Below are 50,831 nucleotides of genomic sequence, written 5' to 3' on the forward strand. Positions count from 1 at the left end.
CGGCGATCCACGAGCAAACCCTCCGGGAGCACGAGCAGATCTTCGACGCCATCGCGGCGGGTTCCGGCGACGAGGCCGCGTCGAGCATGCTCTCGCACATCGTGGACGCCTGGACCCGCCGCCGGCCGGCCGACCACCGCGGGACGAAGTCCGCCAGATAGGAACATCGCACGATCCGACGGCTCCGACGTCCGATCCGAACAAAGAACATACATCATACGACCTATTGAGTTCGGGCCGAAGATGAGATGTACTACCTTTGCCGGCTCGGAGCGAGTGAGCCGTGCGAGCACCCTCAGACAACGATGTTCGGAGGAACTCAGATGAATCGCGCGCCTCGGCGCCTCGCGACCGTCCTCGCGGTCACGGCGCTGGTATGGGGATCGACGCTCGCGAGCCCAGCTCTCGCCGCCGTCGCCGCAACCACCACCTACTACGCCTCGCCCGGCGGCAGCGGAACCAGCTGCACCGCGAGCGCACCGTGCTCGATCTCGCAGGTCAAGACCACGGTCAGGCAGAACCAGAGCTCCGCGTCACCCACCGATGTGGTGGTCGTGCTCGCCGGGGGCCGCTACCAGCTCTCCGCACCACTGAGCTTCACCGCCGCCGACGGCGGGCGCGCCGGCACGACCGTGCGCTGGACGGCCGCCCCGGGCGAGACCCCCGTCCTGACCGGCTCGACGCCGGTCACGGGATGGAGCTCGTACGACTCGGCGAAGAACATCTGGGTCGCCCCGACGCCCGCCGGCGTCGACACCCGGGACCTCTTCGTCGACGGCGTCGCCTCACCGCGCGCCGCGGTGAACATCGCGCGCAGCGACATCCAGATGACCGCCACCGGCTTCACCATCAGGAACTCGGCGCTCAACTACCTCGCGGGCCTGCCGCAGAAGAACCGGATCGAGCTGCGCTCCATCGGGCACTTCACCGACCGGTACTCGCCGGTCTCGAGCATCAACGGCACCACGGCGACGATGACGCAGCCCGCGTGGAACAACAACCTCTGGGGGTACGACACCATGCAGGCCCCGATCTTCGGCGGCCACGGGCTGAGCCTCGAGAACTCCCTCGCGTTCGTCTCCCAGGCGGGTCACTGGTACATCGATCCCTCGGCCGGGCGCCTGTACCTCAAGCCCGCGAACGGCGTGCACCCGTCGTCGCTGGACGTGCAGCTCCCGCGGCTCGAGAGGCTCGTCGACATCAGCGGCAGCTACTCGGACCCGGTCCGCAACCTCACCTTCGAGGGCCTCCGGTTCTCGGGAACGAGCTGGCTCGCGCCGTCGGGCCCCGACGGCTACGCCGTGCAGCAGACCGGTGCCTACCTCGCCGGCTCCTACTCGTACTACCCCTCCGACGCCCTCACGAGCTGCTCCCAGGGCTGCAGGGCCTTCGAGCGGGCCCGCGCGACGTGGCGGCAGTCGCCGGCGGCCGTCCAGGTCTCCGCGGCGACGGGGGTCGCGTTCCTGCGCAACACGTTCGTGAACCTCGGCCAGACCGCGCTCGGGATCGGCAACGACGCCAGCGCGCACGCGAGCGGCGTAGGTCTGGGTGCGTCGGACATCGACGTCGTCGGGAACGTGTTCACCCAGCTCGGCGGAGGAGCCGTCGTCGCGGGCGGGGTCCGGGCCGACGCCCACCACCCGAGCAACCCGGCCATGACCAACTCGGACATCCTCCTCCAGGGCAACACCGTCACGAAGACCTCCTTCACCTACCGGGAGAACTCCGGTCTCCTGTCGACCTACGTCGACAACGCGCGCATCCTGCAGAACGAGGTCTTCGACCTCCCCTACGACGCGATCGACATCGGCTTCGGCTGGGGCATGAACGACGCCGGCGGGTCCCAGGACTACGTCGACCGCGGGTACTACGAGTACAACCCGAAGTACTCGACCCCCACGACGTTCAAGAACAACCTCGTGGCGAACAACAAGGTGCACGACACGAAGAAGGTCTTCAGCGACGGCGGCGGCATCTACTCGCTCTCCGCCTCGCCGGGCACCGTGATCCGCGAGAACTACCTGTACAACCTGCGGAACACGGTCGGGCTGTACCTGGACGAGGGATCGCGGTACATCACCGCGACGAACAACGTGCTCCGCGACACGAACCCCTGGGTCTTCGCGAACACGGGCGCGACCCGCACCACGAGGGACAACACCGTCGACAGCACGTGGCACATGGGCGGGGTGACGCAGGGCGACTTCACGAGTGCGACGAACAACCGCATCACGAACGACCACACCGTGTCCGGTTCGACCTGGCCGGCCCAGGCGCAGGCGATCATCTGCGCCGCCGGCGTGCCCGACGCGTACCGCACGCCGCTCAACACCCCCGGGTGCGGGACGCAGGGCGGCGGCACGGAACTCGTCGGAGCGGCGTCCGGGCGCTGCCTGGACGTGCCGAGCGCGAGCACCGAGAACGGCACCCAGGTCACCCTGTGGGACTGCAACGGCCAGAGCAACCAGAGCTGGACCTACACCTCGGACAAGCGGCTGGTGGTGTACGGGAACAAGTGCCTCGACGCCGACGACCAGGGCACCACCAACGGCACCGCCGCGATCATCTGGGACTGCAACGGTCAGCCCAACCAGCAGTGGAACCTCAACTCCAACGGCACGATCACCGGCGTCCAGTCCGGGCTGTGCCTCGACGCCAGCGAGTACGGCACCGCCAACGGCACCAGGATCCACCTGTGGGCCTGCCACGGCGGGACCAACCAGCAGTGGACCCGCAGGTGAGCCGGCCCTGAGCTGATGTGCCACCGGGCACGTCTCGCGAAGCCGTGCCCGGCCCTGTCAGGGCCGGGCACGGTGGACGCTAGGTCAGCACGGGTCGACCGCGCTCGCTCGGTCCGTCTTGGTGGCCCCGACATAGCTCGACGACGACGGCGCGAAGCTCGTCCAGAGCCCCGGCCCCTCGTCGTAGTCCCAGACCCGGGTCGCCGCGTTACCCGACTGGTTGTTGTGGTACGAGGTGGTGATGTTGTCGAACCCGTAGTCCCCCAGGTCCTCGATGTACTCGCACGAGTACAACGCGAGTCGCGGGTAGCCCCAGTCGATGTCGTCGTAGAGGCACGTGTGCAGGTACGGGCAGTCCCGAGTGCCTGCGGCCGCGAGGGCCGACGCCGTCCTCTGTCCAGGGAGCGGGAGAGTGAGGACCACGTCGCCGTCCTCCCACGCGACCTCGTTGACGCTGATCTGCTGTCCGCCGGGGTGCTTGCGGAGGATCGAGTCGATGTCGCTCTGGAGCTCGGCGCGCGCGGCGTCCGACAGCTCGACGCCGGCCGAGTACTCCCGGTCGTCACGCGGCTCCACGGCGTCCGCGGCGGCGATGTTCCCGAACAGCGCGGCCACGAGCGTCAGCACCGCGAGTACCGCACCGACTGCGGTCGCCCGAGGCCGGGAGATCGTTGAAGAGTGCATGTCATGCCTCCTTCAGGGCACGTCCGGACGGATTCTCACCCGCCCGGGTGACCCGATCAGGTCACCGCTGACGACCGTAGGAAGTGGCGGATCCGTGAGACATGCGGTTCGGCGAACACCTGAGGGTTCGACTTCCCGCGAATGTCCTTGCGCCTGACAGGCCCCGGTGTCATCGCTGCTCAGCGGTTGGCTCCGGATCGATGACACATGTCATGGCAGCCGGTGACACACCCCCGCGACGCGTGGAGATCTGGCACTACGACGACGCCGTCGGCGACCCCACAGTGAGACGTGGAACTGCACCGCACCCCATGACGGAGGCAGGCAATGCTGCGAATCCATCTCTCGCCCGAGGATCTCGGCCGGGTACGACTGGCCGCCGCACCCGACCCGCTGGTCGAGATGCGGCTGAGCGCCCAGATCATCAACGGCGCCGACGTTCCCCGGCACCTGCGGAGGTGGCGGGCCGAAACCCTTCGCACCATGCCGCGCGAGGCGCTGCCGTACCTCCACCTCGTACCGCCCGAGGGCTACTGCCCGGAATTCCTGACGCCGGCGAACGGCTCCGTCGGGCTCGAGACGGGCCTCAAGACCGTGGTGCTGACGCCACCCCGCCGGATCGGCGCCGAACTGGCACGCCTCGACGTACGGAAGCACGCCTCGGGATGGACCCGCGATCTCGGCGAGGGTTCGAACCAGGCGCTCGCCGTTCTCCGGGCAAGCATGTCGGCGTACTTCGCCCACGCCGTCGCGCCGGAATGGGACCTTGTCCGGCGCACCGTCACGGGCGATCTCGCGAGACGAAACCGCGCCTTGTCCGACCAGGGCGCCGCCCATCTCCTGACGACGCTGCACCCGGGCTCCGGCTGGGTGGCACCGACCCTCGCCATCCCGCAGGGCGATGACGCCGACATGCACCTGACAGGTGCCGGCCTGCGCATCGCCCCGTCGTACTTCGGCACACCGGCGCCCGTCGTCACCGGCAACTCCTCCGGGCCGCTGACCGTCGTCGTGCCCGCCGCGCCGGATCGGGCGCCCACCGGCACCGGGACATGCGGCGACGCCCTCTCCACGCTCGTCGGGCGCACCCGCGCGACGGTGCTGCGGGAACTCGCCACGGCAGCACTGACCACGACGGCGCTCGCGAAACGGCTGTCGATCGCCACAGCCTCGGTGTCGGAACACGTGTCGGCCCTGCGCGGAGCGGGCCTGGTCGATTCCCGGCGCGACGGCCGGCAGGTGATCCACGAGATCACAGCTCTCGGCTACGAGATGCTCTCGACCGCAGGCCCGCGATGAACATGACGCCACCGCGCGTCGGTCGCCGCCGCGCGGGACGCCGGGCGGCGTCGGTCCCGTCCAGGGGCCGGCGCCGTCCGGCGTCCCCGGGTCAGCGGAACGTCCAGCGCTGGTTGCTGCCGCCGTTGCAGGCCCAGAGGATGATCTGGGTGCCGTTGACGGTGGCGGCGCCGTTGGCGTCGAGGCAGCGAGAGTTGTGGGCGTTCGTGATGGTGCCGTTCGTGTTCACGTTCCAGCGCTGGTTCGCGCCGCCCGTGCAGTCCCAGATCGCCGCCTTGGTGCCGTCGGCCGTGCCCCAGCCCGCGGCCTCGAGGCACTTGCCGTTGACCTTCAGCTCACCCGCGGAGGTGCGGGTGAACGACTGGTTCGACGCGCGGTTGCAGTCCCAGAGCTGCGCCTGCGTCCCGTTCGTCGTCGAGGAGCTCGGGATGTCCAGGCAGCGGTTCGACGCCGCACCGACGATCGCCGTCGAGCCGGACGGGCTCGTGCCGCCGAGGCCGGCCATGATGGCGTCGATGATGCCCTGCTGGGTCACGGTGCCGGCGGATCGGTCGAACAGCCCGAACCCGTACTGCCCGTTGTAGCCGTTGTCCCAGTAGATGGTGCTGGCCCCGTACTTCTTCGCCGTGGCGACCAGCGTGCGCGCGAAGTCCTGCCGGTACCGGTTGTTCGCCGAGTCGTACGAGGACTTGTCGATCGCGCCGTACTCGCCGACGACGACCGGGTATCCGCGCGTGACGAACTTGTCATAGGTCTTCTTCAGCTGCGATTCCAGGTAGTCCTCCTGCCCCCAGGTGGACTTCTTCGACGCATTGGTCGCGCCCGCCCCCCACTGGGTGATGTTGCCGTTCTCCTCTCCGGCGAAGTCCCACGGGGAGTAGTAGTGAACGGAGATCATCAGCCGCTGCTCGTCGCCCGGAACGGACGAGGACCGGTGGTTGTCCGTCGGGATCACGAAGCCGTGGTCCCCGGCGGTGTAGTCGATGTTCGTGTTCCACCCCGGGACGAGCAGCCACCTCGAGCCGTTGTTGCCCCCGGCCTGCCGCACGGTGTCCACGAAGATCTGGTTGTAGCTGTTGATGTTCGAGTAGCAGGGCTGAGTGGGGTTGCCGTACTGCCCGTCGAAGTTCTCGTTCATCGACTCGAGGATCAGGCGCTGGTCGTAGGCCTGGAACCGGGTGGCGATCTGCTGCCACACCTTCTGGTACTTGGCCCTGATCGCCGCCTGATCGGCCGCGTCGCAGATGAGCCAGGCACCGTTGACGCTCTTGTAGCCGTCGCCGTGCATGTTGATCACCACGTACATGCCCCGGTTGTAGGCGTAGTCGACGACCTGCTGGATCCTGTTCAGCCATGCGGCGTCGATCGTGTGGTTCGGGCCGGAACCTATCGCGTTCAGGTAGGAGACGGGGATCCGGATCGTCTTGAACCCCGCCGCGCGCACCTTGTCGATCTGAGCCTGGGTCACGGTCGGGTTGTTCCACGCGGTCTCGCTCGGGTAGCCGTTGGAGTTGGCCTCCAGGCTGTTCCCGAGGTTCCAGCCCGCGCCCATGTCGGCGACGATCTGAGAGGCGTCCAGCTGACTCACGGTGTCGGCCGAGGCCCGGGTCGTCCAGCCGGTGGCGGACAGGCCGACCGCCACCATCGCGGCGACAAGGCACGTGGTCAGCGTTCTGAGAGGTGCTCGTCTCGCAAGGGGCATCGTTGCTCCTTTCGTCGAGTGCGCTCCGTCGCGCACGAGTGCATCGGCTTCGACGGACCTTTCCCTCGAAGCGCTTCAATACGGTATTGCTCCCGCCCGGACGCGCGCAAGCCCTGAAGTTCGCGGACTGAGGCCAGATGGAGACTTCCGACACGCCATCGAGCGTCGAATCCTCATCGAAGCGCTTCGGTAGTCGAACCGGCCAACCTCGACGACGGCTCAGCTCAGCCGGTAGCGCCTCTCGGGCCGCCCCGCGGTGCCGTACCTGAGGCGCACCGCGGCGCGGCCCGACGTCGCGAAGTGCTCCAGGTAGCGGCGCGCGCTCACCCGGCTGACACCGACGGCGTCCGCGCACTCGGTGGCGCTGAGCTCGGCACCGCCCGCGAGCGCGGCCAGCACGGCGTCGGCCGTCTCCGGACTGAGTCCCTTGGGCAGGGGGGCGCGCGGTCCGGTGCCCTGCGGCGGCCGTGCGAAGACGGCGTCGATGTCGGCCTGGAGCTCGGTCTGGTCGACGTCGTCGTCCAGACCGTCCAGGGCCTGCCGGGTGCGGAGGAACGCCTCCAGCCGGACGGCCAGGTCCTCCGGCGCGAACGGCTTGACGAGGTAGTGCGCCGCCCCGCCGGCGACGGCGGCGCGGACGGTGTCCGCCTCCCGGGCCGCGGTGACGACGAGGACCCCGACGTCGTGCCCCGCTGCCCGCAGCCTGCGCAGCACCTCGATACCGCTCACGTCGGGCAGGTGCACGTCCAGCAGGACGAGGTCGGGTCGCAGGCGGTCGACGGAGGCGAGCGCGTCGGCGCCGGTGTGCGCCTCGCCCACCACGCGGAACCCCGGCACCCGCTCCACGAAGCGCCGGTGGATGGAGGCGACCATGAAGTCGTCGTCCACGACGAGCACGTCCAGGCTCATGGCGGTCCAACCCCCTCGTCGGTCACGATGCCGTGTGGCAGCCGCGCGGTGAATTCCGCGCCACCCAGCGAGTCATCATCTCGCACCGTGACGCCGCCCCCGCGGCGCCGGGCCAGGACGTGCACGATCGCGAGCCCGACGCCGTGACCGGCGGTTCCGGCGGGTTTGGTGCTCCAGCCCCGCCGGAAGATGGCGTCCACCTGCTCGGGCGCCACACCGGGGCCGCTGTCCGCGACCTCGACGACGACGTCCTCCCCGGGGCCCGGGACCGCGAGCCGGACGCGCACCCGCGCCGGGCGGTCACCGCCGCCGCGGGCGGAACCCGCCGACGACCCTGCCGCCGCCGCGTCGACGGCATTGTCCACGAGGTTGCCGAGCACGGTGCCGACGTCGGCGGACAGGTCCGGGTCGAGGCGCGGCAGCGCGCTGCCCGGGTCGACGACGAGCTCCACGTGACGCTCGTCCGCGAGGGTCGCCTTGGCGATGAGCAGCGCCGCCACCGCCGGGTCGGCGACATGCGCGGTGACGACGTCGCTGAGGTCCGCCCGCCGCCGCGTGAGCCGGTCGACGAAGCGGCCCACCTCGTCGTACTCCCCGAGGTGGATGAGCCCGCGGACGGTGTGCAGGTGGTTGCCGAACTCGTGCGTCTGCGCGCGCAAGGTCTCGGTGACGCTCTCGCGCGCGTGCAGCTCGCTCTGCAGCGCCAGCAGCTCGGTGCGGTCGCGCAGCGTGGTCACCGTGCCCGCCGGGCGCCCGTCGTGCAGCACCCGGCGGCGGTTGAGCACCAGCACCGTGTCGCCCGCGACGAGCACGGCGTCGTGCACCTCGTCCGTGCCGCGCAGCAACTCGAGGACGGCGGGGTCGAGCCCCAGCTCCTCCAGCCGGCGGCCGGTGGGGTCGGGGGTATCGGCGGGCAGGCCCAGCAGCTCGCGGGCGCTGTCGCTCACCAGGCTCACGCGGCCGTCGTCGCCCACGACGACGACTCCCTCGCGGATCGACCGCAGCACCCCCTCCCGGTGGTCCGCGAGCGCCGCGATCTGCGCCGGCTCCAGGCCGCGTGTGCGCCGCTTGACCAGGCGGGCGAGCAGCCACGACCCGGCGGCCGCGAGGGCGGTGCCGATGCCGAGCACCACGAGCACCTCGCCGCCGGCGCTCGAGAGCCGCTCGGTCAGCGGCGGGTACGGGTCGGCCAGCACGACGACGGCCACGGGCCGCGGGGCGCTCCGCTCGGGTGCGGGTTCGCCCGCGCCGTAGACGGGTACCCATGCCGCGATCGAACGGCCCGCGACGTCCGCCACGTCGCCGCTGCCGGCGCGCGTGGCGGCGTCGTCGGGCAGGTCGAGCCGCTCTCCCGTCCGCGTCGGGTCGGTGGCCACCAGGATGTACCCGTCGAGGTCGGTGAGGTAGGCGTTGCGGGCGTCGACGTACGCCGCACGGGTCTGCAGGTAGAAGGTGAGCGCCCGGGTGTCGGGCGCCTCGGAGGAGAGGGTCTCCGGCACCGCCGGGATGCCGGCGAGCCCTTCGGCCGCCACCTCGAGCCGGTCCGCGCGGTCGTCGCGGAACGCGGCGTCCGCCTGCCCCAGGAAGACGACGGCGGCCGCCCCGACGACCACGAGCAGCACGGCGAGCTGCAGCGCCAGCACCTGCCCGCCGAGGGTGAGGGGGCGGGGGCGGACGGGACGCCCGGTGGGCCGACCGTGTGACCGCAAGTTCCACAACCTCCTTTGGTTACCCAATGATGACGCGCCCGGCGGGCGTCTGTGACGATGACGCGGGGGCACAGCCGCCCCGCAGCACCAACCAGTCTGGAGGAACCCGATGTCGCCGACGACATCCGTCCCCCCGAGCCGCGCGCCCGAGCCCCCGCGATCCGGCCGCGCCGGCAGCACCCGCCGCCGTGGCGCCCGCGTGGCCCTTGCCGCCGCGTTCGCCGCCGCCCTGGTCGCCGTCGCCGCCGGATGCGGCGTCACGCGCGGCGACGATTCCGCGGACCTCGACATGTGGATCCCGAACAGCCCGGGTGGCGGGTACGACCAGACCGGGCGCGCGGCCGTCGGCGTCCTCGACCGCGACGGGATCACCGGCGGCGACATCCAGGTGACGAACATCCTGGGCGCGGGCGGCTCGGTCGCGATGTCGCGGCTCATGGGCGAGGCGGGGAACGAGCGGCTCATGATGACGCTGGGCCTCGGCGTGGTCGGGTCCACGTACTCGTTCGGTGTGGACGCCCGTCCGCACGACGCGACGCCGCTGGCCCAGCTCATCGAGGAGCAGGAGGGCGTGCTCGTGCCGGCCGGCTCCCCGTTCCGCACGATCGACGACCTCGTGGCGGCGTGGCGGGAGGACCCGGGAACGGTGGTGGTGGGTGGCGGCTCGTCCCCGGGCGGCCCCGACCACCTGTTCCCGATGCAGCTCGCCAAGGCGGTCGACGTCGACCCGAAGGACGTGCGGTACGTGTCCTACGACGGCGGCGGCCCCCTGACCAGTGCCCTGCTGGGGAACAAGATCCAGGTGGGCTTCTCCGGCCTCGCCGAGTTCGAGGGACAGATCGCCGCGGGCGAGCTGCGGGTGCTGGCCGTCTCCGGCGAGGAGCGCCTGACCGGCGACCCCCTTGCCGGCATCCCGACGCTCACCGAGTCCGGCATCGACCTCGTGTTCACCAACTGGCGCGGCGTCGTCGCCCCGCCCGGTATCAGCGAGGAACGCCGCGACGAGCTCGTCGACCACCTCACCCGCATGCACGACTCGCCCGAGTGGGAGCAGGCCCTGGCCGACAACGGCTGGACGGACGCCTTCGTCACCGGCGACGACTTCGAGCAGTTCCTGCGCGAGCAGGACGAGCGGGTGTCGACCACCCTGAAGGAGCTGAATCTGCTGTGAGCACCGAGGTGGAGATCCCCGGGGCAGGGGCCGTGGACCACGGGCCGCGCGTCGACACCGCCCAGTACGGGCTGGCCGCCGTGCTGCTCGTCGTCGGCGCGTACACCGTGTACGACGCCACGACCCTGGAGGTCGGGTTCGCCGACCCCGTGGGTCCGCGCATCTTCCCGTTCGTCATCGGCGCGGGGCTCGTCGTCACGAGCATGCTGCTGGCCGTGGCGACGGCACGCGGCTCGCGCCCCGAGCCGGAGGCCGGCGAGGACGTCGATGTCACCACGCCCGCGGACTGGCCCACGGTGCTGAAGCTGGTCGGCGTCATCCTGCTGACCATCGCGACCGTCACCTGGCTCGGCTGGGCGCTGTCCGGCGCGATCCTCTTCGCGGGCGGGGCCTGGGCGCTCGGCAGCCGCACGCTGATCCGGGACGTCCTGGTGGGTCTTCTGCTCGCGGTGGGTAGCTGGTACGGCTTCGTCGTCGGGCTGGGCATCCCGCTCACCCCCGGCGTCCTCGACGGAATCCTGTGAGGCGGTGACCTGATGGAGAACCTCGGACTGCTGTGGGACGGCCTCGGCGCCGCTCTCACCCCCATGAACCTCCTGTACGCCGCGGTGGGCGTGCTGCTCGGCACGTTCGTCGGCGTGCTGCCCGGCATCGGGCCGGCGATGGCGATCGCCCTGCTGCTGCCGGTGACGTTCGGGCTGGAGCCCACGCAGGCGTTCATCATGTTCGCCGGGCTGTACTACGGCGGCATGTACGGCGGGTCGACGACGTCGATCCTGCTCAACACACCCGGCGAGTCGGCGTCCGTGATGACGGCGCTCGAGGGCAACCTCATGGCCCGGGCCGGGCGGGGCGCGCAGGCGCTGGCGACCGCCGCCGTCGGGTCGTTCGTCGCCGGGACGATCGGCACGCTGCTCGTCGCGATGTTCGCACCCGCGCTGGCCGACGTCGCCGTCGAGATCGGCGCGCCGTCGTACTTCGCGCTCATGGTGCTGGCGCTGGTCATGACCGCGACCGTGCTGGGGGCAAGCCCGCTGCGCGGGCTGCTCGCCCTGTTCGCGGGCCTGACGATCGGCCTCGTGGGGCTGGACCTCAACACCGGCCAGCCGCGCCTGACGTTCGGCGTCACCCAGCTCGTGGACCGCCTCGACATCGTGGTGGTGGCCGTGGGCATCTTCGCCCTCGGCGAGGCCCTGTGGGTCGCGGCGCACCTGCGCCGCAGGCCGGTGCGGGTCGTACCGGTCGGGCAGCCCTGGCTCGGCCGCGAGGACCTGCGCCGCTCGTGGCGGCCGTGGCTGCGCGGCACCGCGTACGGGTTCCCGTTCGGCGCGCTGCCGGCGGGCGGCGCCGAGCTGCCGACGTTCCTGTCGTACCTCACCGAGCGCAGGCTGGCGAAGCGATCGAGCGCGAGGGGCCGCGGCCGGGACGAGTTCGGCCGGGGCGCCATCGAGGGTGTCGCCGGCCCCGAGGCCGCCAACAACGCGTCGGCTGCGGGCATGCTCGTGCCGATGCTCGCGCTCGGCCTGCCCGTGACGGCGACGGCGTCGGTGATGCTGTCCGCGCTGCAGGGCTACGGCATCCAGCCCGGCCCGCAGCTCATGACCGAGCACGCCGACATGGTGTGGACACTGCTGGCGAGCCTGCTGATCGGCAACCTCCTGCTGCTCGTCCTCAACCTGCCGCTCGCGCCGCTGTGGGCCCGGCTGCTGCGCATCCCGCGCCCCCAGCTCTACGCCGGCATCCTCTTCTTCGCCGGTCTCGGCGCCTACGCCACGAACCTCGACCCGTTCGACATCGGCCTGCTGCTGGTCTTCGGCCTGCTCGGCCTCGCGATGCGGCGGTTCGGACTGCCGGTGCTACCGCTCATCCTCGGCGTCATCCTGGGCCCGCTCGTGGAGACGAAGCTGCGCGAGGCGCTCACCATCTCGGGCGGCGACCCCGCGATCCTGTGGAGCGAGCCACTGGCGATCGCCATCTACGCGGTTCTGCTCCTGGTGCTCGTGACCCGCCGCCTCCTGTCGCGGTGGCGGTCGCGGACGGAGTCGCGGATGGCCGCGGAGGCCGCCGCGGACGTGCGGGACGACGACGGCGCCGCCGTCGGGACGGAAGGAGACCAGCGGTGACGAACGACACGCGGCACCAGGGCACGGGGCCTCACGAGCACACGGGGCCGGACCGGGACACCGCCGACGGCTGGGTGGTCGTCGCATGGACCCCCGACGAGTTCGGCGAGGCCGCCCTGGAGCACGGCCTCGCCTGGGCCCGCGAGGGCGGGCGCGGCGTCGCCGTGGTCAACGGCACCCGCGGGGACGCTCTCGTGGACGAACGCTTCGCGCCGCCCGCCGGCCTCGCCGGCCTCGCGGACCGGCTGCGGAGCACCGGTCTGCCGCACGTCGTGCGGCAGGAGGTGGGACCGGACGTCGCGGACCAGGTGCTCGACGTCGCCGACGAGCTGTCCGCGCGGCTCGTCGTCGGGCTACGGCACCGCAGCCCGGTGGGCAAGCTGCTCATGGGCTCCGTGGCGCAGCGGATCCTCCTGACCGCCGAGTGCCCCGTGCTCGCCGTCAAGCCCGGGTCGCGGCCCGCCTGAGCGCGAAGCCCTAGACGTTGAACCCCAGCATCCGGAGCTGTTCCTTGCCGTCGTCCGTGATCTTCTCCGGGCCCCACGGCGGCATCCAGACCCAATTAATCCTGTGACCAGTCACGATGCCCTCCAGGGCCTGCGATGCCTGGTCCTCGATGACGTCCGTCAGCGGGCAGGCCGCCGACGTGAGGGTCATGTCGATCGTCGCGAAGCTGTTCTGGTCGAGCTGCACGCCGTAGACGAGGCCCAGGTCGACGACGTTGATCCCCAGCTCGGGGTCGATCACGTCGCGCAGGGCCTCCTCGACGTCGGCCACGTTCACGGGGGCCGACGACGTCGCCGCCGGCGTCGTCCCCTCGGCCTCCGCGGACGCCGCCGCGCGGGCCGCGACGGCTGCCTCGGCCTGCTCCGCCAGCGTGAGCTGCGGAGCCTCTTGTTCGACTTCGGTAGTGGTTCCCTCGGTCACCGTTCTTCTCCTCAATCCGAAGTGACGGCAGCGCCGCTGCGCGCCAGCGAGTCCTTGAGCGCCGCCCAGCCGAGCAGTGCGCACTTGATGCGGGCGGGGTACTTCGACACGCCGGTGAAGGCGGTCGCATCGCCGAGGTCGTCCTCGGCCGCGTCGTCGTCCAGTCCCTTGCCGCGGGAGTTCATCAGGTCGTGGAAGAGGGCGTCGAGGCGCGCGACCTCGGCCAGCGGCTGGTCGCTGACCAGGTCCGTCAGCACGGAGACGGACGCCTGCGAGATGGAGCAGCCCTGTCCCTCCCAGGACACGCCGCCGATCCGCGCGGGCGCGCCGTCCTTCGCGGGGACGACGTCGACCCGCAGGGTGACCTCGTCGCCGCAGGTGGGGTTCACCTGGTGCGACTCCCCCGACAGGTGCTCGTCGATCACGGCGACGAGCCCCCGGCCCACCGGGCGCTTCGCGTGATCCAGGATCACCTGCTGGTACATCTGCTCGAGCGAGCTCACGCCCTGCTCCCTTCCCAAGTCCTCAGCCCCAGCCTATGCCCGGGCACGGTCGGTCCGATGAGGTTGACGGTCGGTCCGATGTCGAGAAGTCGGCCCCTCGGGGGGCCGACCGCACGGACATCCGGCCGACCGCTCGACCTCGGACCGAATTCACTCCGCTCCGAAGAACGCTCGGACCCCTCCCAGAGCTTCCCGGAAGGCGATGACCTCGTCCAGGGTCGTGTACACACTCGCCGAGGCCCGCGCCGTCGCCGCGATGCCGAACCGGCGGTGCAGCGGCTGCGCGCAGTGGTGACCCACCCGCACCGCGATGCCCTGGTCGTCGAGCACCTGGCCGACGTCGTGCGCGTGCACGTCGTCCACCACGAACGAGACGGCCGCGACCCGGTCCGGCAGCCCGGCGTCCGGGCCCGCCTCGGCCCCGAGCACGCCCACCGTCGTCGGGCCGATCACGCGGATGCCCGGGATCTCCGCGATCCTCAGGAGTTCCGCGGCCAGCTCCGCCTCGTGGGCGGCGACCTTGTCCATGCCGAGCTCGCGCAGGTAGTCCGCGGCCGCGCCCATGCCGACGGCCTGCGCGACCATCTGCGTGCCGGCCTCGAACTTCTGCGGCGGCGGGGCGAACGTCGTCGACTCCATGGTCACCACCTCGACCATCGAACCGCCCGTCGGCACCACCGGCAGCGCCTCCAGCAGCTCACGCCGCCCGTACAGCGCGCCGACGCCGGTGGGCCCGAGCATCTTGTGCCCGGAGAACACCGCGAAGTCGACCTCGAGCGCCGGGAGGTCCACCGGCAGGTGCGGCACGGACTGGCAGGCGTCCAGCACGGTCAGCGCCCCCACGGCCCGGGCGGCGGCGACGATCCGGGCCACCGGGGCCACGGCCCCGGTCACGTTGGACACGTGCGCGAACGCCACGACCTTGGTCCGCTCGTTGATCAGCGGCGCCACCTCGCCGGCGGGAGCCCCGGCGCCCGACGGCGCCGCGGACAGAGCGGACAGGTCCAGCCGTCCGTCCTGTCCCACCGGGATCCACCGCAGGGTCGCCCCGGTCCGCGCCGCCAGCTCCTGCCAGGGCACCAGGTTGGAGTGGTGCTCCGCCTCGGTGATCAGGATCTCGTCGCCCGGGCCCAGCGCGAAGCGCGCGCCCGCCGCTCCCCCGCGGCCCAGGGTCGCGTTCTGCAGCCCGGTCGCCACGAGGTTGATCCCCGCCGTGGCGCCCGGGACCCACACAATCTCCCCGGCCGAGGCCCCCACCAGCGCGGCCACCTGCTCCCGCGCCCGCTCGAACGCCTCGGTCGCCTCCTCCGCGAGCGCGTGCGCGCCGCGGTGCACGGCGGCGTTGCGTTTCTCGTAGAAGTCAACCTCGGTGTCCAGCACCACCTGCGGCTTCTGGGACGTGGCCGCCGAGTCGAGATAGACCAGCGGTTTCCCGTCCCGCACCGTCCGCCCGAGCAGCGGGAAGTCCGCCCGCACGGCGGTCAGCTCAGCGGCCGTGAAGGCCGGGTTACCTGCGTCGATCGTGGTCATGATCTCTCCTCGGCGGCTCGGCGTGGCGGGACGGCGTCAGACCGACGCCGGCGCCGTCTTGCCCACGTACTTGTCGTAGCCCTCTTCCTCCAGGCGCTCGGCGAGCTCGGGCCCGCCCTCCTCGGCGATCTTGCCGTCCACGAACACGTGCACGAAGTCCGGCTTGATGTACCGCAGGATCCGCGTGTAGTGCGTGATCAGCAGCACGCCGACCTCGGTGTTCTCCTTGGCCCGGTTGACGCCCTCGGACACGACGCGCAGCGCGTCGACGTCGAGGCCGGAGTCGGTCTCGTCGAGGATCGCGAAGCGCGGCTTGAAGAGCTCCATCTGCAGGATCTCGTGGCGCTTCTTCTCGCCGCCGGAGAAGCCCTCGTTCACGGAACGCTCGGCGAACGCCGGGTCCATGCGCAGGTTCTCCATCGCGCCCTTGACCTCCTTGCCCCACGTGCGCAGGGCCGGCGCCTCGCCGGAGATGGCGGTCTTGGCGGTGCGCAGGAAGTTCGCCACGGACACGCCGGGCACCTCGACCGGGTACTGCATGGCGAGGAACAGGCCGGCGCGGGCGCGCTCGTCGACGGACATCGCCAGGACGTCCTCGCCGTCGAGCGTGACGCTGCCGGAGGTCACCGTGTACTTGGGGTGGCCCGCGAGCGCCGACGCGAGCGTCGACTTGCCGGAGCCGTTCGGCCCCATGATCGCGTGGGTCTGGCCGGACGCGATGGTCAGGTCGACGCCGCGCAGAATCGGCTTGGGGCCTTCCTTGGTCTCGACACTGACGTGCAGGTCGCGGATCTCGAGGGTGGACATTCGCTTCTCCATGTTGGTGCGGAAGTTCGTGTGGTTCGCCGACGACGGCGGTCGTGGCGGAGCTGTTCTTCTGTGTGCGGCCGGCCGGGTCAGGCGGGTCCGTCGATGTCGACGAGCACCTTGTCGCCGTCGACCTGGACGGGATACACCGGAACGGGCCGGATCGCGGGCAGCTGGACGGGCTGGCCGGTGCGGACGTCGAACTGCGAGCCGTGCAGCCAGCACTCGACGAGGCAGCCCTCGACCTCGCCGTCGGACAGCGACACCTGCCCGTGCGAGCAGATGTCGCTGATCGCGTGGAACGCGCCGTCCGCGTCGCGCACGAGCGCGACGGGGACGGGCGCTCCGTCGGTGCCGTCGAGTTCGACGAGCATGGCCTCCTCGGGCGAGAGGTCGTCGACGAGGCACGCGGTCTGGAAGGTCACGCGGTCATCACTCCGAGTCGGTCGCCGTGTCGTGCGACGACGACTCGCCCGTGATGACGCTCATCGACTTCTCCAGCTCGGCCTCGATGGACGCGATGAGCCGCTCCTCGACCGACGCGACGCCGATCTCCTGGATGAGCTCGGCGAAGAAGCCGCGCACCACGAGGCGACGGGCGTCGGTCTCGGGGATGCCGCGGGCCATGAGGTAGAAGAGCTGCTCGTCGTCGAACCGGCCGGTCGCGGACGCGTGGCCCGCGCCCTCGATCTCGCCGGTCTCGATCTCGAGGTTCGGCACGGAGTCCGCGCGCGCGCCGTCCGTGAGGACCAGGTTGCGGTTGAGCTCGTACGTGTCGGTGCCCTCGGCCTCGGCGCGGATGAGCACGTCGCCCACCCACACCACGTGCGCGCCGGTGCCCTGCAGCGCGCCCTTGTAGGTGACGCGGGACTTGCAGCGCGGCACGGCGTGGTCCACGAAGAGGCGGTGCTCCTGGTGCTGGTCGGCGTCGGCGAAGTACAGGCCGACCATCTCGACCTCGCCGCCCTCGGCGGTGAACTCGGCGTCGGGCGTGATGCGCACGACGTCGCCGCCGAACGTCACGACCACGTGCTTGAGCTTGGCGTCGCGGCCGATGCGGGCGCGGTGGCTCGCGGTGTGCACGGCGCCGTCGGCCCAGTCCTGGACGGTGACGACGGTGAGCTGCGCGCCGTCGCCGACCTCGATCTCGACGGTCTGGTTGAGCGTGGCGACGCCGGCGTGGTCGATGACGACGACGGCCTCGGAGTGGCGCTCGGCCTTGACCAGGACGTGCGCGACCTCGGCCGAGGACGCGGAATCGCCGTCGAACCGCACGGACGTGACGTCCGAGGCGACCGTCTCGGCGGGCACGGTGACGACCGTGGCCTGCGCGAACGCGTTCCACGCCGTGACGGCGGTGCGGTCGCCGGGCGTGCCGGCCTTGCCGAGCCGGGCGTCGTCGCGCGCGACCGTCTCGACCGTGACCTCAGGGGCCGTCGCGACGGTGACCCGGACGCCGGAGCCGTCGGCGCCCGCGGTCACCAGGCCGGTGTCGAACAGCGGCTGGATGCGCGGGACCGGGGAGAAGCGCCACTCCTCCTCGCGGCCGAGCGGCACGGGGATGTCGTCCAGGGAGAACGAGGTGAGGCGCTCGGCGCGGCTGCCCTGGGGCTTGCCTCCGATGCCGTGCGAGTGGGCGCCGTCGGCCACGGCGCGTGAGTGATCTGTCGTCAGATCGGTGGTGGCAGTCATATCAGCCGACGGAACCTTCCATCTGGAGCTCGATGAGGCGGTTGAGCTCGAGGGCGTACTCCATGGGCAGCTCGCGCGCGATGGGCTCCACGAACCCGCGCACGATCATGGCCATCGCCTCGGTCTCCTCCATACCCCGGGACATCAGGTAGAACAGCTGGTCCTCGCTCACGCGGGACACGGTGGCCTCGTGGCCCATGGACACGTCGTCCTCGCGCACGTCCACGTACGGGTACGTGTCCGAGCGGGAGATCTGGTCCACGAGCAGCGCGTCGCACAGCACGGTCGAGGCGGAGTGGCTCGCGCCCTCCAGCACCTGCACGAGACCGCGGTACGACGTGCGGCCGCCGCCACGGGCGACGGACTTGCTCACGATGGACGACGACGTGTGCGGCGCGGCGTGCACCATCTTCGCGCCGGCGTCCTGGTGCTGGCCCTCGCCCGCGAAGGCGATGGACAGCGTCTCGCCCTTGGCGTGCTCGCCGAGGAGGTAGATCGCCGGGTACTTCATGGTGACCTTGGAGCCGATGTTGCCGTCGACCCACTCCATGGTGGCGCCCTCGGCGGCCGTGGCGCGCTTGGTCACCAGGTTGTACACGTTGTTCGACCAGTTCTGGATGGTCGTGTAGCGCACGCGCGCGTTCTTCTTCACGACGATCTCGACGACCGCGCTGTGCAGCGAGTCGGACTGGTAGATCGGGGCGGTGCAGCCCTCGACGTAGTGCACGTACGAGCCCTCGTCCGCGATGATCAGCGTGCGCTCGAACTGGCCCATGTTCTCCGTGTTGATGCGGAAGTAGGCCTGCAGCGGGATCTCGACGTGCACGCCCGGCGGCACGTAGACGAACGAGCCGCCCGACCAGACGGCCGAGTTCAGCGCGGAGAACTTGTTGTCGCCGGCGGGGATGACCGTGCCGAAGTACTCCTGGAAGAGCTCCGGGTAGTCGCGCAGGCCCGTGTCGGTGTCGACGAAGATGACGCCCTGCTGCTCCAGGTCCTCGCGGATCTGGTGGTACACCACCTCGGACTCGTACTGGGCCGCGACGCCCGCCACGAGGCGCTGCTTCTCCGCCTCGGGGATGCCGAGCCTGTCGTACGTCTCCTTGATGTCGTCCGGCAGGTCGTCCCAGGAGGTCGCCTGCTTCTCCGTGGAGCGCACGAAGTACTTGATCGAGTCGAAGTCGATCCCGGACAGGTCGGAGCCCCACGACGGCATCGGCTTCTTGCCGAACAGGCGCAGTGCCTTCAGGCGCTGCTTCGTCATCCACTCCGGCTCGTTCTTGAGCGCGGAGATGTTCCGGACGACGTCCTCGTTCAGGCCGCGCCGGGCCGACTGACCGGCAGCGTCGCTGTCGTGCCAGCCGTATTCGTAGGCACCGATGGAGTCGATGATCTCGTCATCTGTCCGCTTGTCGGTGCGCTCAGTTTCCGTGGGTGCGCTCATCGTGTTCCTTCGGTGGTGGTTGTTCCCTGAGGAAGGTCCGTGCCGCCGGGAATGCCCAGCGGGATGTTGGTGGTGCAGGCGTGCGCGCCGCCCGCGATGGTCGCCAGGCGCTGCACGTGCGTGCCGAGGAGCTCGGTGAACGCGCGTGCCTCCGCCTCGCACAGCTCGGGGTGCTCCTGGGCCAGATGCTGCACGGGGCAGTGTCCCTGGCAGAGCTGCACGGCGGGGACGACGCCGGGCCCCGGCCGCGCGGACGCGGCGTACCCGTCGGCGGTGAGCAGCTCGGCGAGGCGCGCGGTCCGATCGGCCGGGCCGGTCGCGTCGAGCTGCCGGGCGTACCGGCGCACGACGGCGTCGAACCGCTCCCGCGCGAACTCGGCCACGGCCGCGTCGCCGCCGTGCGCGCGCAGATGACGCAGCAGGGAGGCGGCGATCTCCTCGTACCCGCCCGCGAGCTCCGACTGCCCGCCGTGCGTGACGACGTAGTGCCGCGCGGGCCGGCCGCGCCGGGCCGGGGTGGGCTGCCCCTCGTGGACCTCGATGCGCCCCTCGTCCTCCAGCAGCGTGAGGTGCCGGCGCACGGCCGGGGCCGTGAGCCCGAGCGTGGAGGCGAGATGCGCGGCGGTCACGGGGCCGTCGGAGGCGACGAGCTCGAGAACGCGACGCCGGGTGGTGCCGTCGGTCTCGTGCGGGTGCGACGAGAGCACGGGCGTGTGGTGCCCGACGACGTCGGCTGCCTGCGTGCTCATCTCACCTCCTGCGTGGCTCACTACGGGAAACGCTGCGGGCCCCAGCGGGCCCGGGCGGCGAGGACGCCCTGGCAACGCTACGTTCCTGGTCCCTCGAACGCTTTACGGAACATCCTTGTTCCCTAAATCCCGGTTGGCAAGGAAGGCGACCCTCAGAAGCGGACCGATCGAGGCGAACGTCACACCGGGACGGCGGAAAGCCGTGACGGCCACCGCCACCCCGGTTTCGGCGCGACAGGCGAACGATTTGCTTGTACTGTCATCTGGACCTGACGTCGAGTACCCGAAGGGAGTTCGATCGACCATGACGACGATGCTGCCCCGAGTGAGCCGTGATCCTGCGGCCATACCGGAGTATGGTAGCGATATGGCGACGAAGAAGGTGACGATCACGATCCCGGAGGAGCTGCTCGAAGCCGCCCGGGGGCTGACCGACAACATCTCCGGGTTCGCCGCGGAAGCGTTCGCCGAGCAGATCCGGCGCGAACTCCTGGCCGAGGAGATGCGGCGGTACCAGGCGGAGTACGGCGAGTTCACGGAGGCTGAGCTCGCGGAAGCGCGACACCGCCTGTTCGGTACGCCGGACGAGTCGACGGGCCGTGCCGGATGAACAAGGTCTCGACTCTCGTCCTCGATGCGGAGGGGCTTTCTCGCTGGATCAGCCGGGATCGCGCGACGACGTCGCTGATCGAGGAGGCACGGCGAAACGGCGTCCGGCTCGTCGTCGGTGCGAACACGATCCCGGAGGTCACGCACGCCAAGACAGATCGCGCCCGGCTCCGGTGGCTGCTCGCACAGGTCAAGGTCGTTCCCGTGTCGCAGGACGCGGCGAACCACGCTGCCGACCTCCTGGCGCAAGCCGGGATGCACGGGCACCAGCACACGATCGACGCGACCGTCGTCGAGGCGGCCCTCCGGCAGACGCCACCCGTCACGGTGCTCACCTCCGACCCGAAGGACATCGGCAAGCTCGCCGACGGGCAGGTGCGGGTCATCCCCGTCTGATCCGGGGCGGAGCCAGGGCTGTCCCCGATGCCGGGAGCGACGCCGGTCCGTACGTTGAACGGCGTGAACCCACACCAGTTCCAGCAGCGGGAGTTCCAGCAGCGGCCCACCGCGGCCCCACGGACCGCGTCACGGTTCTTCGGGCTCTACGTCCTGATCGTCATGGCCGCGGTCGTGGCCGCCACGGCGCCCGTGCTGTTCGGGGCGGACGCCACGTATCTCGGCGTCGTCACGCCGTTGTTCATGTGGGTGCCGGCTGCGACGGTCCTGCTCCTGCATCTCGTGTTGCGACCGCGCGGGCCTGATGGCGAACGACTCCCGTTGTTCCGGACGGCGGCGCTGCCGCTGCGTCCGGTCCGGCCCGTGGTATTCGGAGCCCTGGTGATCACAGCCGGGCTGTGCTTGCTGCCGGTGGTGACGATCCTGGCCGGAGGTGCGATCGGCGTGATCGACGTCGGCGCGACGCCGGAGGCGACGGCTCTGATCCCGTTGATCGTTCCCACGGTGATCGTCCTGATGGTCTCCACCCTCGGCGAGGAGTCCGCGTGGCGCGGCTATCTGACGACGTTGCTCGGCCCCCGGGGTTTCTGGGGCACGACCCTGCTGATCGGCGGGCTGTGGGCGCTGTGGCACCTGCCCCTGACGGGCGCGTACTGGATCGCCGGGGACATGGCGGGCCGGGAGGTGCTCACCACGACGGTGAACCTGTTGCTGGCCGCGGTCGCCCTGAGCGCGTTGCGCTTCATGACCGGCAGCGTCTGGCCCGCCGTCCTGGGCCATGCCCTGCACAACGCCCTGCTGCAGTTCGCCTACTCGAACTTCATGACCCCGACCCGCGAACTGTCCGACGCCGCCTACTGGACCTTCACGGCGGTGGCCTGGACCATGTGGATCGTGCTCGACGCCGTCCTGGTCCTCCTGGCACACCGCCGCCCGAACTCCCGGGTGTGACGAGGGTTCGCCCCGGTGCGCGCGTCACCGGACGCGCGTCGTCAGCACCACCCGGGTCGATCCCGCGATCAGCAGCGCCGCGCCGAGCATGTGCAGGCCGACCAGCAGGGCCGGCAGGCCCGTGAAGTACTGCACGTACCCGATGCCGCCCTGCGCCAGGGTGATGGCGGCCAGGAGCCAGGCCGCGCTGCGGGCGCGCGGCACCGCGGCGTCGTCGTCGGACGCGCGGTACAGGACGACGACGTACGCGGCGAGCGCCAGCAGGAACGCCCAGACCGCGGCGGCGTGCCACTTCGAGAGGAGGTCGGGGTCGAGGGCGAGGCGGTAGCCGACCTCGGCGTCGCCGGAGTGCGGGCCCGCGCCGGTGGTCAGGACCCCGAGGACGACGACGACGGCGGTGAGTGCGGCGAGCGCCCAGGCCAGCAGCCGGGCGGTTCGCGGGACGACGACGCGGGGCGCCGCGTCTCCCTCGCCGTGCCGGTGGACCAGGTAGAGGGAGAACGCCACCAGGGTCGCCGAGACCCCGAAGTGCAGCGACACCCAGCCCGGGTGCAGGTCCAGCAGCACGACGATCCCGCCGATCACGGCCTGGGCGACGACGCCGAGGCCGGGGACGAGGCCGAGCAGCCGGTACGCCCGGGGGCGCGTCAGGTCCGTGATCATCACCAGGAACACCGCGAGCGCGATGATGCCCAGCAGGCCGGTGAGCGTGCGGTTCCCGAACTCGATGTACGGGTGCAGGGTGGTCGCCTCGTGGAACTGCGGCGTGAAGTGCCCGGGCTCGCACTCGGGCCAGGTGGAGCAGCCGAGGCCGGACTCGGTGAGGCGCACGGCGCCGCCGGTCACGATGATGCCGATCTGCCCGGCGAGGTTCGCGACCAGGATCGCGGCGGTCCAGCGGCGCAGGGGGGCCAGGAGCCCCACGATCCGGGCGGCGGTCCCGCCGGAGGGGCGCAGGGTGTCGGGCGTGCTCACCCGACAACCGTAGTCCTCGCCGGCGTGCGTCCCGGTCCGGGACGGCGGCCACCGGACGTGGGACCGATCACGTCACCCTGCCAGGAAACCCGGGGCGGCCGGTCGTCTGTCACGACCGACCGTCCCGGTGTGTCAGGCCCCGCTCAGGCCCGATGACTTCCCCGGATCGGGGAACGGCTCACAGCGCCAGGGTCCAGGAGTCGATGTACCCGACGTCGGCGCTCGCGGCGTCCCGCACCCGCAGCTTCCAGGTCCCGTTCGCGGTCTCGCCGGTCACGCCGGTCGTGTAGGTGGTGTGGATGTCGTTGGCGCTGCCGCCGGAACGCGACTGCAGCGTGTAGGCCGTGCCGTCCGGCGCCACCAGGGAGACGACCAGGTCGCCGATGTAGGTGTGGACGATGTCGACCGAGACGGTCGCGGTGCCGGCGGTGCCGCAGCCGGACAGCGTGATCGGCGACTCGACGGTGGCGTTGTCGCTGATCGTGTAGTTGCCGGAGTTGGTGCCGGAGCAGGTGGGATCGGGGTCCGGCGGCTGCGTGCCCGTGCCCGTGTACAGCAGCTTGTTGGGCGATCCGGTGCCGGGGTTGGTGACGACGTTGCTGGTCGCGTTCGCGACCATCGTGTCGCGCACCTGCTGCGGCGTGTAGCCGGGGTTCGCCCCGACGATGAGCGCCGCCGCGCCGGCGACGTGCGGGGAGGCCATCGACGTGCCGGAGATGGTGTTGGTGGCCGAGGTGCCGGTGTGCCAGGCCGAGGTGATGCCCGAGCCCGGGGCGAAGATGTCGAGGCACGTCCCGTAGTTCGAGTAGGACGCGCGGGCGTCGGTGCTCGTCGTGGCGCCGACGGTGATCGCCGTCGGCTCGCTCGCCGGGGACTTGGTGCAGGCGTTCGTGGTCTCGTTGCCGGCGGCGACGGCGAACGTGACGCCGTCGGCCACGGCCGCGGCCACCGCCTGGTTGACGGCCGTGGAGGCCGAGCCGCCGAGCGACATGTTCGCCACCGCGAGCTCGCCCGCCTGGTGGTCGGCCGTCACGAACTCGATGCCTTCGATGACGCCGGCGTTGGTGCCGGAGCCGGAGCAGTTGAGCACGCGGACGCCGACGAGCGTCACGCTCTTGGCGACGCCGTAGGCGGTGCCGCCCACCGTGCCCGCCACGTGGGTGCCGTGGCCGTTGCAGTCGGTGGCGTTGCTGTCGCCGTCGACGGTGTCGGTGCCGTGCACCGCGCGCCCGCCGAAGTCGGAGTGGGTGGTCAGGATGCCCGTGTCGACGATGTACGCGGTGACGCCGGATCCCGAGCTCGCGTACGTGTAGGAGTTGTCCAGGGGCAGCGCCCGCTGGTCGATGCGGTCCAGGCCCCACGACGGCGTGGGGGACTGCGTCGCCGCGACGGAGACGCGCTGGTTCTGCTCGACGAACGCGACCGCCGGGTCGGCGGCCAGCTCGGCGGCCTCGGCGGCGGACATCCTCGCGCTGAACCCGCGCACCGCCTTCGTGTACGCGCCCTCGACGCTCGCCCCGTACTTGCCGGCGAGACCCTTGGCCTTGGTCCTGACCTTGCCCGCCGGGACCTGGGCGTCGTCGAGCACCACGATGTACTCGCCGGGGATGGCGTCGGCGGAGCCGGCGCCGAGGATCTGCGCCTTGTCCGCCGCGGGGGTGACGGCGCCGGCCGCGGGTGTGGCCAGAGCGGGGGTGACGAGGAGCGCGAGACCGGCGGCCGCGGCCGCCCAGCGTCGCGCCGTCCGGCCGTGGTGGTCGCCGGGCCTCCTGCTCGTGAAACGTCGCTGCATGGCAGCCTCCCTGGTATGGGTTAACGGTGGGTCAAGTTTATGGATTCATCCAGCCAAATCACAGGTAGCCGGACACGTCAAAGAAGTCATAGCAGTCACATATGGGATGAAAATCTGGATTAATCCCCGGGATGCGACCCACCCGCCCCCGAGCCCTACGATGAGGCGGTGAATTCCTTCCCGCCGGTCACCGGCGGTCCGGCCGTCGAGGTGCGCGGCCTCGTCAAGCGGTACGGCGGCCGCGTCGTCGTCGAGCACCTCGACCTCGACGCCGCGCCCGGCGCGGTCACCGCCGTCCTCGGCCCCAACGGGGCCGGGAAGACCACCACCGTCGAATGCTGCGAGGGCCTGCGCGTGCCCGACGGCGGGACCGTGCGCGTCCTCGGGCTCGACCCCGCCGTCGACGCCGCCCGCCTGCGGCCGCGCGTCGGCGTCATGCTGCAGGACGGCGGGCTGCCGTCCGGCGCCCGGGCCGGCGAGGTGCTCCGGCACGTCGCCGCCATGTACGCGACGCCGCGCGACGTCGGCGAGCTCGCCGAACGGCTCGGCCTCGGCTCGTTCGCGCGGACCGGCGTGCGGCGGCTGTCCGGCGGGCAGCGCCAGCGCCTGGCCCTGGCGTGCGCCGTCGTCGGCCGCGGGCAGGTCGTGTTCCTCGACGAGCCGAGCGCCGGGATGGACCCGCAGTCGCGCCGCGCCGTCTGGGACCTCGTCCGGGAGCTGCGCGACGACGGCGTCGCCGTCGTCCTCACCACCCACCTCATGGACGAGGCCGCCGACCTCGCCGACCAGGTCCACGTCGTCGACCACGGCCGCGTCATCGCCGCGGGCAGCGTCCCGGAACTCCTCGCCACGGGCGGTCACGGGACGACGACCGGCACCTGCGTGCGCGTCGAGGCGCGCCCCGGCCTCGACGTCGAACCCCTCGCGAAGTCGCTCGCCGGGAGGGCACCGGCCGGCGGGACGGCGCAGGCCGGCTGGACCGTCGCCGAGAGCGAGCCCGGGGTGTACGTCGTCGACGGCCCCGTCGACCCGGCGACGCTCGCCGTCGTGGCCGGGTGGCTCGCCGACGCCGGGGCGCTCGCCCGGTCCGTGACCACCGGCGGCCGCACCCTGGAGGACGTGTTCCTCGACCTGACCGGGAGGCATCTGCGATGAACGACGTCGTCGTCCCTGACGCGACCCACGCCGCCGCACCCGCGGCACGGCGGATCCTGACCCAGGCGCTCTTCGAGACGCGGACGCTGCTGCGCAACGGCGAGCAGCTGCTCGTCTCGATCATCCTGCCCACGCTGGTGCTGATCGGGATGGCGACCGCGCCGTTCCTCGGGTTCGACCCCGGCGACGCCAGCCGGATCGACTTCACCGCGCCCGGGGTGCTGGCGCTCGCGGTGGTGTCGAGCGCGTTCACGTCGCAGGCGATCGCCACCGCGTTCGACCGGCGCAACGGGGTGCTGCGCCTGCTCGCCACGACGCCGCTGGGCCGCGGCGGGCTGCTGGCCGGGAAGGCGCTGGCGGTGCTGGGGGTGCTGCTGGTGCAGGTCGTGGTGCTGTCCGGGGTCGCCGTGCTGCTCGGCTGGCGCCCGGATCCCGCCGGGATCCTGCCCGCCGCGGGGATCCTGCTGCTGGGCACGGCGTGCTTCACCGCCCTGGCGATGCTGCTGGCCGGCACCGTCCGGGCCGAGGGCGTGCTCGCCGTGGCGAACCTGGTGTGGATCCTGCTGGTGGTGGGCGGCGGCCTCGTGGTGCCGCCCGACCGGCTCGGCCCGGTCGGCCCGCTCGCCGCGGCGCTCCCGTCCGGCGCCCTCGGCGACGCCACCCGCGCCGCGCTGCTGGACGGGGCCGTGCCGGTGGCCCCGGTGCTGATCCTGCTCGGCTGGACGACGGCGCTCACGCTGCTGGCGACCCGCTTGTTCCGCTGGTCCTGAGCGGCCGCGCACCGCAAGGCAACGACTCCGCATCGGGCGTGGCTGTTTTGGAAGGCATGTCCGACACCGGCGGTACCCTGGTCGAGCCTCAGAAAGTTTGAACGATCCAGCGGAGCACCATGACCGGAACAACCGGCGGACCCGGCGAAGAACGCCTCGTCCGCCCCGAGGATCTCGCGGCGTTCACCAAGGACGCGCGATCCGCCGACGCTCGGTCCGACGACGCCCCGGGCTCCGTCTGGCCCGTCGTCACCATCGCGTTCGCCACGGCCGCGTCCTGGATGGCGGTGGTGCTCACCTTCGCCCGCATCGGGTTCGACCCCGATCTGCTCGCCTTCCACACCGAGAACGTGCCGTGGGTGCTGGTCACCGTGGGCACGCCCGCGACGCTGACGATCGCGGCCGGCGCCGCCGGGATGCACCCGTCGCACCGCTTCGCCGCCGCGCTGCGCGGCACCGCCGCCGTGATCGCCGGGGCGCAGCTCGTCACGCTGGCCGTGATCGCGGTGATCCAGGGCGCCCGGGGCGCCCGGGCGGTCGTCGTGACCGAGACGGTCCTCACCTCGGTCACCGTGCTGCTCGCCGCCGGCGCGATCGTGCTCGGGTTCCTCGGCGCGCGCGAGCGGTCGCGGGCCGCCCTGGGCGGGCGGTTCACCGTGGCCGGGCTGGCCGCGGTGACGGCGGGCCAGGTGGTGCTCGCCGCGGCGACCGTCGCGCGGCAGCCCGACGTCGAGTTCTACGTCATCTCGCTCGCGATCAGCGCCCTCGCGCCGCTCGTGTCGCTGACCGCCCTGTGGCTCGTCTCGCGCACGAGCACGGGCCTGGTCCGGATCGGCGCCGCGACGCTCGTCGTCCTGGGGGTCGTCGCCGTCGGCTCGCTGGCGAACGTGTTCATGGTGGGCCTGCCCGGCTCGTCGGTGCCGCTCCAGTCGGTCCAGGTCGCGCTCTACGCGGGGGCCGCGGTGGCCGCCGCCCTGGCGGCGCGCGACGCCGCCGGCCGCGCGTGAGGCCCGGCGTCGCCGGGCGGGCTCGCGGGTGAATTCGTGCCTGCGAAACGGACCGACCGGGTGACTTCGCCGCAGATGACAGCCGCCGGGTTCAGCCGGACGCCCTGCCTGCAGTAACCTTCCGCCGTGACCAGCGAACCGGACATGCTTCCCCCCGTCTCGTCCCTGCCCGCGTGGCTCGTGCCCTCCGTCTACCTGAACTGGTCGGAGGACTGGCTGCGCGAGGCGGTCGCCGTCGCCACGGGGACCAACGAGCACCTGCTGCCGCGCGGCGCCGACGGCCCGCAGCGGGGTGACGTCGTGGTCACCGTCGTGGGCTCGGACCCGGGTGTCATCGCGTCCGTGGAGCTCATGGGCGCCACGCAGGGCGAGGACTGGATCGCCGACGACGCCTTCGGCCCCGACAAGCCCGTCCTCTGGGACGACCTGTTCAGCGGCGCCTCGGCGTACGCCCGCTCGTCCGGCTGGCTCCCGCAGGAGCACGCGCGCCTCGTGCTGGACGGCATCGCGCACCAGTTCCGCAACGGAGCGTCCGGCACCCTGGAGCCGGGCGACTGCGAGACCGGCCAGCTCTCCCCCAACCTGCACGTGCTGCGCATCCTCGGCCACCGCACCATCACCGGCCGCGAGATGAACACCGAGGAGCGCTGCAACTCCTGCGAGCAGTTCGTGGGCGTCACGGAGCTGCGCCCGCACGACGACGGCGCCCGCGCCGCCGCCGAGTCCGGCGCCGTGCGTGAGCTGGCCCGCCTCATCTCCGACACGCACCTCGTGTGCGACCCCTGCCACGAGCTGCTGCACGGCCACTCCGTCGCCGCGCAGCGTGCCCGGATGCGCCCCGCGTGCCCGTCCTGCCACTCGCGCGGCACCGCCAAGCGCATCATCTGGAACGAGACCATCCACGACGAGATGCGGCTCGACCCGGACGTCGTGTACGGCGGCTTCGACGTGCCCGTCCCGACGCCGGAGTGGTACTGCCCGCAGTGCCACGCGAACTTCGCCCTCGGCGTCGTCGGCACGCGCGCCTTCGGCTCCGGCGCGTCGGTCCCGCTGCCGCCGTCGGACCTCGACGTGGCGCCGCCGGTGGAGTCGTCGGTCCCCGAGATCTGATCCGGGACGGCCGCACACGAGACGGCGGCCCCCCACCGGTGCCGGGCACTGGTGGGGGGCCGCCGTCTCGTGTGCGGTCAGGACATCACGGAGTGGTGCACGTGACCGGGACCGACGACGGCGGGGTGCCGTTGCCGAGGAACCCGAACTCCGCGGTGCCACCCGCGCCCAGGTTGCCGTTCCAGTTCAGGTTCGACGCCGTCACCTGGGACCCGGACGCGCTGAACTGCGCGTTCCAGCCCTGGGCGAACGTCGACGAACCGAGGCTGAACTGGGTGCGCCAGCCGGTGATGGGCGAGTTCGCCCGCACCTTGACCGAGGCCTGGTAGCCGCCGCCCCACGAGCTGACCACGGAGAGCGTGGCCGTGCAGGCGCCGGCCTGCGTCGGCGTGACCGACGGGGACGGGGAGACCGAAGGCGACACCGAGGGCGTCGGCGACACGCTCGGCGTGGGCGACACGGACGGCGAGACCGTCGGCGTGGGCGTCGGGCTCGGGTTCGTGCCCGGGTCCGCGATGAGCCGGTCGTAGTCCGCGTACGCCGTGGCGATGGCGGTCTGGGCCCAGAACCGGTGGTACCGGAACTCCGGCGCCTCGCCGCCGTCCAGGTACGCCTGCACCTTCGGCCAGTCCGGGTCGTTCTTGTAGAACGACCGGATGTCCAGGAAGCTGACGCCCGGCTTGACGATGTCGCCGTTCGGCATGTCGCCGGTCCAGCCGTTCGGCACGTAGATGCCGTCGCCCGTACCGCCCGCGTAGACGTCGTCGAACCGCTTGTAGTCCTCGCGCTTCTCCACGGTGGAGACGCCCTTGGAGTCGACGTTCTGCGCCCAGATCGCGTCGAGCAGCGCCTTGGCCTCGTCGGCCGCGGCCTGGTCGCCGGCCTTCGCCGCGTAGTAGATCAGCGTCCGGGCCAGCGCACCGGCGACACCGACGTCCTGGCCGTGGGCCGTGACCTCGACGTGCAGGTTCGTGTTCGGCGCGGGGTTCGTCGCGTTCCACGTGTTCGGCGCGCCCGACCACTTCAGGGTCGACGGCACCGACCACGAGGTGTCGGTGACGGTGATCTCGTCGAGCACCCACGGCACCCACTTGTCGAGGATCGCCTTGGCGCGGGCGTTGCCCGTCTCGTGGTAGAGCTGCGCGACGCGCTCGACGCCCCAGCCCTGCATGCCGATCCACTGGTTCGACGGCGGATCGTGGTAAACGGGCTTCTCGTCGTACGCCATGCCGTAGAACGTCGGCGTGCCGGCCGGGTGCGACTTGTAGGCGCCGCCCACGGAGTTGGTCGCGCCACCGGCGATGCCGCCCTCCTCCGACTGCAGCCACTGGTAGAACTCGAGCTGCCGGTCGACGCTCTTGGCCCAGTCGTCCTTCGCCGTCGGCGAGGTCGGGATCAGGTTCGGGTCGTTCGACAGGGCGTAGGCCGCCATCGGGTTCTGGTAGCCGAAGTGCGCGTGCGACGAACCGATGCGCCAGGCCCACGGGCCGGACGTGTCGAGCGCGCCGCCCCAGGCGTAGTACCAGGACAGCAGGTAGTGCATCGAGCTCTTGCCGTTGCCTGCCGGGCACGACGTCGACTGGCAGTTCGGCTCCTTGTAGTACTTGTCGAACATGGCGTACCGGAGGTAGTCACCCATCTTCGACGCCTTGTCCACGGTGCCGGAGATGGCGCTGGACTTGCCCTGCTCGGCGGCGAACTTCTGGGCCCAGTACACGGCCTCGATCGCACGGGCGTCGGCGTCGGGCGCGTTGGTGTACTTCCACTGCTTCGCGTAAGACGCGTCCTTGGTGAACAGGTCGAGGAAGCCGTTCGGGCCGCCGTACGAGAAGTCCTCGATCGACGGCTGCGGGATCGTCTCCATGACGGACTCCTGCGGCCCGCGCTGGAACGTGTTGATGTAGCTGGTGCCCTTGTACGACGGGCCCTGCAGCGTGGACTTGCCGGGAGCGGCGCCGAAGCCGTACACGTTGTCGACGTCGGCGAGCCAGTGCATGCCGTAGATGTTCGACGTGCCGTACGCGCTCTTCAGCTCGTTCGCGATCGGGTCGTTGCCGACCGAGACCCCGGTGTCGAGCTGGGACGGGTAGAGGCTCGGGTGGTCCGCCTCGCCGGCGTACGTGGCCGGGGAGGCCGGGTTGTACGCGCCGTTGGTCGGCTGGTTCTCCTGCGTGGGGATCATGTACTTCTCGAGGGTCGTCCAGGCGTTGTTCAGCGGCGCCCAGTCCCCGGTGACCTCCCCGTAGGAGGCCTCGAGCCAGATCCAGAACGAGTACGCCTCGGACGTGGTCTCGTGACCCCAGTCCGGCGCCTCCGCCATCAGGGTCTCCACCGCGTGGTAGGGGATGCCCTGGGCCGAGAAGTACCCGTTGGCCGGGTCCTTCATCTTGTCGTACATCTCGAGGAAGCGGTCCGCGTAGGGGCCCGCCATGGCGCGGGCCTCGTCGGCCGACGTCGCCGCCTGGGCCACGTCGGTCCGCGCGGACTCCGCGCTGGCGCCGGTCGCGCCGACAGTGGCGAACGCCACCGCAGCGAGGGTGCCGACGGCGACGGCGGACCTGCGCCATCGCCTCCGGTTCGGTTCTCGGGTCATTGCACGCCCTCCTGGGTAATGCGCCCGTCGGCGCACGCCCGCGACGATGCGGGCGCATGGAAGACGGTCTGGTGCGGCGGGTGCTCGCGGCAACGCCGTTAAGCGTTTCACGGCCCGCGCCCGGCCCGCGCCCGGCTCCGGCCGGCCCGCCGGGGAGAGCCGATCCGCCACCGATCAGTTGCGGCGGTACTCCCAGGGCGAGTCGACCGGCCGGACCGTGCGCCACGAGCTCGCCCGGCCGATGGCCGCGGCCAGGATGCCGGCGACGGAGGGACCGTTGTGCAGCCGGCCGGCGAGCGCCAGCGCCGCGGCCTCCTCCAGCGGGACGGGGACGGCGACCATGTCCGCCTCCTCGGCCTCGCGGGTGTGGCGTTCGTGCTCGGGGACGGGCGTGAGGTCGCGGGCGAGGAAGACGCGGACGGCCTCGTTGCTGCCGCCGGGTGTGGGCAGCAGGTCCAGGAGGACGTCCCAGCGCGCGGCGCGCACGTCGGCTTCCTCCTCCAGCTCGCGCGCGGCGGCGACGTGCGGGTCCTCGCCGTCGATGTCGAGCAGGCCGGCGGGCAGCTCCCACAGGTACGCGCCCACGGGGTGGCGGTACTGGCGCAGCAGCAGCACGTTGTCCTCGGCGTCGAGCGCGACGACGACCACGGATCCGGGATGGACCGTGTACTCGCGCCGCACGACGCCCGCCGTCCCGAGATCGACCTGGTCGACCGCCATGTCGACGACCCGGCCCTGGAACGGGATGTCGAGCCGCCGCGCGGGGCGCGGCGAGACGACGTCCGCGATGCCGAAGGCGGCCGACGACGTCGGCGCGGGGGCGGGCGGGGACGACGACGGCCCGGGCGCGCCACCGGGCCCCCAGCGCTCGGCGACCCGCTCGATCGGCGCCGTGTCCGGGAACCGGGGCTCGACGGGCTCGTACGGCTCGTACTGGCTCTCCGGCCCCGCGTTCAGGAGGTCCACCGGGTCACGCACCCTGGCGTTCGAGCGCGGCCGCGATGAGCCCGGCGAACAGGGGGTGCGAGCGGGTGGGGCGGGACTTGAACTCGGGGTGGGCCTGTGTGGACACGTAGTAAGGGTGCACCTCGGCGGGCAGTTCCACGAACTCGACGAGGGATCCGTCGGGGCTGGTGCCGGAGATGACCAGCCCGGCGGCCTCCAGCTCGCCGCGGTAGGCGTTGTTCACCTCGTACCGGTGGCGGTGCCGCTCGGCGACCCGCTCGGTGCCGTACGCCTTGGCCACCACGGATCCGGGCGCCAGGTGGGCGTCGTAGGAGCCGAGGCGCATCGTGCCGCCCAGGTCGCCCTCGCCCTCCACGATCGCCTTCTGCTCCAGCATGGTGGCGATCACGGGGTGCGCGGAGTCGGGCGTGAACTCGGTCGACGACGCGTCGTCGTACCCGAGCACGGTGCGCGCGTACTCGATGACCATGGACTGCAGGCCGAGGCAGATGCCGAGGGTGGGCACGAGGTTCTCGCGCGCCCAGCGCAGGGCGCCGATCTTGCCGTCGATGCCGCGCACGCCGAAGCCGCCGGGCACCAGGACGGCGTCGGCCCCCTCGAGGGACGCGCGCGCGCCCTCGGGCGTGCGGCACTCGTCGGCGGCGACCCAGCGGATGGTCACCTTGGCGTCGTTGGCGAAGCCGCCGGCGCGCAGCGCCTCGGTGACGGACAGGTAGGCGTCCGGCAGGTCGATGTACTTGCCGACCAGCGCCACCTCGACCGTGTTCGCGGGCCGGTGCACGCGCTCGAGCAGCTCGGCCCAGCCGTCCCAGTCGACGTCGTGGAACGGCAGGTCGAGGCGCCGCACCACGTACGCGTCCAGGCCCTCGCCGTGCAGCACGCGCGGGATGTCGTAGATGCTGCGCGCGTCGACGGCGTTGACGACGGCCTCGTTGTCGACGTCGCACATGAGCGCGATCTTGTTCTTCACCGACTCGGGGACCTCGCGGTCCGCGCGCAGCACGATCGCGTCGGGCTGGATGCCGATGCTGCGCAGCGCGGCCACGGAGTGCTGGGTGGGCTTGGTCTTCAGCTCGCCGGACGGGCCGATGTACGGCACCAGGGACACGTGCAGGAAGAACACGTTGTCGCGGCCGAGCTCGTGCCGCACCTGCCGCGCGGACTCCAGGAACGGCTGCGACTCGATGTCGCCCACCGTGCCGCCGATCTCGGTGATGATCACGTCGACGTCGCCCGACGCCTGGTCGCGCATGCGGCGCTTGATCTCGTCGGTGATGTGCGGGATGACCTGCACGGTGTCGCCCAGGTAGTCGCCGCGGCGCTCGGTGGCGATCACGGTCGAGTAGACCTGCCCGGTGGTGACGTTCGACGACGCCGGCAGCTCCACGTCCAGGAAGCGCTCGTAGTGGCCGATGTCGAGGTCGGTCTCGGCGCCGTCCTCGGTGACGAACACCTCGCCGTGCTGGAACGGGTTCATGGTGCCCGGGTCCACGTTGAGGTACGGGTCGAGCTTCTGCATCGTGACGCGCAGGCCCCGGGAGCGCAGCAGGCGCCCGAGCGAGGACGCCGTCAGGCCCTTGCCGAGCGAGGACGCGACGCCTCCGGTGACGAAGATGTGCTTGGTCACGGCGCTGCGCGAGCTGCGGTTCTGAGACTGCTTGAAGGACTGTCTGTTCAGGGGTTCGACCACGGAACTCCAGCGTACTCCCCCATCGGCGATCCGGCCGGGAAAACGGCGGGGTGCGCGCAGTAGCCAGAATCACACTCCGGTGTCAGCTGCCGTCACCTGCGGTTCGGCGCGGCGACATCCGCCGTCATCCCGCCGTTCCGCCGCGCTTCAGGTCGCGCAGCCGGGCCCGCAGGTCCGGTGTGGCGAGCAGCGCCACGCCGACGACGACGCCCGCCGCCACCAGCCCTCCGGCGAGCCCGCCGCCGAGCGCGATCAGGAGGTCCCCGAGCACGAACGCCCGTTCCCCGTCCGCGCCGACCCGGAAGAGGGGGTCGATCTTCCAGCCGTCCGGCTGCAGGAGGTAGGCGACCATGTGCCCGGCGAAGGCGCCCGCCGTCGTCCCGACCGCCAGGGCCAGCACCACGTTCCCCAGGCCCGCCAGGGCCGCCCGCCCGAGGTGCCGCCGGACCGCGACGATCAACGCCACGCCCGCGACGGCCATCCCGGCGGTCACGGCGAGGCCCAGCGCGGCCAGCACGACGCCGGGCTCCGCGCCGCCCCGGGCGACCACCCAGGCCCGCGCGCCGGACAGCCCGAGGGCCATGACGCCCCAGCCGGCGACGGTGGCGGTCACGGCGGCCCGGCCGTGATCCACCGCGTACAGCGCGCGCGACAGGTGCAGCACGAGCGCGTACCCGAGCAGGCCGGGCGCCATCCACTCCAGGGCCGCGGCCAGACCGGGCGCGTCGCCCGTGACGACGACGTCGAAGACCGTCTCCACGGCGGGCGCCGCGGCGATGAGGGCGGCGGCCCCGGCGGCGGCCACGACGAGCAGGATCCGGGTGGTGGAGGCCACGAGCGCGGCGAGCTCGTGGTGGCGCCGCGCGGCGGCGTGCTCGGCGAAGTGCGGGAAGGCGCTGGTCGCGATCGGGAAGGCGAGGACGGCGTAGGGCAGCAGCCAGACGTTGTACGCGTACAGCCAGGTGGTGTAGACCCCGAGATCGGTGCCGACCTTCATCACGACGACGAGCGCGAGCTGCTGCGCGATCAGCGCGCCCACGCCCGCGAACGCGAGGTGCGCGGCGCGGCGCCCCTCCCCGGCGGGGAACCGCAGGGTGGGCCGCAGCCTGAGCCCGGTGCGCAGGGCGGGGATCACGAGCGGGACCGCGAGCGCGACGACGCCCGCGGTGACGCCCCAGGCGAGCCAGTCCAGGGCGGCCGCGGAGAGCTCGGCGACGTCCTGCTCGCCGCGGCGGCCGGCCCGGGCCGCGAAGCCCCAGTAGACGCCGATGACGACGAGGCTGGAGATCAGCGGCGCGAACGCGGGCCAGAAGAACCGCTTGTGCGCCTGCAGGATCCCGCCGAGCACCACGGCGATCCCGTAGACCGGCACCTGCACCGCGAACACCCGCAGGAAGGAGGCGGCGACCTGGGTGAGCGCGGGGTCCTTCAGGTCGAGCCACCCGGCGACCGGCCCGGCGAGCAGGGCCATGAGCACGGCGACCGGGACGAGCACGACGAGGGTCCAGCCGAGCAGCGCCGAGGCGGAGCGGGATGCCTGATCCCGGTTGGCCGCGGTGCCCTCGGCCGTGAACGCGGCCCGGCTCAGGGGCCCGGACACGAGCGGCACGACGGCGCCCGCGAGCGCACCGCCCGCGGCCACCTCGAACAGCACGTTGGGCAGCAGGTTGGCGGCGTTGAACGCGTCGGTGAAGTCGCCGTTCCCGGCGAAGTACCCCTGCGCGAGCCACCGCCCGAACCCGACGACCCGGCTGGCCAGCGTGACGAGCGTGACCAGCAGGGCAGCCCGCGCGAGCCCGCCCTTCACCTGGCGGCACCGGGCGGCCGGGAACGAGCGATGCCGGGCGACCACGAGGTTTCCGCCGGCGACACTCGGCCGATGCCCGGCAAGCTCGTGGTCGCCGGGCGTACCTCGTTGTCCACGGGGCGTCTGCCGAGCATGTCGATGCGGTTCAGCCAAGGGGTCTCGCGGATGACCCTCGAGAAGCTGACCTTTTCGGATGCCAGGGTGAGGCCGACGACACCCGCGAGGGCGGCGATCCGTACCGGCCGCGGCGCGCCGAAGGCGATCTGGCTGCCCACGAGAGCGCCGAGGGCGTTGGCGCCGCCGTCGCCGAGCATGTCCCGCTCGCCGAGATCGGCGGGGGCGGCGGCGAGCCCGGCGCCGAGCAGAGCCCCGGTCAGGGCCCCGGTCCCGGACCCGGCGGCCTGCCCCGGGCCGGACCCGAATCCTGCCGGGCCGGGCGCGAACCCCGCGGCCACGCTCGCCAGTGCCGCCGCCTTCAGCGCGCGTCCCGGCCGCAGGTCGAACAGGTTCATGAGGTTCGCGGTCCCCGCGATGAGCGCCCCGTTGATCGCGACGTCGGCGAGCCGCCCCGGCCCGCTCCCCCGGCCGGGCGCTCCCGGCGTCCTGCCGGGCGTCCCCGCGGCGGCCGCCAGCAGCGCCGCCCCGCCGATCCCGAGCACCTTGAGCCCGCCGGTGGTGACCTGCCCGCGCGCGAGCGCCCCGAGGTGCCCGCGCAGGCCCTTGGCTGCGGTCGCCTGGTCCTCGGCGACGTCGTCGACCACGCCGAACGCGCCCGCGGCCGCCGTCGCGAACGCGACCGGCCCCGCGGCGGGGCCGCCCGCGGCCACCGCGCCCGCCACGAGGCCGGCGGCCACGGCCGGGCCCTCCAGCAGGCTGATCGGCTCGCCGCGGTGGTTGGTGCGCGTCCACGCCTCCGGCGTGGCGACCCGTTCGTGGACGCGCTTCAGGGAGCCGTCCCGGACCGCCTGGTCGAGGCGGCGGCGTGCCCAGGTCGTCGTCGCACCGGCGACGAGGCCCGCGACGACGAACCGCAGCGTTCCCATGTGTGTCTCCCCTGTTCTCGCGGATCTTGCGGGACCGCCGGCCGGATCGCGTGCCCGGAGGCACGCACCGGCCGTCCTCTCCCGGACATCCTGCCCGCCGCCGGGCCTATTCCCCGGGAACCGGCGGGATCGCGGTCGCGTCGGCCTCGGGGCCATAGTGACCGTCCTGGCCGGCCGACGCCGCGGCGAGCGCCAGCGGGACGGTGACCTGGCCCACCAGCGAGGCCGGGTCGCTGACGGTCGTGAGGTCGCGGGCCAGCTCGTCGTCGGACCGCACGCGCTGCACCGGGTCGTCGCCGTCGCCCGCCGGGCCGGACAGCACGAGGGTCCCGCTGACGAGCGAGGCCCCGGCCGCCGCCGCCGTCCACACGTCTCCGGCGTGCCGCGGGCTCGCGGGCTCGGCGCTCGGTGACACGGTGGGCTCGGGCTCGGGCTCGGGCGTCCCGAGCGCGGCGTAGGCGGACGCCTCCGCGCCGTCCTCGGTGACGGGGGCGGCGGTGAGCAGCACGACGGCGTCGGCGGGCGCCGTCTGCTCCCCGGCCACGTCCAGCAGGTCGAACCGCTCCAGCTGGGACTCGAGGTCCACCGCGTCGTCGCTGCGGGAGCCCGCCGGGCCCGTCCCGACCAGCGCGAGCGCCACCGCCGCGCCGAGCGTGGTCGCGGGCTCGTCCCGCGGGGTCTCGATCCCGGCGTCGGTGAGGTATCTGCGCAGGCCCTCGGCCACGGTCTCCTGGCTCGTCTCCTCCTCGACGCTGGTCCACGTGACGGGCAGGCGCGCCGTGCCGACGACGTCGGCCCCGGCCGCCTCGAGCTGCTCGGTCACCCCGGACCGCGTCGCCGCCGGCACCTCACCCAGGCTGACGACGGCGACATGGCGCCCCGCGAGCGCTCCGTCCAGCAGCCGCGGCGCGGCCGCGGCCAGGAACGTCTCGTCGGCCTGGAGGAAACCGGTGGTCGCGTCGAGCTGCGCGCGCAGGTCGTTGCGCTCCTCGCGCAGGGAGTCCACCTGACGGGTGAGGGTCTCGCCGAGCGTCCCCTGCAGCGGCCCGGCCCCGAGGATGATCCCCACGGCGAGCGCGAGGAACACCGAGATGAGCGAGACGAGGTGGTAACGGAAGTCGATCACGTGGGGTGGTGGTCCTTCAGTGAGGTGAACGGTCGGTTATCAACCGCCGAACAGCCTACCCATGAAGGACCACAGGTCGTCGAACCGCGCGCCCAGGAGCCCGAAGAACGTCTGCCCGGCCGACGTCGCGCCGAGCGCCGCGCCCACCGCGGACACGCCCGCCAGGGACAGCAGCGTGAGCTGGGTGTTGGAGATCCGCGTCCGGTACAGGCGGGAGACGCCCTTGGCGTCGATCAGCTTGCCGCCCACGCGCAACCGCGTCAGGAACGTGGACGCCATGCCCGAGCGGCCCTTGTCCAGGAACTCCACGAGCGTGGCGTGCGTGCCGACGGCGACGATGAGCTCGGCGCCCTTGTCGTCGGCGAGCAGCATCGCGATGTCCTCGCTGGTCCCGGTCGCGGGGAAGACGACGGGGTCGACGCCGAGCGACCGCACCCGCTCCAGCCCGGGGGCCTTGCCGTCGCGGTAGGCGTGCACCACGATCTCGGCGCCGCCGGCGAGGGCGGCGTCGGACACGGAGTCCATGTCGCCCACGATCAGGTCCGGCTTCCAGCCCTCGTCGAGGATCGCGTCCGCGCCGCCGTCGACCCCGATCAGGACCGGGCGGTTCTCCTTGATGTAGGAGCGCAGCATCGCGAGGTCCTCGCGGTAGTGGTAGCCGCGCACGACGATCAGGACGTGCCGTCCGGCAACGTTCGTGCGGATGTCCGGCACGCCGACGCCGTCGAGCAGCAGGTCCCGCTCCCGGCGCAGGTACGTCAGGGTGTTCTCGGCGAAGCGCTCGATCTCCACGGACAGGCCCTCACGGGCCGCGGCGAGGGCGTCGGCGACCGACGACGGCGTCTGCCGCGTGCCCTTGGCGACCACCTCGCCGCGGGCGCTCACCTGCCCGCCGACGATCTCCAGCGGCGTGCGCTCGGCGAGCGCCATGACCGCCGGGCCGAGGTCGTCCACCAGCGGGATCCCCGCCTCCAGCAGGATGCCCGGGCCCGTGTTCGGGTACCGGCCCGTGATCGACGCCGCGGCGTTGAGCACGGCGGCCGGCCGCGCCGCGACGAGCGCGTCCCCGGCGACCCGGTCGAGGTCCGCGTGGTCGATGACGGCGATGTCGCCCGGTTCGAGCCGGCTCGTGAGCTCCTTCGTCCGCGTGCCCACGCGCGCCGGGCCCGTGACGGGCCCGTCCGGGTCCGCCCGTTCCTCCGCGTGCGCGCCCGAGCGGGCGAGGATGAGCTTCATCGGCATCATCGTCCCACGACCGACGACTCCAGGAGCTCGGTCGCGTGCTGCCGCGCGGTCTCGGAGTCCTCCTGGCCGGAGAGCATCCGGGCCAGCTCCACGACGCGGTCCTCGCCGGTGACCTCGCGCACGCCCGTGACGGTGATCATGCCGTCCTCCGCGCCGTCTCCATCGGTGGACTTGGTGACCACCAGGTGCGCGTCGCCGAACGCGGCGACCTGCGCCAGGTGGGTCACGATGACGACCTGCGTCGTGCGGCCCAGGCGCGCCAGGCGCCGTCCGACCTCGACCGCGGCCCGCCCGCCGACCCCCGCGTCGACCTCGTCGAACACGAAGGTGCGGCGCAGCACGCCGTCGGCGTCCTGCCGCTCACCGTCACCGTTGTCGCCGTCGGACGACGCCGTCTTGTGCGGCGACGTCGCCAGCGCCACCTCCAGGGCCAGCATCACGCGCGACAGCTCACCGCCCGAGGCGCCCTTGCCGAGCGGCCGCGGCGGCGCGCCCGGATGCGGCACGAGCAGCATCGTGACCTGATCGGCCCCGTACGGCCCGAGCTCCTCGGCCCGCTCGACCGTCACCTCCAGGTGCGCCCCGCCCATGGCCAGGCCGTGCAGCTCGGTGGTGACGGACCCGGCCAGCTCCGTGGCGCCCGTGGTGCGCGCCTGCGTGAGCAGGTCCGCGAGGCGCTCCAGCTCGTCGTCCAGCTCCGCGACGCGGGCCCGCATCGCGCCGAGGCGCTCCCCGCCGTCGTCCAGGTCGAGCAGGCGCAGGCCCGCGTCGCTCGCCCACCGCAGCACGTCGTCGATCGTCTCGCCGTAGCTGCGGGTCAGCCCCGCGAGGTCCGCCCGGCGGGCGTGCGCGGCCTCCAGGGCGCCCGGATCCGCCTCCAGGTCGTCGAGGTAGGCGGCGACGTCGGTCGCCAGGTCGTTGATGAGGTAGCCGACGTCGGCGAACCGCGTGGCCAGCTCCGCCAGCGCCGGGTCCGACGACGCGCCGCCCTCCAGTGCCTTGCGCGCCCGCTCGACCAGCGCGATCGCGTTCTGCTGGGAGCCGGTCTCGTCCTCGCCCGCCATCGCCTGGTGCGCCTCGCCGGCCGCGACCCGCAGGCCCTCGGCGTTCGACAGCCGCTCGATCAGGGTCGCGAGCTCGGCGTCCTCGCCCGGCGACGGGTCGACCCGCTCGATCTCCTCAAGGCCGATCCGCAGCAGCTCCACCTCCCGCGCCCGCTCGGCGGCCCTCGCCTCCGACTCCGCGATCTGGCCGAGCAGGCCGGCGCGCTCCGACCAGGCCGTGCGGTACCCGGCGAGCACCCGCTGGTGCCGGGGCCCGGCGAAGTCGTCCAGGGCGTCACGCTGCTTGGCGCTGGTGCGCAGGCGCAGCTGCTCCGCCTGCCCGTGCACGGTGACCAGGTCGTCCGCGATCTCCGCGAGCACGCCCTGCGGCACGGCACGCCCGCCCAGGTGCGCGCGCGACCGGCCGTCGGCGATGGTGCGCAGCACCAGCACGGTGCCGTCGTCCTCCAGCTCGCCGCCGGCCTCCTGGACCCGCTCGGCGACCGTCGGGTGCCCGGACACGCGGATCCGGCCCTCCACCGCGGCACGATCCGCGCCGGGCCGCACCGACCGCGGGTCGGCCTTGCCGCCCATGAGCAGGTTCAGGCCCGTGAGCACCATCGTCTTGCCCGCGCCCGTCTCACCCGTGACGACGGTGAGGCCCTCGGACAGGGGCACCCGCGCGGCACGGATGACACCCAGGTTCTCGATCGCGATCTCTTCAAGCATGTTGCCCCTCAGCCTGCCCTCTCCGCTTGCCCCTTCAGGTGCTCGCTCCTCGCGCGCATCAGCCGGTCCCCCGCGTTCACCCGCTGCCGCCCCCGGACGCCTGCTCGGATCCGGTAGACCGTACAGCCCTCTCCCGCCAGCCCGCGACGGGCAGGTCGAACTTGGAGACCAGCCGGTCCGTGAACGGCGCCTGCGTCAGGCGGGCCAGCCGGATCTCCCCGGCCCGCCGCACGAGCACGTCCGACCCCTGCGGCACGTCGATCCGCCGCCGCCCGTCGCACGTCAGCACGCCCGGCACGGCCGACGACGACAGCACCCGCACCCCGATCTCGCTGTGCGGGCCCACCACGAGCGGCCGCGCGAACAGCGCGTGCGCGCTCAGGGGCACGAACAGCACCGCGTCGACGTCCGGCCACATCACCGGCCCGCCCCCGGAGAACGCGTGCGCCGTCGACCCGGTCGCCGTGGCCATCACCACGCCGTCGCAGCCGAACGAGGACAGCTTGCGCCCGTCCACGCTCACGCCGACCTCCAGCATGCGCCCGCCGAGGCCCTTCTCGATCGTCACCTCGTTCAGCGCCCAGCCCGACAGCACCTCGCCGTCGTCCGGCAGGCGCACGTCCACCTCGACGCACGCGCGCTCCTCGACCGTGTAGTCGCCCGCGGCCAGCCGCTGCACCGCCTCGCCGAGATCCTCCCGCTCCGACTCGGCCAGGAACCCGACGTGCCCCAGGTTCACCCCGAGCAGCGGCACGTGGGTCCCCCGCGTCAGCTCGGCGGCCCGCAGGATCGTCCCGTCCCCGCCCAGCACCATCACGAACTCCGACTCCGTGACCCCCTCACGCAGCCGCGCGGTGTCCATGTGGTCGCCGAAGTCCTCGGTCAGCGCGTCGTCGTGCAGCATCGGCTCGAACCCGGCGGCCTTCAGCTGCCGCACGGCCTCCCCGGTGGCCGCCACGGCGGCGGCCCGCCCCCCGTGCGTCACGATCAGCACCCGCCGCGTCATGCCGTCACCTCGTAGAGCCGTACGGCGGAATCAGGCACGACGACGTCGGCCAGCGTGCCGGCGAGCGCCGCCGGCTCCGCGGCGGCGCCGTCGTCGGACGTGAACCACGCGAAGAACTCCCGGTTGCCGCTCGGGCCGGGCAGCGGGCTCGGGACGAGTCCGCGCGCGCGCAGGCCGCAGGCTTCGGCCGCGCGGACCACCGCGGCGATCGCGTCGGCGTGCAACGCCGGGTCGCGCACGACGCCGCCGCTGCCGAGCCGCTCGCGGCCGACCTCGAACTGGGGTTTGACCAGGAGGACCGCGGCGCCGCCCGGACGCAGCACGGCCGCGACGGCGGGCAGCACGAGGGTCAGGGAGATGAAGGAGAGGTCCCCGGTCACGAGGTCCGGGGCACGCTCGAGGTCGGCGAGGGTCAGGCCGCGCACGTTCTTGCCCTCGACGACCGTGACCCGCGGGTCCTCGCGCAGGCGGGGCAGGAGCTGGTCGTGCCCGACGTCGATCGCCACGACACGGTCGGCCCCGCGGCGCAGCAGCACGTCGGTGAAACCGCCGGTGGACGCGCCGAGGTCGGCGCACCACGCGCCGCCCGGCCGCACGCCGGGGAGCAGGTCGAGGGCGCCGGCGAGCTTGAGGCCCGCGCGGGAGGCGTACTCGGCCGCGCCGGGATCGCCGGGCGCCACCACGACGTCGGCGGCATCGGCGACCGCGGCCGACGGCTTGGTCACCAGGCTGCCCGCGACCGCGACCCGGCCGGCCGCCACGAGCTCGGCCGCGTGCCGCCGGGACCGGGCCAGGCCGCGCCGCACCAGCTCGGCGTCCACGCGTGAGGTTGTCGTCATCAGGTTCACCACGGGTCAGGCGTCGCCGTTCAGGTGCGCGCGCAGCACGTCGTGGACGTGCTCGAACCGCGCCACGTGCTCCCCCGGCGGGAGACCGTCGAGGCCGTCGATCACCGACAGGGCGTCGCCCAGGGGGTCACCGTGGGCCGCCTCCTCGCCGCGGGCGGCCGTCACCGGCGGTTCACCGGGCGACGTCCCCGGCGGGAGCGCTCCCGGAGACGCCTGCTCGTCCGCGCCCGGAAAGGTGCCGTCGGGCATGTCAAAACTCACGGACACACGGTACCTGCCGCACCTGGGACGGCCCCTGCGGCCGCGCCCATGTCGCCTGATCGGGCTCCGGATCACGGCCCGGACCGGGGCAGATCCATGATCGGTAATGTTGAATCGGATCTTGATGGGGAGAGGTCCCCATGTTTGATTTCCTTCGATGGGGAGTTCTCCCCATCCGCCGATTGCACCGGGTGAATTAGCTCCGTATTGATTGACATGAGAGCGTTACCATCATTAGAGAAAGGTGCTGCATGGACGGTCGTCCCGGCTCCTGAGCTGCGCTTCAATAGAAAAGAATTCACCGTGCGTTACGCTTCACCTGCTACTCCTGCACCTACGCTCTGGTGCTGCGGCTCACGGCCCGCAGTGACCGCGCAAGTTTGTCAGATGTCCTGAGCAAACACGGAAGGGAAACACGTGGCGAAACCCCAGATTACAACCCGGCACTGGCAGTTCCTGCGCGCCCTGGCGCAGTACGGCAGCATCGGCGCCGTCGCCCGGAACGAACACCACTCCGAGACGGTCGTCCGACGGCACCTGAAGGACCTTTCCCGGGCCTGCTCGGTCGAGGTGATCGACACCAGCGAGGGCGCTGCCCGGGTGACCGCCGCGGGCATGCTCCTGCTGGAGCGCTTCGCCCCGATCCGCGACCAGCAGGAGTTCGTCGACCACCGGATGCGGCACCTCCTGACCCTGCGGGAAGAGGACCTCTCCCACGGGGAGGCCATGGCACGCTCGGTGTCGGGTTGACCCGGCCGGCCCGGGGGACGAGACCCGGGCCGGCACCACTCTCAGATCAGTTCGGGGACCTCGGTCACCGGACGCCCCTCGTCCGCGGCACCCCAGGCCGCGGCGCAGGCAGCACGAACCAGATCGATGCCCTCGCCCGCGACCGGACGCACGACTCCGTCCGTGACCACCACGCGAGCCTCCCCACAGCTCCAGCCCGCACCGTCCGGCACCGGCGCCGGATGCGGCTCCAGCAGGGCGCGCAGATCAGCACCCAGGAACGACGGCCGCTCACCCGGCACGGCCAGCACGGCGTCCCGCGCCGTCGAGACGCCCGTCAGCACGTGCAGGCCGGGGAACCCCGCGGCGCGCGCGCCCGCCAGGTCGGTGTCGAGCCGGTCCCCGATGACCAGCGGCGCGCGGGCGCCCGCGCGCTCGGCGGCCAGGCGGAACATGCCCGGGCCGGGCTTGCCCGCGCTCGACGGGGTCACGCCCGTCGCCGCGGTCACCGCGCCCACGAGCGCGCCGTTGCCCGGCGCGAGGCCGCGCGCCGTGGGGAGCGACAGGTCGAGGTTGCTCGCCACGTGCCAGGCGCCCCGCCCGACCGCGTACGCGGCCTCCGCGAGGTCCTCCCACGCCAGGTGCGGGGCGTAACCCTGCGCGACGGCGTCGGGGGCGTCGTCGGCCGACGACACCACCTCGAACCCGGCGGCCTGCACCGCGGTCACGAGCCCCTTGCCACCCACCACGAGGACCTTCGCCCCCGGCTGCAGGCGCGTGCGCAGCAGCGCGGCGCAGGCCTGGGCGGCGGTCATCACCTCGTCCGCGTCGGCCGGGATGTCCAGGCCCGTGAGCTGCGCGGCGACCTCCTCCGGCTCGCGGGACGCGTTGTTCGTCACGAAGACGAGCCGCATCCCGCCGGCGCGGGCGGCGGTCAGGCTCGGCGCCGCGTGCTCGATCGGGAGATGCCCCCGGTAGGCGACGCCGTCGAGGTCGACGAGCGCGAGATCGTAGGCCTCGGCCAGCGGGGTCGCGCTACCGATCAGACCACTCATTCCCTGGGCTCCTCGGTGTCGTCGCCGGGGCGGGTGGCGTCCGCGGCCTGAGGCGCGTCCTCGGACGGGCCCTCGCCGTCCGGCTCCTCGCCGCCCGGCTCCTGCGCGCTCGCCTCGTCCGCCTCGTCGTCGACCCCGGCCTCGGCGAGGATCTCCGCGACCTCCGCCTCGATCTCGGCGTCGGTCGGCTCGGGGGCGTCGCCCGGGATCTCGACGGGCGGTTCGTCGTCGGCCGTCGTGTTCTCGTCGCGTTCCGGGGCGGGAGCGGCAGGCAGATCGGCGTCCGGCTCCTCGTCCTCAGGCTCGTCGTCGTCCGGCCCGTCGTCGTCCGGCCCGTCGATGTCGTCGGGCTCGTCGTCGTCCGCCTCGTCGTCGTAGACGTCGTAGACGACGACGTCCTCCTCCGGGAGTTCCTCGCCCGTCGCGCGGGCGAGGGCCTCGGGGTCGACGCCGGCGAGGATCGCCTGCGCCTCGTCCGGGCGGCCCGCTGCCTCCAGGGCGATGGACCGCGCCTGGAGCACGCGGAGGCCGAGGTCACCCGGGGCCTCGTGCGCGGGGATCTTGTCGAGGACGGCGAGGGCGGCGTCGTGCTCGCCGAGGTCGCTGCGCGCCCCGGAGACGACGATCGCGAGTTCCGTCCGGCCGGCGGCGTCGAGCGTCTCGGCCTCGGGCGTCGCCGCGAGGGCGATCGCACGTTCCGGCCGGCCGAGCCCGCGCTCGGCGTCGGCCATCAGCGGCAGGTGCTCGGAGCTGCCGTTCAGGCGCCGGACCGTACGCAGCTCGCGCAGCGCCTCGGCGTACCGGCCGGTGCGGTACGCGGTCAGGCCCGCGGCCTCCCGGACGACGTCGATCCGGCCGGCGCGGCGCACCGCCGCCTGCGCGTGCAGGTAGGCGGTCTCCGGGTCGACGTCGATGAGGCGGCCGGCCATGATCAGGTGCAGCCCGACGCGCTCCGCGTTCTCCTTGGTCAGCCCGCGCATCCGGGCGCGGGCGCCGCGATCGAGCTGGTCGATCGAGACGTCCTCGGCGATCTCGGGGTCGCGGGGGCGGTCGTCGTCGCGACGGTCGTCACGGAAGTCGCCACCGCGGTCGTCGCGACGGCCCGCGCGGTCGTCGCGGAAACCGGCGCCCCCGTCGCGGGAGTCCCGGCGCGGGCCACGGTCGTCGCCGAAGTCGCGACGGGGCCCGCGGTCGTCCTGGGCATCGCGGCGCGGGCCACGGTCGTCGCCGAAGCTCCGCGGGCCGCGGTCGTCGCGGGAATCGCGGCGCGGGCCGCGGTCGTCACGGAAACCGCGGCGGTCACCGCCGGCGAAACCCCGCGCGTCGCCGCGGTCGAAGCCGCCACGCCCGTGGTCGGGGCGGGAACCGCTGCCGCCGCGGTCGTCACGGCGGAAGCCGTCCCGGCGGTCGTCGCGCGGCGGGTAGCCTCGGCCGCCCGCTCCGCGCTCCCCGGCGCCGGGGCCACTGGGGCCACCCGGGCCACGGTCGTCACGACGGGGACGATCCTGCCATCCCCGGTCGTCGCGGCGGGGGCGGTCGCCGGAGCGATCGTCCCGCTGCGGCCTGCCACCGGAACGGTCGTCCCGGCGCGGGCCGCGCTCGTCGTCGTACCTGCGCTGCGGACGGTCGCCGGTGCCGTGGTCGGCGCGTCCCGCGCCGCCGCCGCGATCGTCGCGGCGCGGCGGGCGCCCGGCACCGAAGCCGCCGCGAGGCGAGTCATTGTCGCGCCGGAAGCCGCCCCCGGCACGGTCGTCGCGGCGAAAACCGCCGTCGCGCCGGTCGTCACGGCCCGGGCCACCGCGATCGTCGCGACCGGCCCCGCCCTCACGGCGGAAGCCGCCCTCGCCGCGGTTGTCCCCCCGGAACCCGCCGTCTCGGCGGTCGTCACGGCGGAAGCCTCCGCCGGTGCGGTCGTCACGGCCGGAGCCACCGTCGCGGCGCTCGCCGCCCGCGAACCCGCCCCGGTTGTCGTCCCGGCGGTCGTCGCGCGGGCGGAAGCCGCCCCGGTTGCCCTGGTCCGGCCCGCTGCCACGCCGGTCGTCGTCGCGCCGGAAGCCGCCCCGGCGGTCGTCGTCGCCCCGGAATCCCTCGCGGCGGAAGCCGCCGCCGCGGTCGTCCCGCGGGTAGCCGCGTCCGGGCCGGTCGCCGCCCTGCGGGCGGTCCCCGTAGCCACGGCCCTCCGTGCGCGGGCGGTCGCCGGAACCGCGGTCGTCGCGGCGGGGCCGGTCGGTGCGGTCGCCGAACCGGCCGCCCTGGCCGTCGCCCCTGGTGTCGTCGCGGCGCGGGCCGCGGGCGTCGTCGGCCCCACGGAACCCGCCCCGGCGGTCGTCGTCCCTGCGGCCGTAGCCGCCGCCGTCGCGCGCACCGTAGCCGCCGCGCCGTTCTCCCCCGGAGTCACGCCCCCGGTCGTCGCGACGGGATCCGTCGCGGCCGCCGGCACCGCCGCGCTCGTCGCGGCGCCGGTCTGCGCCGAGGTCACGCCGCGGCCGGTCACCGTGGCCCTGACCGTCGCGCCGGGGACCGCCGTGTCCCTGGCCGTGACGCTCGGGGCGGTCACCTTCGCGGTCGTTCCCCTGCTCGCGGGGTGTTTCGTTCACTATCGTCCTCTCAACGGCAGATGCAGCGTTCATTCTCCCACGCGGACCGCAGCCGGCCCTTCTCAGGAGGCTGTGGCGTGACCGACGCCGCCGGGACGCCCGGCGGCGGCCCCGGGTGACCCGCGACCGCCGTCGTCCCTCGGCCTGCCGGGCCTCCGGGAGAGGCCGGCGCACGACCTGCCGGGCCCCGCGCAGGCATCAGCGTCAGGGCATGCGGCGGTAGGCCGGGAGGGTGAGGAAGTCGGCGTAGTCGTCGGCGACGGCGACCTCCAGGAACGTCTGCTTCGCCTCCTCGTAGTCCGCGGGGTCGCCGGGCAGCTGCGCGATCTCTTCGGCGACGATCTCCTGGACGAGGTCCTTCGTGACGGTGCGGCCGGTGTCCGCCAGGGTGACGTCGTTGTGCAGCCACTGCCAGACCTGGCTGCGGGAGATCTCCGCGGTGGCGGCGTCCTCCATCAGGTCGAAGATCGCGACGGCGCCGAGGCCGTCCAGCCAGTGCCGCAGGTACTGGATCGCGACGGAGACGTTGTTGCGCAGGCCGGCCTCGGTGACGTCTCCCGGGGTCGCCGCGACGTCGAGCAGCTGCCCGGCCGTGACCTCGACGTCGTCCCGTGTGCGGGCGATCTGGTGCGGGCGCTCGCCGAGGACGTCCGTGAAGACCTCCTTGCAGAGCTCGACCATGCCGGGATGGGCGACCCAGGAGCCGTCGAAGCCGTCGCGCGCCTCGCGCGTCTTGTCGTCGCGCACCTTGGCGAAGGCCGTGGTGTTGACCGCCTCGTCCTTGCTCGGGATGAACGCCGCCATGCCGCCGATGGCGTGGGCGCCGCGCTTGTGGCACGTCTTGACCAGCAGCTCGGTGTAGGCGCGCATGAACGGCACGGTCATCGTGACCGCATTGCGGTCCGGCAGCATGAACTGCGTGCCGCGCGTCCGGAACGACTTGATCACCGAGAACATGAAGTCCCAGCGGCCCGCGTTCAGGCCCGCCGAGTGGTCGCGCAGCTCGTAGAGGATCTCCTCCATCTCGAACGCGGCGGGGTACGTCTCGATGAGCACCGTGGCGCGGATGGTGCCCTGCGGGATGCCGAGATACTCCTGGGCCAGCACGAACGCGTCGTTCCAGAGGCGCGCCTCCAGGTGCGACTCCAGCTTCGGCAGGTAGAAGTAGGGGCCGAGGCCCTTGGCGAACTGGCGGATGCCCGCGGTCGCCACGTAGAGCGCGAAGTCGACCAGGGAGCCCGACGTCTCGCGGCCGTCCACGAGGACGTGCTTCTCCGGCAGGTGCCAGCCGCGGGGGCGCATGACGATCGTGGCGAGCTCGTCGTCGGGGCGCAGGGCGTAGGCCTTCCCGTTCTCCGCGGTGAAGTCGATGGTGCGGTTGATCGCGTCGAGCAGGTTGAGCTGCCCGCCGACGACGTTGGCCCAGCGCGGCGTGTTCGCGTCCTCCTGATCCGCGAGCCAGACCTTGGCGCCGCTGTTCAGCGCGTTGATCGTCATCTTGCGGTCGGTGGGGCCGGTGATCTCGACGCGGCGGTCGACGATGCCGGGAGCCGGGTCGGCGACGCGCCAGGTGGGGTCCTCGCGCAGGTGGCGGGTCTCCTCGAGGAAGCGGAGCGTACCGCCGTCGGCCAGCTCCTGGACGCGGGCCTCGCGGGCCTCCAGGAGCTCGAGGCGCCGATCGGCCAGCTCACGGTGCAGGCGGACGATCAGCTCGAGGGCCGAGGGGGTCAGCACCTCCTCGTACCGCTCGCCGATCTCTCCGGTGATCTCGATGCCGTCAGGAGTCTCCACGTCGACACTCTCCTCGTTGCGGGATGCTGGTTCTTCCACTATGTGGAAGAAGATGTCCTTCCAGTGGAATACTAGGACGCGGGGTATCACCCGGGCAACGTCGGAACGCACGACGACGCCGCGCAGGCAGACCAACGACCGTGCCGACGATCACCTGAGGCGAGCGGCCATCCGGGCGGCTTCCGCGCGCAGGGCCGGAACGGCCTCCCGGGCGAATTCCGGGGTGACCCGCGTTGCCGGGCCCGAGACCGAGAGTGCCGTGGCGAGCGGGGCACCCGGGACCGCCACCGCATAGCAGCGCACGCCGATCTCCTGCTCGCCGTCATCGACGGCATAGCCTGCCTCGCGGATCCCGGAGAGTTCGGCGAGGAGGGCGTCCAGATCGGTGATGGAGGTCGCCGTGGCGGGCGGGAGACCGGTGTTCTCCGCGACGGCGCGGACCGCGGCCTCGGGGAGGCCGGCAAGGAGCATCTTGCCCACACCCGTGCAGTGCAAGTGGACGCGCCGCCCCACCTCGGTGAACATCCGCACCGAGCGGGTCGAGGCGGCCTGGGCCACATAGACGGCCATCTCGTGGTCGAGCAGCGCGAGATTGACGGTCTCACCCAGGATGCCGGCAAGGCGTTCCAGGTGCGGGCGGGCCGCGGCGCCGAGCTGGCGGCCGGCGGCGTCGGCCAGGCGGAGGACCCCGGGGCCGAGCGCGTAACGGCGGGACGGGAGCTGTCGCGCGTAACCGCGCTGGACGAGGGTACGCAGCAGCCGATGGATCGTGGGCAACGGGAGACCGCTGCGTTCGCTCAGCTCGCTGAGGGCCGCGTCGCCACCGAGGTCGGTCATGATCTCCAGCAGGTCGAGCGCTCGCTCGACGGTCTGAACTCCGCCTGAAGGGCTTGCCATCGGTACCTCCGGGTTCCTTGGGTGTCGTCGCCGACCCCGCACAGAGGAACCAGGATTCCACGTCTCGGAACCAACGTCCGGCTGCAGCCCCATGGAAAGATCGCAGCCGCAGGCGGGCTGGACCGCGAAGCGCTGGCCGCGGTCGGCATCGACCTCGACGCGGTCCGCGAGACCGCCGACGCCACGTTCGGCGAAGGCGCGCTCGACCGCGCGGGCCGCCGTCAGGGCGGCTCCGGCACAGGGCACATCCCGTTCGCCCGCGACGGCAAGAAGGCGCTCGAGCTCGCCCTCCGCGAAGCGATCCGGCTGCGTGAGAAAGAGATCGGCGGCCGGGTCCTGCTGCTCGGGATCGTTCGGGACGAGCAGTCGCCCGGGGCCCGCGTCCTGAGGAACGCACTGGAGGAGGTCGGCAGCGATCTTCTCGGGCTCCGGGCCGCTCTGGGGCACGTGGAAGCTGCGTGATCGGGTCCGGAACACAGAAAAGCCCTCGGGCCGGGTGGCTCGGGGGCTTGTGGTGTGCGGGGATGCAGGAACCCCCTTGGGCTGGTGGGCTCAAGGGGGTTCCTGTCTGAAAAGAAGTCCGGCGGCGTCCTACTCTCCCACCCCCTCACAAGGGCAGTACCATCGGCGCTGTAGGGCTGAGCTTCCGG

General features: G+C 72.6%; 46 protein-coding genes (1 of these 46 cut by a window edge). 17 read left to right on the forward strand and 29 right to left on the reverse strand.

The window, feature by feature from the left end:
- Window positions 1-161, forward strand: partial view of a FadR/GntR family transcriptional regulator gene (locus tag ABD208_RS15840; RefSeq protein WP_344104699.1) — the end only. It extends 616 nt beyond the left edge of the window; the window shows 161 of its 777 coding nt (coding positions 617-777); its start codon lies beyond the left edge, outside the window; its stop codon occupies window positions 159-161.
- A gap of 162 nt (window positions 162-323) precedes the next feature.
- Entirely contained in the window at window positions 324-2,741 is a 2,418-nt protein-coding gene (locus tag ABD208_RS15845; RefSeq protein WP_344104702.1) for an RICIN domain-containing protein, read from the forward strand.
- 84 nt (window positions 2,742-2,825) lie between these two features.
- Here the strand turns inward: ABD208_RS15845 and ABD208_RS15850 are convergent, their stop codons facing one another.
- Window positions 2,826-3,425, reverse strand: coding sequence for a hypothetical protein (locus ABD208_RS15850; RefSeq protein ID WP_344104705.1), 600 nt, complete (start codon window positions 3,423-3,425; stop codon window positions 2,826-2,828).
- Between the two features lie 327 nt (window positions 3,426-3,752).
- Here ABD208_RS15850 and ABD208_RS15855 point away from each other — a divergent pair, with 327 nt between their 5' ends.
- Complete coding sequence (locus ABD208_RS15855) at window positions 3,753-4,724, forward strand: ArsR/SmtB family transcription factor (RefSeq protein ID WP_344104708.1); 972 nt, start codon at window positions 3,753-3,755, stop codon at window positions 4,722-4,724.
- Between the two features lie 91 nt (window positions 4,725-4,815).
- Here ABD208_RS15855 and ABD208_RS15860 read toward each other — a convergent pair whose 3' ends face one another.
- The 3 genes from ABD208_RS15860 to ABD208_RS15870 form a co-directional block, all read right to left on the reverse strand.
- Window positions 4,816-6,426 (reverse strand): cellulase family glycosylhydrolase, encoded by a 1,611-nt coding sequence (locus tag ABD208_RS15860; RefSeq protein ID WP_344104711.1) that lies wholly within the window; start codon window positions 6,424-6,426, stop codon window positions 4,816-4,818.
- A 219-nt stretch (window positions 6,427-6,645) separates the two neighbouring features.
- On the reverse strand, window positions 6,646-7,335 hold the full coding sequence (locus tag ABD208_RS15865; RefSeq protein WP_344104714.1) for a response regulator: 690 nt from the start codon (window positions 7,333-7,335) through the stop codon (window positions 6,646-6,648).
- A complete protein-coding gene (locus ABD208_RS15870; RefSeq protein ID WP_344104717.1) occupies window positions 7,332-9,044 on the reverse strand; it encodes a sensor histidine kinase in 1,713 nt (570 codons plus the stop codon). Before ABD208_RS15870 ends, ABD208_RS15865 begins: the two co-directional genes overlap by 4 nt.
- A 109-nt stretch (window positions 9,045-9,153) precedes the next feature.
- Here ABD208_RS15870 and ABD208_RS15875 point away from each other — a divergent pair, with 109 nt between their 5' ends.
- The 4 genes from ABD208_RS15875 to ABD208_RS15890 are packed head-to-tail and all read left to right on the forward strand — an operon-like array spanning window position 9,154 to window position 12,805.
- On the forward strand, window positions 9,154-10,215 hold the full coding sequence (locus ABD208_RS15875) for a Bug family tripartite tricarboxylate transporter substrate binding protein (protein WP_344104719.1): 1,062 nt from the start codon (window positions 9,154-9,156) through the stop codon (window positions 10,213-10,215).
- A complete protein-coding gene (locus tag ABD208_RS15880) occupies window positions 10,212-10,739 on the forward strand; it encodes a tripartite tricarboxylate transporter TctB family protein (RefSeq protein WP_344104722.1) in 528 nt (175 codons plus the stop codon). Before ABD208_RS15875 ends, ABD208_RS15880 begins: the two co-directional genes overlap by 4 nt.
- A 12-nt stretch (window positions 10,740-10,751) precedes the next feature.
- Window positions 10,752-12,338, forward strand: a complete 1,587-nt coding sequence (locus tag ABD208_RS15885; RefSeq protein ID WP_344104724.1) for a tripartite tricarboxylate transporter permease — start codon at window positions 10,752-10,754, stop codon at window positions 12,336-12,338.
- Window positions 12,335-12,805, forward strand: coding sequence for a universal stress protein (locus ABD208_RS15890; protein ID WP_344104726.1), 471 nt, complete (start codon window positions 12,335-12,337; stop codon window positions 12,803-12,805). Before ABD208_RS15885 ends, ABD208_RS15890 begins: the two co-directional genes overlap by 4 nt.
- A gap of 10 nt (window positions 12,806-12,815) precedes the next feature.
- On the opposite strand, the gene ABD208_RS15895 is transcribed toward ABD208_RS15890, so the two are convergent.
- The 8 genes from ABD208_RS15895 to ABD208_RS15930 form a co-directional block, all read right to left on the reverse strand.
- Window positions 12,816-13,121, reverse strand: coding sequence for a metal-sulfur cluster assembly factor (locus ABD208_RS15895; RefSeq protein WP_344104821.1), 306 nt, complete (start codon window positions 13,119-13,121; stop codon window positions 12,816-12,818).
- 155 nt (window positions 13,122-13,276) lie between these two features.
- Entirely contained in the window at window positions 13,277-13,768 is a 492-nt protein-coding gene (sufU, locus tag ABD208_RS15900; protein ID WP_344104728.1) for a Fe-S cluster assembly sulfur transfer protein SufU, read from the reverse strand.
- Between the two features lie 150 nt (window positions 13,769-13,918).
- Window positions 13,919-15,298: a SufS family cysteine desulfurase gene (locus ABD208_RS15905; RefSeq protein ID WP_344104730.1), complete on the reverse strand. Its 1,380-nt coding sequence runs from the start codon at window positions 15,296-15,298 to the stop codon at window positions 13,919-13,921.
- 36 nt (window positions 15,299-15,334) lie between these two features.
- On the reverse strand, window positions 15,335-16,105 hold the full coding sequence (gene sufC, locus ABD208_RS15910; RefSeq protein WP_344104732.1) for a Fe-S cluster assembly ATPase SufC: 771 nt from the start codon (window positions 16,103-16,105) through the stop codon (window positions 15,335-15,337).
- 89 nt (window positions 16,106-16,194) lie between these two features.
- On the reverse strand, window positions 16,195-16,530 hold the full coding sequence (locus tag ABD208_RS15915; protein ID WP_344104735.1) for a non-heme iron oxygenase ferredoxin subunit: 336 nt from the start codon (window positions 16,528-16,530) through the stop codon (window positions 16,195-16,197).
- A 7-nt stretch (window positions 16,531-16,537) separates the two neighbouring features.
- Entirely contained in the window at window positions 16,538-17,797 is a 1,260-nt protein-coding gene (gene sufD / locus ABD208_RS15920) for a Fe-S cluster assembly protein SufD (protein ID WP_344104738.1), read from the reverse strand.
- Between the two features lies 1 nt (window position 17,798).
- Window positions 17,799-19,241 (reverse strand): Fe-S cluster assembly protein SufB, encoded by a 1,443-nt coding sequence (gene sufB / locus ABD208_RS15925; RefSeq protein ID WP_344104740.1) that lies wholly within the window; start codon window positions 19,239-19,241, stop codon window positions 17,799-17,801.
- A complete protein-coding gene (locus tag ABD208_RS15930) occupies window positions 19,238-19,990 on the reverse strand; it encodes a helix-turn-helix transcriptional regulator (RefSeq protein ID WP_344104742.1) in 753 nt (250 codons plus the stop codon). Before ABD208_RS15930 ends, sufB begins: the two co-directional genes overlap by 4 nt.
- Window positions 19,991-20,357: 367 nt before the next feature.
- Between ABD208_RS15930 and ABD208_RS15935 the strand changes: the two genes are divergently transcribed.
- The 3 genes from ABD208_RS15935 (at window position 20,358) to ABD208_RS15945 (ending at window position 21,946) form a co-directional block, all read left to right on the forward strand.
- Window positions 20,358-20,600, forward strand: a complete 243-nt coding sequence (locus ABD208_RS15935; RefSeq protein ID WP_344104744.1) for a type II toxin-antitoxin system CcdA family antitoxin — start codon at window positions 20,358-20,360, stop codon at window positions 20,598-20,600.
- Window positions 20,597-20,995 carry a type II toxin-antitoxin system VapC family toxin gene (locus ABD208_RS15940; RefSeq protein WP_344104747.1) on the forward strand — a complete coding sequence of 133 codons (399 nt, stop codon included), beginning with the start codon at window positions 20,597-20,599 and terminating at the stop codon, window positions 20,993-20,995. The genes ABD208_RS15935 and ABD208_RS15940 overlap by 4 nt, the downstream gene beginning before the upstream one ends.
- A gap of 63 nt (window positions 20,996-21,058) precedes the next feature.
- Window positions 21,059-21,946 (forward strand): CPBP family intramembrane glutamic endopeptidase, encoded by an 888-nt coding sequence (locus ABD208_RS15945; RefSeq protein WP_344104749.1) that lies wholly within the window; start codon window positions 21,059-21,061, stop codon window positions 21,944-21,946.
- 24 nt (window positions 21,947-21,970) lie between these two features.
- Here the strand turns inward: ABD208_RS15945 and ABD208_RS15950 are convergent, their stop codons facing one another.
- Both ABD208_RS15950 and ABD208_RS15955 read right to left on the reverse strand, forming a co-directional pair.
- On the reverse strand, window positions 21,971-22,921 hold the full coding sequence (locus ABD208_RS15950) for a COX15/CtaA family protein (protein ID WP_344104752.1): 951 nt from the start codon (window positions 22,919-22,921) through the stop codon (window positions 21,971-21,973).
- Window positions 22,922-23,099: 178 nt separating this feature from the next.
- Window positions 23,100-24,713 (reverse strand): S8 family peptidase, encoded by a 1,614-nt coding sequence (locus ABD208_RS15955; RefSeq protein ID WP_344104754.1) that lies wholly within the window; start codon window positions 24,711-24,713, stop codon window positions 23,100-23,102.
- A 168-nt stretch (window positions 24,714-24,881) separates the two neighbouring features.
- Between ABD208_RS15955 and ABD208_RS15960 the strand changes: the two genes are divergently transcribed.
- The 4 genes from ABD208_RS15960 to ABD208_RS15975 all read left to right on the forward strand — a co-directional run bounded on the left by ABD208_RS15960 (window position 24,882) and on the right by ABD208_RS15975 (window position 28,755).
- Complete coding sequence (locus ABD208_RS15960) at window positions 24,882-25,868, forward strand: ABC transporter ATP-binding protein (protein ID WP_344104756.1); 987 nt, start codon at window positions 24,882-24,884, stop codon at window positions 25,866-25,868.
- Window positions 25,865-26,638, forward strand: a complete 774-nt coding sequence (locus ABD208_RS15965) for an ABC transporter permease (RefSeq protein WP_344104759.1) — start codon at window positions 25,865-25,867, stop codon at window positions 26,636-26,638. The genes ABD208_RS15960 and ABD208_RS15965 overlap by 4 nt, the downstream gene beginning before the upstream one ends.
- Window positions 26,639-26,757: 119 nt before the next feature.
- Window positions 26,758-27,645, forward strand: a complete 888-nt coding sequence (locus tag ABD208_RS15970; RefSeq protein ID WP_344104761.1) for a serine/threonine-protein kinase — start codon at window positions 26,758-26,760, stop codon at window positions 27,643-27,645.
- A 126-nt stretch (window positions 27,646-27,771) separates the two neighbouring features.
- On the forward strand, window positions 27,772-28,755 hold the full coding sequence (locus ABD208_RS15975; RefSeq protein ID WP_344104763.1) for a hypothetical protein: 984 nt from the start codon (window positions 27,772-27,774) through the stop codon (window positions 28,753-28,755).
- Window positions 28,756-28,840: 85 nt separating this feature from the next.
- Here the strand turns inward: ABD208_RS15975 and ABD208_RS15980 are convergent, their stop codons facing one another.
- The 11 genes from ABD208_RS15980 to ABD208_RS16030 form a co-directional block, all read right to left on the reverse strand.
- Window positions 28,841-31,348, reverse strand: coding sequence for a glycoside hydrolase family 48 protein (locus ABD208_RS15980; RefSeq protein WP_344104765.1), 2,508 nt, complete (start codon window positions 31,346-31,348; stop codon window positions 28,841-28,843).
- A 174-nt stretch (window positions 31,349-31,522) separates the two neighbouring features.
- Window positions 31,523-32,314 carry an NUDIX domain-containing protein gene (locus ABD208_RS15985; RefSeq protein ID WP_344104767.1) on the reverse strand — a complete coding sequence of 264 codons (792 nt, stop codon included), beginning with the start codon at window positions 32,312-32,314 and terminating at the stop codon, window positions 31,523-31,525.
- Window positions 32,315-32,318: 4 nt separating this feature from the next.
- Window positions 32,319-34,004 carry a CTP synthase gene (gene pyrG, locus ABD208_RS15990; RefSeq protein ID WP_425561118.1) on the reverse strand — a complete coding sequence of 562 codons (1,686 nt, stop codon included), beginning with the start codon at window positions 34,002-34,004 and terminating at the stop codon, window positions 32,319-32,321.
- 124 nt (window positions 34,005-34,128) lie between these two features.
- Window positions 34,129-35,856, reverse strand: a complete 1,728-nt coding sequence (murJ, locus tag ABD208_RS15995) for a murein biosynthesis integral membrane protein MurJ (protein WP_344104769.1) — start codon at window positions 35,854-35,856, stop codon at window positions 34,129-34,131.
- Window positions 35,808-36,854 carry a hypothetical protein gene (locus ABD208_RS16000; RefSeq protein WP_344104772.1) on the reverse strand — a complete coding sequence of 349 codons (1,047 nt, stop codon included), beginning with the start codon at window positions 36,852-36,854 and terminating at the stop codon, window positions 35,808-35,810. Before ABD208_RS16000 ends, murJ begins: the two co-directional genes overlap by 49 nt.
- Before the next feature lie 106 nt (window positions 36,855-36,960).
- Window positions 36,961-37,980 (reverse strand): copper transporter, encoded by a 1,020-nt coding sequence (locus tag ABD208_RS16005; RefSeq protein WP_344104774.1) that lies wholly within the window; start codon window positions 37,978-37,980, stop codon window positions 36,961-36,963.
- Between the two features lie 39 nt (window positions 37,981-38,019).
- On the reverse strand, window positions 38,020-39,216 hold the full coding sequence (steA, locus tag ABD208_RS16010; protein WP_344104776.1) for a putative cytokinetic ring protein SteA: 1,197 nt from the start codon (window positions 39,214-39,216) through the stop codon (window positions 38,020-38,022).
- A gap of 5 nt (window positions 39,217-39,221) precedes the next feature.
- Window positions 39,222-40,997 carry a DNA repair protein RecN gene (locus ABD208_RS16015; protein WP_344104778.1) on the reverse strand — a complete coding sequence of 592 codons (1,776 nt, stop codon included), beginning with the start codon at window positions 40,995-40,997 and terminating at the stop codon, window positions 39,222-39,224.
- A 76-nt stretch (window positions 40,998-41,073) separates the two neighbouring features.
- The gene (locus ABD208_RS16020; protein WP_344104781.1) at window positions 41,074-42,003 is read right to left on the reverse strand and encodes an NAD kinase; all 930 of its coding nucleotides are present in this window, start codon (window positions 42,001-42,003) and stop codon (window positions 41,074-41,076) included.
- Window positions 42,000-42,842: a TlyA family RNA methyltransferase gene (locus ABD208_RS16025; protein ID WP_344104783.1), complete on the reverse strand. Its 843-nt coding sequence runs from the start codon at window positions 42,840-42,842 to the stop codon at window positions 42,000-42,002. The genes ABD208_RS16020 and ABD208_RS16025 overlap by 4 nt, the downstream gene beginning before the upstream one ends.
- 15 nt (window positions 42,843-42,857) lie before the next feature.
- Window positions 42,858-43,112 (reverse strand): hypothetical protein, encoded by a 255-nt coding sequence (locus ABD208_RS16030; protein WP_344104786.1) that lies wholly within the window; start codon window positions 43,110-43,112, stop codon window positions 42,858-42,860.
- 417 nt (window positions 43,113-43,529) lie between these two features.
- Between ABD208_RS16030 and ABD208_RS16035 the strand changes: the two genes are divergently transcribed.
- Entirely contained in the window at window positions 43,530-43,862 is a 333-nt protein-coding gene (locus ABD208_RS16035) for a LysR family transcriptional regulator (protein WP_344104788.1), read from the forward strand.
- Window positions 43,863-43,903: 41 nt separating this feature from the next.
- Here the strand turns inward: ABD208_RS16035 and ABD208_RS16040 are convergent, their stop codons facing one another.
- Together ABD208_RS16040 and ABD208_RS16045 are read right to left on the reverse strand one after the other, a co-directional pair.
- Window positions 43,904-44,896 (reverse strand): HAD-IIA family hydrolase, encoded by a 993-nt coding sequence (locus ABD208_RS16040; RefSeq protein ID WP_344104790.1) that lies wholly within the window; start codon window positions 44,894-44,896, stop codon window positions 43,904-43,906.
- A complete protein-coding gene (locus ABD208_RS16045) occupies window positions 44,893-45,876 on the reverse strand; it encodes a tetratricopeptide repeat protein (protein WP_344104793.1) in 984 nt (327 codons plus the stop codon). Before ABD208_RS16045 ends, ABD208_RS16040 begins: the two co-directional genes overlap by 4 nt.
- On the opposite strand from ABD208_RS16045, the gene ABD208_RS16050 reads away from it, so the two are divergent.
- On the forward strand, window positions 45,832-47,574 hold the full coding sequence (locus ABD208_RS16050; RefSeq protein ID WP_344104795.1) for a hypothetical protein: 1,743 nt from the start codon (window positions 45,832-45,834) through the stop codon (window positions 47,572-47,574). The genes ABD208_RS16045 and ABD208_RS16050 overlap by 45 nt on opposite strands.
- Before the next feature lie 123 nt (window positions 47,575-47,697).
- Here ABD208_RS16050 and aceB read toward each other — a convergent pair whose 3' ends face one another.
- Together aceB and ABD208_RS16060 are read right to left on the reverse strand one after the other, a co-directional pair.
- Window positions 47,698-49,284 (reverse strand): malate synthase A, encoded by a 1,587-nt coding sequence (gene aceB, locus ABD208_RS16055; RefSeq protein ID WP_344104797.1) that lies wholly within the window; start codon window positions 49,282-49,284, stop codon window positions 47,698-47,700.
- A 150-nt stretch (window positions 49,285-49,434) separates the two neighbouring features.
- Window positions 49,435-50,181 carry an IclR family transcriptional regulator gene (locus tag ABD208_RS16060; RefSeq protein WP_344104800.1) on the reverse strand — a complete coding sequence of 249 codons (747 nt, stop codon included), beginning with the start codon at window positions 50,179-50,181 and terminating at the stop codon, window positions 49,435-49,437.
- A gap of 21 nt (window positions 50,182-50,202) precedes the next feature.
- Between ABD208_RS16060 and ABD208_RS16065 the strand changes: the two genes are divergently transcribed.
- On the forward strand, window positions 50,203-50,643 hold the full coding sequence (locus ABD208_RS16065) for a Clp protease N-terminal domain-containing protein (RefSeq protein ID WP_344104803.1): 441 nt from the start codon (window positions 50,203-50,205) through the stop codon (window positions 50,641-50,643).
- Window positions 50,644-50,831: the final 188 nt, after the last annotated feature.

Origin of the sequence: Myceligenerans crystallogenes (genome assembly GCF_039529775.1) — a bacterium.
GTDB lineage: Bacteria > Actinomycetota > Actinomycetes > Actinomycetales > Cellulomonadaceae > Myceligenerans > Myceligenerans crystallogenes.

What these genes read in the sequence shown, in the direction of transcription:
- ABD208_RS15845 (WP_344104702.1), top strand. Translation starts at nt 324, where the DNA reads ATGAATCGCGCGCCTCGGCGCCTCGCGACCGTCCTCGCGGTCACGGCG.
- ABD208_RS15850 (WP_344104705.1), bottom strand. Translation starts at nt 3,425, where the DNA reads ATGCACTCTTCAACGATCTCCCGGCCTCGGGCGACCGCAGTCGGTGCG.
- ABD208_RS15855 (WP_344104708.1), top strand. Translation starts at nt 3,753, where the DNA reads ATGCTGCGAATCCATCTCTCGCCCGAGGATCTCGGCCGGGTACGACTG.
- ABD208_RS15860 (WP_344104711.1), bottom strand. Translation starts at nt 6,426, where the DNA reads ATGCCCCTTGCGAGACGAGCACCTCTCAGAACGCTGACCACGTGCCTT.
- ABD208_RS15865 (WP_344104714.1), bottom strand. Translation starts at nt 7,335, where the DNA reads ATGAGCCTGGACGTGCTCGTCGTGGACGACGACTTCATGGTCGCCTCC.
- ABD208_RS15875 (WP_344104719.1), top strand. Translation starts at nt 9,154, where the DNA reads ATGTCGCCGACGACATCCGTCCCCCCGAGCCGCGCGCCCGAGCCCCCG.
- ABD208_RS15885 (WP_344104724.1), top strand. Translation starts at nt 10,752, where the DNA reads ATGGAGAACCTCGGACTGCTGTGGGACGGCCTCGGCGCCGCTCTCACC.
- ABD208_RS15905 (WP_344104730.1), bottom strand. Translation starts at nt 15,298, where the DNA reads ATGACCACGATCGACGCAGGTAACCCGGCCTTCACGGCCGCTGAGCTG.
- sufC (WP_344104732.1), bottom strand. Translation starts at nt 16,105, where the DNA reads ATGTCCACCCTCGAGATCCGCGACCTGCACGTCAGTGTCGAGACCAAG.
- sufD (WP_344104738.1), bottom strand. Translation starts at nt 17,797, where the DNA reads ATGACTGCCACCACCGATCTGACGACAGATCACTCACGCGCCGTGGCC.
- sufB (WP_344104740.1), bottom strand. Translation starts at nt 19,241, where the DNA reads ATGAGCGCACCCACGGAAACTGAGCGCACCGACAAGCGGACAGATGAC.
- ABD208_RS15930 (WP_344104742.1), bottom strand. Translation starts at nt 19,990, where the DNA reads ATGAGCACGCAGGCAGCCGACGTCGTCGGGCACCACACGCCCGTGCTC.
- ABD208_RS15935 (WP_344104744.1), top strand. Translation starts at nt 20,358, where the DNA reads ATGGCGACGAAGAAGGTGACGATCACGATCCCGGAGGAGCTGCTCGAA.
- ABD208_RS15940 (WP_344104747.1), top strand. Translation starts at nt 20,597, where the DNA reads ATGAACAAGGTCTCGACTCTCGTCCTCGATGCGGAGGGGCTTTCTCGC.
- ABD208_RS15955 (WP_344104754.1), bottom strand. Translation starts at nt 24,713, where the DNA reads ATGCAGCGACGTTTCACGAGCAGGAGGCCCGGCGACCACCACGGCCGG.
- ABD208_RS15965 (WP_344104759.1), top strand. Translation starts at nt 25,865, where the DNA reads ATGAACGACGTCGTCGTCCCTGACGCGACCCACGCCGCCGCACCCGCG.
- ABD208_RS15970 (WP_344104761.1), top strand. Translation starts at nt 26,758, where the DNA reads ATGACCGGAACAACCGGCGGACCCGGCGAAGAACGCCTCGTCCGCCCC.
- ABD208_RS15980 (WP_344104765.1), bottom strand. Translation starts at nt 31,348, where the DNA reads ATGACCCGAGAACCGAACCGGAGGCGATGGCGCAGGTCCGCCGTCGCC.
- ABD208_RS16000 (WP_344104772.1), bottom strand. Translation starts at nt 36,854, where the DNA reads ATGGGAACGCTGCGGTTCGTCGTCGCGGGCCTCGTCGCCGGTGCGACG.
- steA (WP_344104776.1), bottom strand. Translation starts at nt 39,216, where the DNA reads ATGAAGCTCATCCTCGCCCGCTCGGGCGCGCACGCGGAGGAACGGGCG.
- ABD208_RS16015 (WP_344104778.1), bottom strand. Translation starts at nt 40,997, where the DNA reads ATGCTTGAAGAGATCGCGATCGAGAACCTGGGTGTCATCCGTGCCGCG.
- ABD208_RS16020 (WP_344104781.1), bottom strand. Translation starts at nt 42,003, where the DNA reads ATGACGCGGCGGGTGCTGATCGTGACGCACGGGGGGCGGGCCGCCGCC.
- ABD208_RS16025 (WP_344104783.1), bottom strand. Translation starts at nt 42,842, where the DNA reads ATGACGACAACCTCACGCGTGGACGCCGAGCTGGTGCGGCGCGGCCTG.
- ABD208_RS16040 (WP_344104790.1), bottom strand. Translation starts at nt 44,896, where the DNA reads ATGAGTGGTCTGATCGGTAGCGCGACCCCGCTGGCCGAGGCCTACGAT.
- ABD208_RS16045 (WP_344104793.1), bottom strand. Translation starts at nt 45,876, where the DNA reads ATGCGCGGGCTGACCAAGGAGAACGCGGAGCGCGTCGGGCTGCACCTG.
- ABD208_RS16060 (WP_344104800.1), bottom strand. Translation starts at nt 50,181, where the DNA reads ATGGCAAGCCCTTCAGGCGGAGTTCAGACCGTCGAGCGAGCGCTCGAC.